At 58.4% G+C, this 56,293-nt stretch carries 46 protein-coding genes and 2 pseudogenes; 36 read left to right on the forward strand and 12 right to left on the reverse strand.

Going from position 1 to position 56,293, the window contains the following annotated elements; all coding sequences use genetic code 11:
• A pseudogene (gene ackA / locus CW267_RS17705) lies at positions 1-701 on the reverse strand (acetate kinase); the annotation flags it as partial.
• A gap of 338 nt (positions 702-1,039) precedes the next feature.
• Between ackA and yfbV the strand changes: the two are divergent.
• From yfbV to CW267_RS17725, 4 genes are all read left to right on the forward strand, one after another.
• A complete protein-coding gene (yfbV, locus tag CW267_RS17710; protein WP_002913194.1) occupies positions 1,040-1,495 on the forward strand; it encodes a terminus macrodomain insulation protein YfbV in 456 nt (151 codons plus the stop codon).
• Positions 1,496-1,582: 87 nt separating this feature from the next.
• Positions 1,583-2,077, forward strand: coding sequence for a YfbU family protein (locus CW267_RS17715; RefSeq protein WP_012540982.1), 495 nt, complete (start codon positions 1,583-1,585; stop codon positions 2,075-2,077).
• 11 nt (positions 2,078-2,088) lie between these two features.
• Complete coding sequence (locus CW267_RS17720) at positions 2,089-2,748, forward strand: sugar phosphatase (RefSeq protein WP_100781316.1); 660 nt, start codon at positions 2,089-2,091, stop codon at positions 2,746-2,748.
• A gap of 76 nt (positions 2,749-2,824) precedes the next feature.
• Positions 2,825-4,657: an SLC13 family permease gene (locus CW267_RS17725; protein ID WP_008803943.1), complete on the forward strand. Its 1,833-nt coding sequence runs from the start codon at positions 2,825-2,827 to the stop codon at positions 4,655-4,657.
• A gap of 45 nt (positions 4,658-4,702) precedes the next feature.
• On the opposite strand, the gene yfbR is transcribed toward CW267_RS17725, so the two are convergent.
• Both yfbR and alaA read right to left on the reverse strand, forming a co-directional pair.
• Positions 4,703-5,302: a 5'-deoxynucleotidase gene (gene yfbR / locus CW267_RS17730; protein ID WP_002913188.1), complete on the reverse strand. Its 600-nt coding sequence runs from the start codon at positions 5,300-5,302 to the stop codon at positions 4,703-4,705.
• Positions 5,303-5,383: 81 nt separating this feature from the next.
• Entirely contained in the window at positions 5,384-6,601 is a 1,218-nt protein-coding gene (alaA, locus tag CW267_RS17735) for an alanine transaminase AlaA (protein WP_008803944.1), read from the reverse strand.
• Positions 6,602-7,477: 876 nt separating this feature from the next.
• Here alaA and CW267_RS17740 point away from each other — a divergent pair.
• The 14 genes from CW267_RS17740 (at position 7,478) to nuoN (ending at position 24,209) form a co-directional block, all read left to right on the forward strand.
• On the forward strand, positions 7,478-8,404 hold the full coding sequence (locus CW267_RS17740; protein ID WP_032740184.1) for a LysR family transcriptional regulator: 927 nt from the start codon (positions 7,478-7,480) through the stop codon (positions 8,402-8,404).
• 649 nt (positions 8,405-9,053) lie between these two features.
• Positions 9,054-9,500 carry an NADH-quinone oxidoreductase subunit NuoA gene (nuoA, locus tag CW267_RS17755; RefSeq protein WP_002913181.1) on the forward strand — a complete coding sequence of 149 codons (447 nt, stop codon included), beginning with the start codon at positions 9,054-9,056 and terminating at the stop codon, positions 9,498-9,500.
• A 15-nt stretch (positions 9,501-9,515) separates the two neighbouring features.
• The gene (gene nuoB, locus CW267_RS17760) at positions 9,516-10,190 is read left to right on the forward strand and encodes an NADH-quinone oxidoreductase subunit NuoB (RefSeq protein ID WP_002913178.1); all 675 of its coding nucleotides are present in this window, start codon (positions 9,516-9,518) and stop codon (positions 10,188-10,190) included.
• Between the two features lie 87 nt (positions 10,191-10,277).
• Complete coding sequence (gene nuoC, locus CW267_RS17765; protein WP_008803946.1) at positions 10,278-12,086, forward strand: NADH-quinone oxidoreductase subunit C/D; 1,809 nt, start codon at positions 10,278-10,280, stop codon at positions 12,084-12,086.
• 2 nt (positions 12,087-12,088) lie between these two features.
• Entirely contained in the window at positions 12,089-12,589 is a 501-nt protein-coding gene (nuoE, locus tag CW267_RS17770) for an NADH-quinone oxidoreductase subunit NuoE (protein ID WP_002913160.1), read from the forward strand.
• On the forward strand, positions 12,586-13,923 hold the full coding sequence (gene nuoF, locus CW267_RS17775; protein ID WP_002913158.1) for an NADH-quinone oxidoreductase subunit NuoF: 1,338 nt from the start codon (positions 12,586-12,588) through the stop codon (positions 13,921-13,923). The genes nuoE and nuoF overlap by 4 nt, the downstream gene beginning before the upstream one ends.
• Before the next feature lie 31 nt (positions 13,924-13,954).
• Positions 13,955-16,681, forward strand: coding sequence for an NADH-quinone oxidoreductase subunit NuoG (gene nuoG / locus CW267_RS17780; protein ID WP_008803947.1), 2,727 nt, complete (start codon positions 13,955-13,957; stop codon positions 16,679-16,681).
• On the forward strand, positions 16,678-17,655 hold the full coding sequence (nuoH, locus tag CW267_RS17785; RefSeq protein WP_002913156.1) for an NADH-quinone oxidoreductase subunit NuoH: 978 nt from the start codon (positions 16,678-16,680) through the stop codon (positions 17,653-17,655). Before nuoG ends, nuoH begins: the two co-directional genes overlap by 4 nt.
• Before the next feature lie 14 nt (positions 17,656-17,669).
• Positions 17,670-18,212, forward strand: coding sequence for an NADH-quinone oxidoreductase subunit NuoI (nuoI, locus tag CW267_RS17790; RefSeq protein ID WP_008803948.1), 543 nt, complete (start codon positions 17,670-17,672; stop codon positions 18,210-18,212).
• Between the two features lie 10 nt (positions 18,213-18,222).
• A complete protein-coding gene (gene nuoJ, locus CW267_RS17795) occupies positions 18,223-18,777 on the forward strand; it encodes an NADH-quinone oxidoreductase subunit J (protein WP_004201743.1) in 555 nt (184 codons plus the stop codon).
• Positions 18,774-19,076, forward strand: a complete 303-nt coding sequence (gene nuoK, locus CW267_RS17800; protein ID WP_002913148.1) for an NADH-quinone oxidoreductase subunit NuoK — start codon at positions 18,774-18,776, stop codon at positions 19,074-19,076. The genes nuoJ and nuoK overlap by 4 nt, the downstream gene beginning before the upstream one ends.
• Complete coding sequence (gene nuoL, locus CW267_RS17805) at positions 19,073-20,914, forward strand: NADH-quinone oxidoreductase subunit L (protein ID WP_100781315.1); 1,842 nt, start codon at positions 19,073-19,075, stop codon at positions 20,912-20,914. The genes nuoK and nuoL overlap by 4 nt, the downstream gene beginning before the upstream one ends.
• Positions 20,915-21,215: 301 nt before the next feature.
• The gene (gene nuoM, locus CW267_RS17810; RefSeq protein ID WP_008803950.1) at positions 21,216-22,745 is read left to right on the forward strand and encodes an NADH-quinone oxidoreductase subunit M; all 1,530 of its coding nucleotides are present in this window, start codon (positions 21,216-21,218) and stop codon (positions 22,743-22,745) included.
• 6 nt (positions 22,746-22,751) lie between these two features.
• Positions 22,752-24,209, forward strand: a complete 1,458-nt coding sequence (gene nuoN, locus CW267_RS17815; RefSeq protein WP_008803951.1) for an NADH-quinone oxidoreductase subunit NuoN — start codon at positions 22,752-22,754, stop codon at positions 24,207-24,209.
• Positions 24,210-24,263: 54 nt separating this feature from the next.
• Here the strand turns inward: nuoN and rnz are convergent, their stop codons facing one another.
• Positions 24,264-25,184 (reverse strand): ribonuclease Z, encoded by a 921-nt coding sequence (gene rnz / locus CW267_RS17820; RefSeq protein WP_023298031.1) that lies wholly within the window; start codon positions 25,182-25,184, stop codon positions 24,264-24,266.
• Between the two features lie 57 nt (positions 25,185-25,241).
• Between rnz and CW267_RS17825 the strand changes: the two genes are divergently transcribed.
• The 7 genes from CW267_RS17825 to menE all read left to right on the forward strand — a co-directional run bounded on the left by CW267_RS17825 (position 25,242) and on the right by menE (position 32,846).
• Positions 25,242-25,703, forward strand: a complete 462-nt coding sequence (locus tag CW267_RS17825) for a GNAT family N-acetyltransferase (RefSeq protein WP_032730853.1) — start codon at positions 25,242-25,244, stop codon at positions 25,701-25,703.
• A gap of 135 nt (positions 25,704-25,838) precedes the next feature.
• Complete coding sequence (menF, locus tag CW267_RS17830; RefSeq protein ID WP_100781314.1) at positions 25,839-27,128, forward strand: isochorismate synthase MenF; 1,290 nt, start codon at positions 25,839-25,841, stop codon at positions 27,126-27,128.
• 82 nt (positions 27,129-27,210) lie between these two features.
• Entirely contained in the window at positions 27,211-28,881 is a 1,671-nt protein-coding gene (gene menD, locus CW267_RS17835) for a 2-succinyl-5-enolpyruvyl-6-hydroxy-3-cyclohexene-1-carboxylic-acid synthase (protein WP_048331061.1), read from the forward strand.
• Positions 28,878-29,636 carry a 2-succinyl-6-hydroxy-2,4-cyclohexadiene-1-carboxylate synthase gene (gene menH, locus CW267_RS17840; protein WP_008803956.1) on the forward strand — a complete coding sequence of 253 codons (759 nt, stop codon included), beginning with the start codon at positions 28,878-28,880 and terminating at the stop codon, positions 29,634-29,636. Before menD ends, menH begins: the two co-directional genes overlap by 4 nt.
• 14 nt (positions 29,637-29,650) lie before the next feature.
• Entirely contained in the window at positions 29,651-30,508 is an 858-nt protein-coding gene (gene menB, locus CW267_RS17845) for a 1,4-dihydroxy-2-naphthoyl-CoA synthase (RefSeq protein WP_008803957.1), read from the forward strand.
• Complete coding sequence (gene menC / locus CW267_RS17850) at positions 30,508-31,473, forward strand: o-succinylbenzoate synthase (protein ID WP_016161586.1); 966 nt, start codon at positions 30,508-30,510, stop codon at positions 31,471-31,473. The genes menB and menC overlap by 1 nt, the downstream gene beginning before the upstream one ends.
• Positions 31,470-32,846 carry an o-succinylbenzoate--CoA ligase gene (gene menE, locus CW267_RS17855; RefSeq protein ID WP_032740174.1) on the forward strand — a complete coding sequence of 459 codons (1,377 nt, stop codon included), beginning with the start codon at positions 31,470-31,472 and terminating at the stop codon, positions 32,844-32,846. The genes menC and menE overlap by 4 nt, the downstream gene beginning before the upstream one ends.
• 55 nt (positions 32,847-32,901) lie before the next feature.
• Here menE and nudI read toward each other — a convergent pair whose 3' ends face one another.
• Positions 32,902-33,327: a nucleoside triphosphatase NudI gene (gene nudI, locus CW267_RS17860; RefSeq protein WP_023298028.1), complete on the reverse strand. Its 426-nt coding sequence runs from the start codon at positions 33,325-33,327 to the stop codon at positions 32,902-32,904.
• A 137-nt stretch (positions 33,328-33,464) separates the two neighbouring features.
• Between nudI and CW267_RS17865 the strand changes: the two genes are divergently transcribed.
• The 7 genes from CW267_RS17865 to yfaU all read left to right on the forward strand — a co-directional run bounded on the left by CW267_RS17865 (position 33,465) and on the right by yfaU (position 40,867).
• On the forward strand, positions 33,465-34,394 hold the full coding sequence (locus CW267_RS17865; RefSeq protein WP_048331053.1) for an Rpn family recombination-promoting nuclease/putative transposase: 930 nt from the start codon (positions 33,465-33,467) through the stop codon (positions 34,392-34,394).
• A gap of 274 nt (positions 34,395-34,668) precedes the next feature.
• Complete coding sequence (locus tag CW267_RS17875) at positions 34,669-35,211, forward strand: YfaZ family outer membrane protein (protein WP_004201712.1); 543 nt, start codon at positions 34,669-34,671, stop codon at positions 35,209-35,211.
• A 102-nt stretch (positions 35,212-35,313) separates the two neighbouring features.
• Complete coding sequence (locus CW267_RS17880; RefSeq protein WP_039102396.1) at positions 35,314-36,510, forward strand: nicotinamide mononucleotide deamidase-related protein YfaY; 1,197 nt, start codon at positions 35,314-35,316, stop codon at positions 36,508-36,510.
• Positions 36,511-36,715: 205 nt separating this feature from the next.
• Complete coding sequence (locus tag CW267_RS17885; protein ID WP_008803963.1) at positions 36,716-37,501, forward strand: IclR family transcriptional regulator; 786 nt, start codon at positions 36,716-36,718, stop codon at positions 37,499-37,501.
• 10 nt (positions 37,502-37,511) lie between these two features.
• Positions 37,512-38,717: an L-rhamnonate dehydratase gene (gene rhmD, locus CW267_RS17890; protein ID WP_008803964.1), complete on the forward strand. Its 1,206-nt coding sequence runs from the start codon at positions 37,512-37,514 to the stop codon at positions 38,715-38,717.
• Positions 38,718-38,759: 42 nt separating this feature from the next.
• Positions 38,760-40,049 carry an MFS transporter gene (locus tag CW267_RS17895; protein WP_049010027.1) on the forward strand — a complete coding sequence of 430 codons (1,290 nt, stop codon included), beginning with the start codon at positions 38,760-38,762 and terminating at the stop codon, positions 40,047-40,049.
• Between the two features lie 14 nt (positions 40,050-40,063).
• Entirely contained in the window at positions 40,064-40,867 is an 804-nt protein-coding gene (yfaU, locus tag CW267_RS17900) for a 2-keto-3-deoxy-L-rhamnonate aldolase (RefSeq protein ID WP_012540990.1), read from the forward strand.
• 28 nt (positions 40,868-40,895) lie between these two features.
• Here the strand turns inward: yfaU and glpC are convergent, their stop codons facing one another.
• Genes glpC through glpA form a run of 3 tightly spaced genes read right to left on the reverse strand, consistent with a single transcriptional unit; the run spans position 40,896 to position 44,942 of the window.
• Positions 40,896-42,074: an anaerobic glycerol-3-phosphate dehydrogenase subunit GlpC gene (gene glpC, locus CW267_RS17905; RefSeq protein WP_023323049.1), complete on the reverse strand. Its 1,179-nt coding sequence runs from the start codon at positions 42,072-42,074 to the stop codon at positions 40,896-40,898.
• Positions 42,071-43,330: a glycerol-3-phosphate dehydrogenase subunit GlpB gene (glpB, locus tag CW267_RS17910; protein ID WP_100781313.1), complete on the reverse strand. Its 1,260-nt coding sequence runs from the start codon at positions 43,328-43,330 to the stop codon at positions 42,071-42,073. The genes glpC and glpB overlap by 4 nt, the downstream gene beginning before the upstream one ends.
• Complete coding sequence (glpA, locus tag CW267_RS17915) at positions 43,320-44,942, reverse strand: anaerobic glycerol-3-phosphate dehydrogenase subunit A (protein WP_100781312.1); 1,623 nt, start codon at positions 44,940-44,942, stop codon at positions 43,320-43,322. The genes glpB and glpA overlap by 11 nt, the downstream gene beginning before the upstream one ends.
• A 271-nt stretch (positions 44,943-45,213) precedes the next feature.
• On the opposite strand from glpA, the gene glpT reads away from it, so the two are divergent.
• Positions 45,214-46,560 (forward strand): glycerol-3-phosphate transporter, encoded by a 1,347-nt coding sequence (glpT, locus tag CW267_RS17920; protein ID WP_002913019.1) that lies wholly within the window; start codon positions 45,214-45,216, stop codon positions 46,558-46,560.
• A gap of 9 nt (positions 46,561-46,569) precedes the next feature.
• Entirely contained in the window at positions 46,570-47,637 is a 1,068-nt protein-coding gene (glpQ, locus tag CW267_RS17925) for a glycerophosphodiester phosphodiesterase (RefSeq protein WP_023340562.1), read from the forward strand.
• 93 nt (positions 47,638-47,730) lie between these two features.
• Here the strand turns inward: glpQ and yfaE are convergent, their stop codons facing one another.
• The 4 genes from yfaE to ubiG all read right to left on the reverse strand — a co-directional run bounded on the left by yfaE (position 47,731) and on the right by ubiG (position 52,575).
• On the reverse strand, positions 47,731-47,985 hold the full coding sequence (gene yfaE / locus CW267_RS17930; RefSeq protein ID WP_002913017.1) for a class I ribonucleotide reductase maintenance protein YfaE: 255 nt from the start codon (positions 47,983-47,985) through the stop codon (positions 47,731-47,733).
• Positions 47,985-49,115: a class Ia ribonucleoside-diphosphate reductase subunit beta gene (gene nrdB, locus CW267_RS17935; RefSeq protein WP_004140835.1), complete on the reverse strand. Its 1,131-nt coding sequence runs from the start codon at positions 49,113-49,115 to the stop codon at positions 47,985-47,987. Before nrdB ends, yfaE begins: the two co-directional genes overlap by 1 nt.
• Before the next feature lie 101 nt (positions 49,116-49,216).
• Positions 49,217-51,502 (reverse strand): class 1a ribonucleoside-diphosphate reductase subunit alpha, encoded by a 2,286-nt coding sequence (nrdA, locus tag CW267_RS17940; RefSeq protein WP_008803972.1) that lies wholly within the window; start codon positions 51,500-51,502, stop codon positions 49,217-49,219.
• A gap of 344 nt (positions 51,503-51,846) precedes the next feature.
• A complete protein-coding gene (ubiG, locus tag CW267_RS17950; RefSeq protein ID WP_008803973.1) occupies positions 51,847-52,575 on the reverse strand; it encodes a bifunctional 2-polyprenyl-6-hydroxyphenol methylase/3-demethylubiquinol 3-O-methyltransferase UbiG in 729 nt (242 codons plus the stop codon).
• A 146-nt stretch (positions 52,576-52,721) separates the two neighbouring features.
• Here ubiG and gyrA point away from each other — a divergent pair, with 146 nt between their 5' ends.
• Positions 52,722-55,355, forward strand: a complete 2,634-nt coding sequence (gene gyrA / locus CW267_RS17955) for a DNA topoisomerase (ATP-hydrolyzing) subunit A (protein WP_008803974.1) — start codon at positions 52,722-52,724, stop codon at positions 55,353-55,355.
• Between the two features lie 131 nt (positions 55,356-55,486).
• Positions 55,487-56,293 (forward strand): annotated as a pseudogene (locus CW267_RS17960) (two-component system sensor histidine kinase/response regulator); the annotation flags it as partial.

The following is a 56,293-nucleotide window of genomic DNA, read 5'->3' on the forward strand; positions in this document are numbered from 1 at the left end:
GGCGTCAGGCCCATGGAGGTATCAACGCATTTACCGTTACGGATAGCGGAAACAGAGCCACCGTTGCCGAGGTGGCAAGTGATGATGTTCAGCTCTTCCACCGGCTTGTTCAGGATCTTAGCGGCTTCCTGAGTCACATAGAAGTGGCTGGTGCCGTGCGCGCCGTAACGACGAACGCCATGCTCTTTGTACAGGCTGTACGGCAGGGCGTAGAGATAGGATTCTTCCGGCATGGTCTGGTGGAACGCCGTATCGAATACGGCCACGTTTTTGTCTTTCAGATGCGGGAAGGATTTCAGCGCTTCAGCGATGCCGATCAAGTGCGCCGGGTTGTGCAGCGGTGCGAAAGACGCTGCGTCTTTAATACCCTGAATCACAGACTCGTCGATCACCACGGAGCTGGTGTATTTTTCACCGCCGTGTACGATACGGTGGCCGATTGCGGTCAGCTGAGCAGACAGTTCTGGTTTTTGTGCCAGAATAGTGTTAACGATAAAGTTCAGTGCTTCACTGTGCGCGGCACCGGCGCCTAATTCAGCTTCTTGTTTGCCGCCGTCAATTTTCCATTTGATACGGGCTTCCGGCAGGTGGAAGCATTCCGCTAAACCGGACAGATATTCGTCGCCGTTAACGGCATCAAGGATAGCAAATTTCAGAGAGGAGCTACCGCAGTTCAGAACCAGTACTAACTTACTCGACATGGAAGTACCTTTTTATGATACGTGGCTAAAAAAACGTCAGTGTGTCATTAGCGTAGCGCAGGATGACCTCGACATTTATGATTAACATCATGCCTTGTTCTGTTTTCGGGCACGATGAGAGAAGTACATTTGATTTTATGCCATTTTGCATAATTTTCAGCCAATGGCAGAATATGCGATAATTTGACTAGCCTGGCAAAAGAGTCTATCCGCCCTTTCAGGCGGGCACAGGATACCTGATTGCGGCATCCTTTGCCAAAATCTTTTGAACGATGTCATGCATAGTTGGTGTTTTGCACGAATTTTTTAAGTTTTATATGTAAAGTTGAGGTAAAGCCATGTCGACCCCTGAGAAACGCCCCGTTAGCTTCTTTAGCTTGTTCAACCGCGGGCAGCATTACGCAAAGACCTGGCCTCTCGACAAGCGCCTCGCGCCGGTGTTTATCGAAAACCGCATTATTCGTGCCACCCGCTATGCTATCCGTATCATGCCGCCGATCGCCATTTTTACGCTGTGCTGGCAGATAGCCCTGGGCGGCCAGCTGGGTCCCGCTGTCGCCACCGCGCTGTTTGCCCTGAGCCTGCCGATGCAGGGATTATGGTGGTTGGGTAAGCGTTCGGTGACGCCGCTGCCGCCCTCCATTCTTAACTGGTTTTACGAAGTGCGCGGCAAACTGCAGGAGGCGGGGCAGGCGCTGGCGCCGGTCGAAGGCAAGCCCGATTATCAGGCGCTGGCTGACACGCTTAAGCGCGCCTTCAAACAACTGGATAAAACTTTCCTTGATGATTTGTAATTCACTACGGAAAACGCATATAAAAGAAGGCGCATGATTTATGCGCCTTCTTTATTTCACGCCCTACCGTGCTACAGGAGTCACAACATGGAAATGACCAATGCGCAGCGTCTGATTTTATCCAATCAGTACAAAATGATGACGATGCTCGACCCGGACAATGCGGAACGCTACCGTCGTCTGCAAACCATCATTGAGCGTGGGTATGGGCTGCAGATGCGCGAACTGGACCGCGAGTTTGGCCAGCTGACGGAAGAAACCTGCCGTACCGTTATCGATATCATGGAGATGTACCACGCGCTACATGTCTCCTGGACCAACCTGAAAGACGCGGCGGGTATCGACGAGCGTCGGGTTACCTTCCTCGGATTTGATGCCGCCACCGAAGCGCGTTTTCTCGGCTATGTACGCTTTATGGTCAATATTGAAGGCCGCTACAGCCATTTTGACGCCGGCACTCATGGCTTTAACTCGCAGACCCCGATGTGGGAGAAATATCAGCGGATGCTGAGCGTCTGGCACGCCTGTCCGCGCCAGTATCACCTGAGCAGTAATGAAATTAACCAAATTATCAATGCCTGAGGGAGGTGCCCGTGCAGTGTAAAGGTTTCCTGTTCGATTTAGACGGGACGCTGGTGGATTCCTTGCCGGTGGTGGAGCGTTCATGGTGTAAGTGGGGCGATCGTTTCGCCATTGACCATGATGAAATTCTCAGTTTTATTCACGGCAAGCAGGCCATTACCTCTATTCGCCATTTTATGTCGGGTCGTAGCGAGGAGGATATCCAGGCCGAATTCCGCTTCCTCGAGCAGATTGAAGCCACTGATATCGAGGGCATTGTCGCTCTGCCGGGGGCGTTAACCCTGCTGAGTACCCTCAATGAGGCTGGGATCCCATGGGCGATTGTCACTTCCGGGTCGGTGCCGGTTGCCCACGCGCGTCATCGCGCGGCAGGCCTGCCGATGCCGGAGGTCTTCATCACCGCTGAGCAGGTAAAACACGGAAAACCGGCGCCGGACGCCTATCTGCTGGGCGCCGAGCGGCTGGGACTACCGGCCGAACAGTGCGCGGTGGTAGAAGATGCGCCGGCGGGGTTGCTCTCCGGCCTGGCGGCGGGGTGTCGCACCATCGCGGTCAACGTGCCTGCCGATGCCCCTCGACTGGATGAAGCCGACCTCGTGCTGAGCAGCCTGGACGATCTGGTGGTCGAACGTCAGACGGACGGCTATGTTAATGTGCGTCTTAAAGCGTAAACGTATGATTTCGCCCCGCGTTGCCGGGGCTTTTTTATGCCACTATGTCGACTCCCACTTGTGACAAGGAAACGTTGTGAACGGTGAATTGATTTGGGTTTTATCCCTTCTGGCTATCGCGGTTGTGCTGTTTGCTACCGGCAAGGTGCGCATGGATGCTATCGCCCTGATGGTCATTGTCGCCTTCGTCCTCAGCGGCACGCTGACGCTGAATGAAGCCTTTTCCGGGTTCAGCGATCCTAACGTGATCCTGATTGCCGCCCTGTTTATTATCGGTGATGGCCTGGTGCGTACCGGGGTGGCCACCAAGATGGGGGCGTGGCTGGTGAGTGTGGCGGGCAACAGCGAAACCAAGATGCTGGTTTACCTGATGCTCACCGTCGCCGGGCTGGGTGCGTTTATGAGTTCAACCGGGGTGGTCGCCATTTTCATTCCGGTAGTGCTCAGCGTGTCGGCGCGGATGAATACCTCTCCCTCGCGGCTGATGATGCCGCTGAGCTTTGCCGGACTTATCAGCGGGATGATGACCCTGGTCGCAACGCCCCCCAACCTGGTCGTCAACAGTGAACTGCTGCGCGAAGGGCTGCACGGCTTCAGTTTTTTCAGCGTCACGCCGATTGGCCTGGTGGTGCTGATCCTGGGCATCGTCTATATGCTGGCGGTGCGCTTTATGCTGAAGACAGAGAATGGCGAATCCGCGCGTGATGGCCGTAAAAGAAGCACCTTCCGCGATCTGATCCGCGAATATCACCTCACTGGCCGCGCCCGCCGGCTGGCGATCCGTCCTGGTTCGCCGATGATCGGCCAGCGTCTTGATGATTTAAAACTGCGTGAGCGGTACTGTGCCAACGTCATCGGCGTCGAACGCTGGCGGCGGTTCCGTCGGGTGATTGTTAACGTCAACGGGGTATCGGAATTCCGCGCCCGCGACGTCCTGCTGATCGATATGTCCGCCTCCGATGTCGACTTACGCCAGTTCTGTGGTGAGCAGATGCTCGAGCCGATGGTGCTGCGCGGCGAGTATTTTGCCGATCAGGCGCTGGATGTGGGCATGGCGGAGGTGTCGCTGATCCCGGATTCGGAGATGATTGGTAAAACGGTGCGTGAGATAGCGTTCCGCACCCGGTTTGGTCTCAATATCGTCGGCATGAAGCGCGATGGCGAGGCGATGGATGGTTCCGTGGTCGATGAGCCGCTACAGCTCGGCGATATCCTGCTGGTGGTCGGCAACTGGCGGCAAATTGCCCTGCTGGCGAAGCGTGGGCGGGATTTCGTGGTGCTCAATATGCCGGTTGAAGTGGATGACGCTTCGCCGGCGCACAGCCAGGCTCCACACGCGATTTTCTGTCTGGTGCTGATGGTAGCCCTGATGCTCACCGATGAAATTCCCAACCCGATTGCCGCGATCATCGCCTGCCTGCTGATGGGCAAATTCCGCTGCATCAACGCCGAAAGCGCCTATAAGGCGATCCACTGGCCAAGCATTATTTTGATTGTCGGGATGATGCCGTTTGCCCTGGCGCTGCAAAAAACCGGCGGGGTAGATCTGGTGGTCAAGGGACTGATGGACGTCGCCGGAAGCGAGGGGCCTTATCTGATGCTCGGCTGCCTGTTTGTAATGTGCGCGGCGATAGGTCTGTTCATCTCTAATACCGCGACGGCGGTCCTGATGGCGCCCATAGCCCTGGCAGCGGCGAAGTCGATGGGGGTGTCGCCCTATCCCTTCGCCATGGTGGTGGCGATGGCGGCTTCGGCGGCGTTTATGACTCCGGTTTCCTCGCCGGTCAACACCCTGGTGCTTGGCCCGGGTAAGTATTCCTTCAGCGACTTTGTGAAGATTGGCGTGCCCTTCACCGTACTGGTGATGGTGGTCTGCGTGCTGCTGATCCCGGTATTGTTTCCGTTTTAAGGGTGTCAGGCCGGGTAGGGCGCAACCGCTGCCCGGCCTGAAAAATTACAGCGGCGAATCCTGGCTTATTTCATCCAGCGACAGCTGGAAGCTCGGGACAAACACCTGCATAAAGTAATCCATCTCTGCGCTTCGCCGCGACGCCAGCGTCTTTTCCAGACGGCCTTTGGCCAGCAGAAATTCGTTGTTACCCGCAGACAGCTCTTCGAGGCACTTCAGGTAGGCGCAGAGGGCGTCAGCCTGTTTAACGATCGACTGCTCTTCCTCACTGTAGTGATGCTCATCAATCAGCGGCTCGAAAATATCGCGCAGCTCGTCAGGGACCATATCCACCAGCTTTTGCTGAGCAATTTTCTCAATCGCCTTATATTCCTGGGCAATCTGGGAGTTGAAATATTTCACCGGGGTAGGGAGGTCGCCAGTTAATACTTCGGAGGCGTCATGGTACATCGCCAGCAGGGCGATACGTTCGGCGTTGACCTGGCCGCCAAATTTACGGTTTTTAATTGCCGCCAGCGCATGGGCGACCATCGCCACCTGCAGACTGTGTTCGGAGACATTTTCGGTGCGCACGTTGCGCATCAGCGGCCAGCGGTTAATCAGTTTCAGGCGGGAGAGGTGGGCAAAGAAATGACTCTGACTCATAGGAACCCTTAATCAGTGACAACATCGGGTTCCATTGTGCGCAGGGATCGCCGCCGGATGCAAATGCCGGCGGCGTAGCGATTAAAGCTGGTGGTAGCCGGAGAGGAAGCGGCCAAAGCGGGAGATCGCCATCTCCAGGTCGTCTTCACGAGGCAGCGTCACAATGCGCACATGATCCGGCCACGGCCAGTTGAACGCGGTACCCTGCACCAGCAGGACTTTCTCCTGCAACAGGAAGTCGAGCACCATTTTCTGGTCGTCGTGAATATTGAAGCGTTTGGCATCGATTTTCGGGAACATATACAACGCGCCTTTTGGCTTCATGCAGGAGACACCCGGAATATCGTTGATCAGCTCCCAGGCGCGGTTGCGTTGTTCATACAGGCGCCCGCCGGGAATGATGAATTCGCTGATACTCTGGTAGCCGCCCAGCGCCGTCTGGATAGCATGTTGTGCCGGCACGTTGGCGCACAGACGCATCGACGCCAGCATCTCCAGGCCTTCGATATAGCCCTTCGCGTGTTTTTTCGGGCCATTCAGCACCATCCACCCCTGACGGAAACCGGCAACACGGTAGGTTTTCGACAGTCCGTTGAAGGTCACGGTCAGCAGATCTGGCGCCAGAGCAGCAATTGAGTGATGCTGGGCTTCGTCGTAGAGGATCTTATCGTAGATCTCATCGGCGAAAATAATCAGGTTATGCTGCCGGGCGATCTCGACGATCTCCTGCAGCAGTTCTTTGGAATAGACCGCGCCGGTGGGGTTGTTGGGGTTAATGATCACGATCCCGCGGGTGCGCGGCGTGATTTTTGCGCGGATATCGTCAAGATCCGGGAACCAGTCAGCGGATTCGTCACACAGATAGTGGACCGCTTTGCCACTGGAAAGCGACACCGCCGCCGTCCACAGTGGGTAGTCCGGCGCGGGAACCAGCATCTCATCGCCGCTGTTTAACAGCGCCTGCATCGCCTGCACAATCAGTTCGGACACGCCGTTGCCGATGTAAATATCTTCTACCGTGACATCACGCATTCCCCGGGCCTGGTAATGCTGCATGATGGCTTTGCGCGCCGAATACAACCCTTTCGAATCGCAGTAACCCTGGGCAGTAGGCAGATTGCGGATGACGTCGACGAGGATCTCGTCAGGGGCCTCGAAGCCGAATGGCGCCGGGTTGCCGATGTTCAGTTTCAGAACTTTATTGCCTTCTTCCTCAAGACGTTTCGCTTCTTTCAGAACCGGGCCACGGATGTCGTAACAGACGTTCTCTAACTTGCTGGATTTTTCGATGGGGGACATGAATCTTGACCTTTTAGCTGTTATCGCCACTCCCTGCCGTGGAAGTCAGCACGGAACAATGTACTCCGCATCCCCGCTGTTTTGAAGGCTTTGCAGGAGAAGATTTTGCTAACGCAGGATTTTAAGCGTAATTGATTTATCTGTCGCTTACGGTTTTAGGTTGTAGGTTATACCTGCTTATGATGCTTTTTTTGGTCGTATATGTAGACCATATGCCTTTTTTGCCATCATTTATCTGGTTTGTTTGTGTGGCGAAGGGGCGAACGAAGAATGTTGGCAGACTAAACAACGCTATCCTTAATACAATAGGGACTGATTTGTAATTTTGATGTTAAATAATATCAATAAAAAACAGCGTACGAGTGCATTATTATTATTTTTGACAGGTAATAATCTGAGGTTTGTTAATTTATATAAAACGTTGAAAAAAATTTAAAATTATCTGAGTTAATCCTTATTTAGGCTTATAAAAAGGGCGGGAATCGGTTAGAATATCGCCGTTAATATCAGTGATAGCCGGTAAGCACTCCGGTTGGATTGATACTTAATATATTGTTATTACAGGATTTTATTGTTCATTCTTCCCTGTGTGAACGCGCGGTGGAAGAGAGCCTTTCTCACCACCACTGGCCGCTTTTCCGGAGCGACGCATGACACCTGGCTGGCCGTGGTAATAAATAACAATGAGAAATACGAACAATATATTACTCCGTGGTTCTGCGCATTTGCCCAGACGAGTACTTTGGCATGTAATAACGTTCGTCCAGTTGTTTATCCGCCATCTGACGGTGAGCACGAGGCTCAGGGAATAGCCGGAAACCTGGCGTAAAGCATCAACAAGGCAGGTCAGCGTTAGCCACCTGTAAGTGAAGAAAGATGATTAATACAACACGTCCGATACTCAACCTTGATCTCGATCTGCTGCGCACCTTTGTGGCGGTCGCTGATTTGAACACCTTCGCCGCCGCCGCCGCCGCAGTGTGTCGTACCCAGTCCGCGGTCAGCCAGCAAATGCAACGCCTGGAGCAGCTGGTCGGCAAAGAGCTTTTCGCCCGTCACGGGCGTAATAAACTGCTGACTGAGCAAGGCATCCAGCTACTGGGCTATGCCCGCAAGATCCTGCGTTTTAACGATGAAGCCTGCATGTCGCTGATGTATGGCAGCCTGCAAGGTGGATTGACCATCGGCGCGTCGGAAGAAACGGCCGATACCATCCTGCCGTTTTTGTTAAACCGCATCGGCTGCTTCTATCCCAGAATGACGCTGGAGATCAAAGTGCATCCCCATGCCGCCATCATGGCGATGCTGGCCGAGGGGCGGGTGGATCTGGCGCTGACCACCCATCAGCCTCCCGGCTTTACCTCTTTCATCCTGAGAACGTCACCGACCCTCTGGTACTGTGCGGCGGAATATGTGCTGGCGAAGGGGGAGTCGATCCCTCTGATCTTGCTCGAGGAGCCTGGTCCCTTCCGCCAGGATATTATTGCCGCGCTGGAGGCGGCCCGCGTCCCATGGCATCTCGCCCATGGCGCGACGTCTCTCTCCGGGGTGAAAGCAGCGGTCAAAGCCGGGCTGGGCGTCACCGCGCGACCCGTCGAAATGATGAGCCCCGATTTGCGCGTGGCTGGCATCAGCGATGGATTGCCTGGCCTGCCGGATACCCGGTATGTGGTCAGTTGCAATCCGCAGACGGTGAGCGAGCTGCCGCAGGTGATTTTTCAGTCACTGAGTCAGGAGAGCGACCCCTGGCGAACGGGGCCGGCACTTACTCCGCAAGAGGGAGATAACACCTTCATTTTGTGAGGGCAATTTTCTAACAAAGATCACAAAAACTGGTAACAGAATGTAAGTGAGCAAAAAGAGCCTCAGGGGAGGGTTTCCCGCCTGGTGGCTCTTTTTTTTGCACTATTATTGATGTTTTGAATGTTTTTTTTATTTCTTTCCTGAAAAATCAGCGTATTGGCGTGACCGGGCGCTCACCTTGTCGACTTTTCCCTGCACTTTCAACACTTCCTGCTAATGTTAAAAAACCGGACGGATTGTTGCCGATTTCCTGGGGTAATTAACAAAACCGTGTCACAGATCAAGAAAATACCCCTCTTTGGGGGGAGGAATCGAGGCTAAATCCTGTCAAAATAGAAGGGATTTTTGATTTACGACGGAAACGGACACGATTCAACAACACTAAAACCGAACAGTATGCAAGGTTATTTCGCATAAAAGGGCATTTAATGTTAATGAAAAGATTCCAATGTAAATTAATGTTATGAAAACTTTTGTTAAAGTTGACAAAAGGTTAAAGAAAGGGGTAAAAAGCCACGGCATCTGGGCTTCTCACATCAACCAGGGACGCTTTTTTGCACGGTTTTTTTTATTCCTCCCGTGAAACGCTGTGGCGTTCATCTGCCAGTAAGAGCAGAGGGTTTTGGCGCTACACTTTTTTGGTTAAGCAATGCGTATGTCAACATCCACTGAAGTCATCGCTCATCATTGGGCATTCGCTATATTTCTCATCATCGCTATCGGCCTGTGCTGCCTCATGCTCGTCGGCGGCTGGTACCTTGGCGGTCGCGCGCGCGCGCGTAGCAAAAACACGCCGTTTGAATCGGGGATCGACTCCGTTGGTTCGGCCCGCTTACGTCTTTCTGCGAAGTTTTATCTGGTTGCCATGTTCTTCGTTATCTTCGACGTGGAAGCCCTGTATCTCTACGCATGGTCGACTTCTATCCGCGAGAGCGGCTGGGTCGGCTTTGTGGAAGCCGCAATTTTCATTTTAGTGCTACTGGCTGGTCTGGTTTATCTCGTTCGCATCGGCGCACTGGACTGGACGCCTGCGCGTTCCCGTCGCACGCTGGTTAACCCGGAAACAGACAGTCCCACTAACCGTCATATGCAGTAAAAGCGAGGCAATAAGATGGATTATACGCTCACCCGCATAGATCCTAACGGTGAGAACGACCGTTACCCCCTGCAGAAACAGGAGATCGTCACCGACCCCCTGGAGCAGGAAGTCAATAAAAGCGTGTATATGGGGAAACTCGAGCACGCGCTGCATGACATGGTGAACTGGGGCCGTAAGAACTCAATTTGGCCGTATAACTTCGGCCTTTCTTGCTGTTATGTGGAAATGGTGACGTCATTCACTGCGGTGCATGACGTTGCGCGTTTTGGGGCAGAAGTTCTGCGCGCCTCTCCGCGTCAGGCGGACCTGATGGTGGTCGCTGGAACCTGCTTTACCAAAATGGCGCCGGTTATTCAGCGTCTGTACGATCAGATGCTGGAGCCGAAGTGGGTGATCTCCATGGGCGCCTGCGCTAACTCCGGCGGCATGTACGACATCTACTCCGTCGTCCAGGGCGTGGATAAATTCATTCCGGTCGATGTGTACATCCCGGGCTGCCCGCCGCGTCCGGAGGCCTATATGCAGGCGCTGATGCTGCTGCAGGAGTCCATTGGTAAAGAACGTCGTCCGCTCTCATGGGTGGTTGGCGATCAGGGCGTTTATCGCGCCAATATGCAGTCGGAACGCGAGCGTAAACGCGGCGAACGTATTGCAGTGACCAATCTGCGGACGCCGGACGAGATTTAATTTGCGCCTGCGGGCGGGAGTACCACTTCGCAAATCAATCTACAACAACGCGAAGTCTCGCCCGGCAGTCACCACGGACCTTTTGCAATGGTGAACAATATGACCGATTTAACCGCGCATGACGCCGCACCAGCCTGGCAAACCCGCGATCACCTTGATGACCCGGTGATCGGCGAACTGCGCAACCGCTTTGGGCCGGATGCCTTTACCGTTCAGCCAACCCGCACCGGCGTACCGGTGGTGTGGGTGAAGCGTGAGCAACTGCTTGAGGTGGGTGATTTCCTGAAGAAATTGCCGAAGCCTTACGTGATGTTGTTTGACCTGCACGGCATGGACGAACGTCTGCGCACCCACCGCGATGGCCTGCCCGCCGCGGATTTTTCCGTTTTCTATCATCTGATTTCTATCGACCGCAACCGCGACATCATGCTCAAGGTGGCGCTGTCTGAAAACGATCTGCATCTGCCGACTTTCACCAAACTGTTCCCCAACGCCAACTGGTATGAGCGTGAAACCTGGGAAATGTTTGGCATGACCTTCGATGGCCACCCGAACCTGCGCCGTATCATGATGCCGCCGACCTGGGAAGGCCACCCGCTGCGTAAAGACTATCCGGCGCGCGCTACCGAATTCGATCCGTTTGAGCTGACCAAAGCCAAGCAGGATCTGGAGATGGAAGCGTTGACCTTCAAACCGGAAGAGTGGGGCATGAAGCGCAGCACCGACAACGAGGACTTCATGTTCCTCAACCTCGGTCCGAACCACCCGTCTGCCCACGGTGCATTCCGTATTATTCTGCAGCTGGATGGCGAAGAGATCGTCGACTGCGTACCGGACATCGGTTATCACCACCGCGGCGCCGAGAAGATGGGCGAGCGTCAGTCCTGGCACAGCTACATCCCGTATACCGACCGTATTGAATACCTCGGCGGCTGCGTCAACGAGATGCCGTACGTGCTGGCGGTGGAAAAACTGGCCGGGATCACCGTGCCGGATCGCGTGAATGTGATCCGCGTGATGCTCTCCGAACTGTTCCGCATCAACAGCCACCTGCTGTATATCTCGACCTTTATTCAGGACGTCGGCGCGATGACGCCGGTCTTCTTCGCCTTTACCGATCGGCAGAAAATTTACGATCTGGTGGAAGCGATTACCGGGTTCCGTATGCACCCGGCGTGGTTCCGCATCGGCGGTGTCGCGCACGATCTGCCGCGTGGCTGGGATCGCCTGCTGCGGGAATTCCTCGAGTGGATGCCGAAGCGTCTGGATTCTTACGAGAAAGCCGCGCTGCGCAACACTATTCTGAAAGGCCGTTCCGTCGGCGTGGCAGCCTATACCGCCAAAGAGGCGCTGGAGTGGGGCACCACCGGCGCAGGCCTGCGCGCCACCGGTATCGGCTTCGACGTGCGTAAATGGCGTCCTTATTCTGGCTATGAAAACTTCGACTTCGAAGTCCCGACCGGGGGCGGCGTCTCTGACTGCTACACCCGCGTGATGCTGAAAGTCGAAGAGCTGCGCCAGAGCCTGCGCATTCTTCAGCAGTGCCTCGATAACATGCCGGAAGGCCCGTTCAAAGCGGATCACCCGCTGACCACGCCGCCGCCGAAAGAGCGCACGCTGCAGCATATCGAAACCCTGATCACCCACTTCCTGCAGGTATCGTGGGGCCCGGTGATGCCGGCCAACGAATCCTTCCAGATGATTGAGGCGACCAAAGGGATTAACAGTTACTACCTGACCAGCGACGGCAGCACCATGAGCTACCGTACCCGCGTGCGTACGCCGAGCTTTGCGCATCTGCAGCAGATCCCGTCGGCGATCCGCGGCAGCCTGGTATCCGACCTGATCGTCTATCTGGGTAGTATCGATTTTGTTATGTCAGACGTGGACCGCTAATTATGCACGAGAATCAACAACCACAAACCGAGGCTTTTGAGCTGAGTGCGGCTGAGCGTGAGGCTATTGAGCACGAGAAGCACCACTACGAAGACCCGCGTGCGGCGTCCATCGAAGCGCTGAAAATTGTCCAGAAACAGCGCGGCTGGGTGCCGGATGGGGCGATCTATGCGATCGCCGATGTGCTGGGGATCCCGGCCAGTGACGTCGAAGGCGTGGCAACATTTTACAGCCAGATTTTCCGTCAGCCGGTTGGCCGTCACGTGATCCGCTACTGCGACAGCGTGGTGTGCCATATCACCGGTTATCAAGGTATTCAGGCTGCGATTGAGAAGAAGCTCAATATCAAGCCAGGGCAGACCACCTTCGATGGCCGCTTCACGCTGCTGCCGACCTGTTGCCTGGGCAACTGCGACAAGGGACCGACCATGATGATTGATGAGGATACTCACAGTCATCTGACGCCGGAGGCAATTCCTGACCTGCTGGAGCAGTACAAATGAAAACCGTAATTCGTACTGCGGAAACGCATCCGCTCACCTGGCGTCTGCGCGACGACAAGCAGCCGGTATGGCTGGACGAATATCGCAGCAAAAACGGTTACGAAGGGGCACGTAAAGCCCTGACCGGGATGGCGCCGGATGAGATTGTCACGGCGGTAAAAGACGCTGGCCTGAAAGGGCGCGGCGGCGCGGGCTTCTCCACGGGTCTGAAGTGGAGCCTGATGCCGAAAGACGAATCCATGAACATCCGTTACCTGCTGTGTAACGCCGATGAAATGGAGCCGGGCACCTATAAAGACCGTCTGCTGATGGAGCAGCTGCCGCACCTGCTGGTGGAAGGCATGCTGATCTCCGCGTTTGCGCTGAAAGCGTACCGCGGCTACATCTTCCTGCGCGGCGAATATATCGAAGCGGCCCAGCATCTGCGTCGTGCGATTGCCGAAGCCACTGAAGCGGGCCTGTTGGGGAAAAACATCCTTGGCACCGGGTTTGACTTCGAACTGTTTGTCCACACCGGGGCAGGGCGCTATATCTGCGGTGAAGAGACGGCGCTGATCAACTCCCTGGAAGGCCGCCGTGCTAACCCGCGCTCCAAGCCGCCGTTCCCGGCGAGCTCCGGCGTGTGGGGCAAGCCGACTTGCGTCAACAACGTGGAAACCCTGTGCAACGTGCCGGCGATCCTCGCCAACGGCGTCGAGTGGTACCAGAACATTTCCACCAGCAAAGATGCTGGCACCAAGCTGATGGGCTTCTCCGGCCGGGTGAAGAATCCGGGCGTCTGGGAGCTGCCGTTCGGCACCACCGCGCGTGAGATCCTCGAAGATTACGCCGGCGGCATGCGCGATGGCCTGAAGTTTAAAGCCTGGCAGCCGGGTGGGGCAGGGACCGACTTCCTGACCGAAGCGCATCTTGACCTGCCGATGGAGTTCGAAAGCATTGGTAAAGCGGGCAGCCGTCTGGGCACCTCGCTGGCGATGGCCGTTGACCATGAGATCAATATGGTCTCGCTGGTGCGTAACCTCGAAGAGTTCTTTGCCCGCGAGTCCTGCGGCTGGTGTACGCCGTGCCGTGATGGTCTGCCGTGGAGCGTGAAGATCCTGCGCGCCCTGGAGCGCGGCGAAGGCCAGCCTGGCGATATCGAAACGCTTGAGCAACTGTGTCGATTCCTGGGCCCGGGTAAAACCTTCTGCGCGCACGCGCCGGGCGCAGTCGAACCGCTACAGAGCGCGATTAAATATTTCCGCGAAGAATTCGAGGCTGGCATTAAGCAGCAGTTCAGCAATACCCATGCAATCAACGGGATTCAGCCGAACCTGCTTAAGACGCGCTGGTAATCAAAGGTTTTTTATTTTTGGAAGCACGCAAATGGCTACGATTCATGTAGACGGCAAAGAATACGAGGTCAACGGGGCGGACAACCTGCTAGAGGCTTGTCTCTCTCTTGGTCTTGATATTCCCTACTTTTGCTGGCACCCGGCGCTAGGGAGCGTCGGTGCTTGCCGCCAGTGTGCGGTGAAGCAATATCAGAACGCGGAAGACACGCGTGGTCGCCTGGTGATGTCCTGTATGACTCCGGCATCCGACGGCACCTTTATTTCTATTGACGACGGCGAAGCGAAGCAGTTCCGCGAAAGCGTGGTGGAGTGGTTGATGACTAACCACCCGCACGACTGCCCGGTCTGTGAAGAAGGGGGCAACTGCCACCTGCAGGATATGACGGTGATGACCGGCCATAGTTTCCGCCGCTATCGTTTCACCAAGCGTACCCACCGCAATCAGGATCTGGGGCCGTTTATTTCGCACGAAATGAACCGCTGCATCGCCTGTTACCGCTGCGTGCGCTACTACAAAGATTATGCCGACGGCACCGACCTGGGCGTCTATGGCGCGCACGACAACGTCTACTTCGGTCGCCCGGAAGATGGCACCCTGGAAAGCGAGTTCTCCGGCAACCTGGTGGAAGTCTGCCCGACCGGCGTCTTCACCGACAAAACGCACTCCGAGCGTTACAACCGTAAGTGGGACATGCAGTTTGCGCCGAGCATCTGCCAGCAGTGTTCCATCGGCTGCAACATCAGCCCGGGCGAACGCTATGGCGAGCTGCGTCGTATCGAAAACCGCTATAACGGGACCGTTAACCGCTACTTCCTCTGCGACCGCGGTCGCTTCGGCTATGGCTATGTCAACCTGAAAGACCGTCCGCGTCAGCCGGTGCAGCGCCGCGGCGACGATCTGATCACTCTCAACGCCGAGCAGGCGATGCAGGGCGCGGCAGATATCCTGCGCCAGTCGAAGAAAGTGATCGGTATTGGCTCCCCGCGCGCCAGCATCGAAAGCAACTTTGCGCTGCGTGAGCTGGTGGGCGCCGACAACTTCTATACCGGCATCGCCAAAGGCGAACAAGCGCGCCTGCAGATGATGCTGAAAGTGCTGCGTGAAGGTGGGGTCCATACCCCAAGCCTGCGCGATATCGAATCCTACGATGCGGTACTGGTGCTGGGCGAAGACATTACCCAGACCGGCGCGCGCGTGGCCCTGGCAGTCCGCCAGGCGGTGAAAGGGAAAGCACGCGAAATGGCAGCGGCGCAGAAAGTAGCCGACTGGCAGATCGCCGCGATCCTCAACATCGGGCAGCGCGCCAAGCACCCGTTATTCGTCACCAACATCGATGACACCCGCCTGGATGACATTGCCGCGTGGACCTACCGCGCGCCGGTGGAAGATCAGGCGCGTCTGGGCTTCGCTATCGCCCATGCGCTGGATGACAGCGCGCCGGCGGTTGATGGCCTGAGCCAGGACCTGAAGGGTAAGGTTGACGTGATTGTCCAGGCGCTGGCCGGGGCGAAAAAACCGCTGATTATCTCCGGTACTAACGCTGGCAGCATGGAGATCATCCAGGCCGCCGCTAACGTCGCAAAAGCCCTGAAAGGCCGCGGCGCCGACGTCGGCGTGACCATGGTCGCCCGCGCGGTGAACAGCGTCGGTCTGGGCATGATCGGCGGCGGCTCGCTTGAAGAGGCGCTGGACGAACTGGAAAGCGGCGCCGCCGACGCGGTTATCGTGCTGGAAAACGACCTTCACCGTCATGCTTCCGCCGCGCGCGTTGACGCTGCGCTGGCGAAAGCCCCGCTGGTGATGGTGGTTGACCATCAGCGCACCGCGATTATGGACAAAGCGCACCTGGTGCTCTCTGCCGCAAGCTTTGCGGAAAGCGACGGGACTGTGGTGAACAACGAAGGCCGCGCCCAGCGTTTCTTCCAGGTTTACGATCCGGCTTACTACGATGCGAAAACCGTGATGCTGGAGAGCTGGCGCTGGCTGCATTCGCTGCACAGCACCGTCAACAACCGTCAGGTTGACTGGACGCAGCTGGACCACGTCATCGATGCGGCGATTGCCGCGCTGCCGCAGCTGGCGGGCATTAAAGATGCCGCGCCGGATGCGACCTTCCGCATCCGCGGTCAGAAGCTGGCGCGTGAACCACACCGCTACAGCGGCCGCACGGCGATGCGCGCCAACATCAGCGTGCACGAGCCGCGTCAGCCGCAGGATAAAGACACCATGTTCGCCTTCTCCATGGAAGGGAACAACCAGCCGTCCGCCCCGCGTTCGCAGATCCCGTTCGCCTGGGCGCCGGGCTGGAACTCCCCGCAGGCATGGAACAAGTTCCAGGATGAAGTGGGCGGGAAACTGCGCCACGGCGATCCGGGTGTTCGACTGTTTGAAGCGTCCGCCAACGGGCTGGAGTATTTCACCGCGGTGCCGGCCAGCTTCCAGGCGGAAGAGGGCAAATGGCGTATCGCGCCGTATTACCACCTGTTTGGTAGCGATGAGCTGTCACAGCGCGCGCCGGTGTTCGAGAGCCGGATGCCTGAGCCGTACATCAAGCTGAATCCGGCGGATGCCGCGAAGCTGGGCGTTAACGCGGGGGCAATGCTCTCCTTTAGCGTGGAAGGCCAGACCCTGCGTCTGCCGCTGGTTATCTCTGAAGGCCTGACCGCAGGACAGGTTGGCTTACCGATGGGCATGCCGGGCATTGCGCCGGTGCTGACCGGATCGCGTATTGATTCACTGCAGGAGGCGAAAGCATGAGCTGGTTAACGCCGGATCTTATCGACATTCTGTTAAGCATCCTGAAGGCCGTGGTCATTCTGCTGGTGGTCGTCACCTGCGGCGCGTTCATGAGCTTCGGCGAGCGTCGTCTGCTCGGCTTGTTCCAGAACCGCTACGGACCTAACCGCGTCGGCTGGGGCGGTTCGCTGCAGCTGGTCGCCGACATGATCAAGATGTTCTTCAAAGAGGACTGGATCCCGCGCTTCTCCGATCGCGTGATCTTTACTCTGGCGCCGGTTATCGCCTTTACCTCGCTGCTGCTGGCCTTTGCTATCGTGCCGGTCAGCCCGACGTGGGTGGTGGCTGACCTGAACATCGGCATCCTGTTCTTCCTGATGATGGCAGGCCTGGCGGTCTATGCGGTGCTGTTCGCCGGCTGGTCGAGCAACAACAAATACTCGCTGCTGGGGGCGATGCGTGCTTCCGCGCAGACCCTGAGCTACGAAGTGTTTCTCGGTCTCTCCCTGATGGGCGTGGTGGCGCAGGCGGGGTCATTCAATATGACCGATATCGTCAACAACCAGGCGCATCTGTGGAACGTCATTCCGCAGTTCTTCGGCTTCGTCACTTTCGCCATCGCCGGCGTGGCGGTGTGTCACCGTCACCCGTTCGACCAGCCGGAAGCGGAGCAGGAACTGGCCGATGGTTACCACATTGAATATTCCGGCATGAAATTCGGTCTGTTCTTCGTCGGTGAATACATCGGTATCGTCACCGTTTCAGCGCTGATCGTCACGCTGTTCTTCGGCGGCTGGAATGGCCCGTGGTTACCACCTTTCATCTGGTTCGCGCTGAAAACCGCGTTCTTCATGATGATGTTCATTTTGATCCGCGCATCATTACCGCGTCCGCGCTATGACCAGGTAATGTCCTTTGGCTGGAAGGTATGCCTGCCGTTAACGCTGGTCAACTTGTTGGTAACGGCGGCTGTCATTCTCTGGCAGGCGCAATAAGGGGTGAATTGAACATGACCTTAAAAGAATTATTGGTGGGGTTCGGCACCCAGGTCCGTAGTATCTGGATGATTGGCCTGCATGCCTTCGCCAAACGTGAAACCCGGATGTATCCGGAAGAGCCGGTCTATCTGCCGCCGCGCTACCGCGGCCGCATCGTGCTGACCCGCGATCCGGACGGTGCAGAGCGCTGCGTTGCCTGTAACCTGTGTGCGGTAGCCTGCCCGGTGGGCTGTATCTCGCTGCAGAAAGCAGAGACCAAAGACGGCCGCTGGTATCCGGAGTTCTTCCGCATCAACTTCTCACGCTGCATTTTCTGCGGCCTGTGCGAAGAAGCGTGCCCGACCACGGCGATCCAGTTGACCCCGGACTTCGAACTGGGTGAATACAAGCGTCAGGATCTGGTGTACGAAAAAGAGGATCTGCTGATTTCCGGTCCGGGCAAATACCCGGAATATAACTTCTACCGGATGGCGGGTATGGCAATCGACGGCAAAGATAAAGGTGAAGCGGAAAACGAAGCTAAGCCAATCGACGTCAAGAGCCTGTTACCGTAAGGAGAGGGCAATGGAATTCGCTTTTTATATCTGTGGCCTGATAGCCATCCTCGCAACCTTGCGGGTCGTCACCCACACCAATCCGGTGCATGCGCTGCTGTACCTGATTATTTCGCTGCTGGCGATTGCCGGGGTGTTCTTTTCGCTGGGCGCTTACTTTGCTGGTGCGCTGGAAATCATCGTCTACGCCGGGGCCATTATGGTGCTGTTCGTCTTTGTGGTGATGATGCTCAACCTGGGTGGCAGCGAGATCGAACAGGAACGCAAATGGCTGCAGCCGGGGATCTGGATTGGCCCGGCCATCCTTTCCGCAGTGCTGCTGGTGGTTATCGTTTACGCCATCCTGGGTATTAACGACCAGGGTATCGACGGCGCGGCGATCAACGCCAAAGAAGTGGGTATTGCGCTGTTTGGGCCGTACGTCCTGGCGGTGGAGCTGGCCTCCATGCTGCTGCTGGCGGGCCTGGTGGTCGCCTTCCACATCGGCCGCGAAGAGCGTGCCGGTGAGGTACTGAGCAACCGCGTGAACGACAGCGACAAAAGAAAAACGGAGGAACACGCATGATCCCCTTAACACATGGACTGATCCTCGCGGCCATCCTGTTTGTGCTTGGTCTGACGGGGCTGGTGATCCGCCGCAATCTGCTGTTTATGTTGATTAGCCTGGAAATCATGATTAACGCCGCCGCGCTGGCCTTTGTGGTGGCGGGTAGCTACTGGGGCCAGGCAGATGGTCAGATAATGTATATCCTCGCCATCAGCCTCGCGGCTGCGGAAGCGAGTATCGGCCTGGCGCTGCTGCTGCAGCTCCATCGTCGCCGCCAGAACCTGAACATCGATTCAGTAAGTGAGTTGCGTGGATGAACATGCTTGCCTTAACCATTCTTTTGCCATTGATTGGCTTTGTGCTGCTGGCCTTTTCCCGCGGGCGCTGGTCGGAAAACCTTTCCGCTACCGTTGGCATGGGGTCGGTAGGCCTGGCGGCGCTGGTCACCGCGTACGTTGGCGTCGATTTTTTCGCTAACGGCAAACAGGCGGTCAGCGTACCGCTGTGGAACTGGATGTCGGTCGGTGATTTCAACATCGGCTTCAACCTGGTGCTGGATGGCCTGTCGCTGACCATGCTCTCTGTGGTTACCGGCGTCGGCTTCCTGATCCACATGTTCGCCTCCTGGTACATGCGCGGCGAAGAGGGCTACTCTCGCTTCTTCGCTTATACCAACCTGTTTATCGCCAGCATGGTCGTTCTGGTGCTGGCCGATAACCTGCTGTTGATGTACCTGGGTTGGGAAGGCGTGGGTCTCTGTTCTTACCTGCTGATCGGCTTCTACTATACCGATCCGAAGAACAATGCCGCAGCGATGAAAGCCTTCGTGGTCACCCGCGTCGGCGACGTGTTCCTCGCCTTCGCGCTGTTCATTCTTTATAACGAACTGGGTACCCTGAACTTCCGTGAAATGGTTGAGCTGGCGCCGCAGCACTTCGCTAACGGTAGCACCACGCTGCAGTGGGCGACGCTGATGCTGCTCAGCGGCGCGGTCGGTAAATCCGCTCAGCTGCCGCTGCAAACGTGGCTTGCCGATGCGATGGCGGGCCCGACGCCGGTCTCCGCGCTGATCCACGCGGCCACCATGGTGACCGCGGGCGTGTATCTGATTGCCCGTACCCACGGCCTGTTCCTGATGACGCCGGAAGTGCTGCATCTGGTGGGTATCGTTGGTGCGGTAACGCTGGTGCTGGCGGGCTTCGCCGCGCTGGTGCAGACCGACATCAAACGTGTGCTGGCTTACTCGACCATGAGTCAGATTGGCTACATGTTCCTCGCGCTGGGCGTGCAGGCATGGGACGCGGCGATTTTCCACCTGATGACCCACGCGTTCTTTAAAGCGCTGCTGTTCCTGTCGTCTGGCTCGGTCATTCTGGCCTGCCATCACGAACAGAACATCTTCAAGATGGGCGGCCTGCGCAAATCCATTCCGCTGGTGTATGTCTGCTTCCTGGTGGGGGGCGCGGCGCTGTCCGCTCTGCCGCTTATCACCGCAGGCTTCTTCAGTAAGGATGAGATTCTGGCGGGCGCGATGGCCAACGGCCATATCAATCTGATGGTGGCGGGCCTGGTCGGCGCCTTTATGACCTCGCTGTACACCTTCCGTATGATTTTCATCGTGTTCCACGGTAAAGAGCAAATTCACGCGCACGCAGGGAAGGGGATTACCCATCATCTGCCGCTGATCGTGCTGCTGGTGCTGTCCACCTTTGTTGGCGCGCTGATTGTGCCGCCGCTGGAGGGCGTACTGCCGCAGACCACTGAGCTTGCCCACGGCAGCGTGATGACGCTGGAAATTACCTCCGGGATTATCGCGATTGCCGGCATCCTGATCGCCGCATGGTTGTGGCTGGGTAAACGTACCCTGGTGACCTCCATCGCCAACAGCGCGCCTGGCCGCTTCTTCGGTACCTGGTGGTTCCATGCCTGGGGCTTCGACTGGTTATACGACAAGGTGTTCGTGAAACCTTTCCTCGGGATTGCCTGGCTGCTGAAGAGCGATCCGCTGAATGCGTTGATGAATATCCCGGCGATTCTGTCCCGCTTCGCAGGCAAAGGTCTGCTGGTGAGCGAGAACGGTTATCTGCGCTGGTATGTGGCATCAATGAGCATCGGCGCGGTGGTGGTGCTGGCGCTGCTGATGGTATTGCGTTGAGTTTGAGGATTGGGATTGTTTCGCCCGGCGGCGCGGTGCTTGCCGGGCCTACGGGACCGTAGGTCGGGTAAGCGTTAGCGTCACCCGACAAAACAAGCCTCAATCCGAAGTGAATTTTCTGTGAGAATTCGTTGAAAATCAGGTCGTAAAGGACAGGCGTTATCGGCGAAGTCAGAGTGGACACCGCCTGCGCGGAGCAACCGGAGCGTATTAAAATGCGTGAGGATTGTGAGCACAGCCGACGTTCGCTATGACGAGTAAGATAGCCTGAACCGGACTTAAATAAGGAATAAAAATCACCATGTTATTGCCTTGGTTGATATTAATCCCCTTTATCGGCGGCTTCCTGTGCTGGCAGACCGAACGCTTTGGCGTGAAAGTGCCGCGCTGGATCGCGCTGATTACCATGGGACTGACGCTGGCGCTTGGCCTGCAGCTGTGGATGCAGGGCGGCTATTCTCTGACGCAATCCGCGGGTATTCCGCAATGGCAGTCGGAATTCGTGCTGCCGTGGATCCCACGCTTCGGCATTAGCATCCATCTGGCGATCGACGGCCTGTCGCTGCTGATGGTGGTGCTGACCGGTCTTCTCGGCGTGCTGGCGGTACTCTGTTCGTGGCGTGAAATCGAAAAATACCAGGGCTTCTTCCACCTCAACCTGATGTGGATCCTGGGCGGCGTCATCGGCGTGTTCCTCGCCATCGACATGTTCCTGTTCTTCTTCTTCTGGGAAATGATGTTGGTGCCGATGTACTTCCTGATCGCGCTGTGGGGCCACAAAGCCTCGGACGGTAAAACGCGTATCACAGCGGCCACCAAGTTCTTCATTTATACCCAGGCGAGCGGTCTGGTGATGCTGATCGCCATTCTGGCGCTGGCCTTCGTCCACTTCAACGCGACCGGCGTGTGGACCTTCAACTATGAAGATCTGCTGAAAACGCCGATGTCCCACGGCGTGGAATACCTGCTGATGCTGGGCTTCTTCATCGCCTTCGCGGTGAAAATGCCGGTGGTACCGCTGCACGGCTGGCTGCCGGACGCCCACTCCCAGGCGCCGACTGCCGGTTCCGTCGACCTCGCGGGCATCTTACTGAAAACCGCGGCCTACGGTCTGCTGCGCTTTGCGCTGCCGCTGTTCCCGAACGCCTCCGCCGAGTTTGCGCCCATCGCCATGTGGCTGGGCGTGATCGGTATCTTCTACGGCGCGTGGATGGCCTTCGCCCAGACCGATATCAAACGTCTGATCGCTTATACCTCCGTTTCCCACATGGGCTTCGTGCTGATTGCTATCTACACCGGCAGCCAGCTGGCTTATCAGGGGGCGGTGATCCAGATGATCGCCCACGGTCTGTCCGCGGCGGGTCTGTTTATTCTGTGCGGCCAGCTGTACGAACGCCTGCACACCCGCGATATGCGTCAGATGGGCGGTTTGTGGAGCAAAATTAAATGGCTGCCGGCGATGTCGATGTTCTTCGCTGTCGCCACCCTGGGGATGCCGGGCACCGGTAACTTTGTCGGCGAATTTATGATCCTGTTCGGCAGCTATAAAGTGGTGCCGGTGATCACCGTTATCTCGACCTTTGGTCTGGTATTCGCTTCCGTTTATTCGCTGTCGATGCTGCATCGCGCCTACTTCGGTAAAGCGAAAAGCGAAATCGCGGCGAAAGCGCTGCCGGGGATGTCCCTGCGTGAACTGTCTATCATCTTGCTGCTGGTGGTGCTGCTGGTGCTGTTGGGCTTCTTCCCGCAGCCGATCCTCGACACCTCGCATGCTGCGATGAGCAACATTCAGCAGTGGTTTGTTAATTCTGTTTCTACTACAAGGCCGTAATTCGCCATGACAATAACTCCACAACAACTGATCGCACTGCTACCGCTGCTGATCGTCGGCTTGACGGTGGTGGTTGTGATGCTCTCCATTGCGTGGCGACGCAATCATTTTCTCAATGCCACGCTGTCGGTTCTCGGGCTTAACGCTGCGCTGGTCTCGCTCTGGTTTGTTGGTCAGAACGGGGCGATGGACGTCACACCGATGATTCGCGTTGACGGCTACGCCATGCTCTACACCGGGCTGGTGCTGCTGGCGAGCCTCGCGACCTGTACTTTCGCCTACCCGTGGCTTGAGGGTTACAAGGACAACAAAGAAGAGTTCTACCTGCTGGTGCTGATCGCCGCGCTGGGCGGCATTCTGCTGGCCGGTGCGAATCATCTGGCGGCGCTGTTCCTCGGTATCGAACTGATTTCGCTACCGCTGTTCGGCCTGGTCGGCTACGCCTTCCGCCAGAAGCGTTCGCTGGAAGCGAGCATCAAATACACTATCCTCTCCGCTGCAGCCTCGTCTTTCCTGCTGTTCGGTATGGCGCTGGTGTATGCGAACTCCGGCAACCTGTCCTTCCTCGCGCTGGGTAAAAGCCTGGCGGACAATACGCTGCACGAGCCGCTGCTGCTGGCGGGCCTCGGTCTGATGATCGTCGGTCTTGGCTTTAAACTGTCGCTGGTGCCGTTCCATCTGTGGACGCCGGACGTTTACCAGGGCGCGCCTGCGCCGGTCTCCACCTTCCTGGCGACCGCCAGCAAGATCGCCATCTTCGGTGTGGTGATGCGTCTGTTCCTGTACATGCCGGTGGGCAACAGCGAAGCGGTACGCGTGGTGCTGGGCCTGATCGCCTTCGCCTCTATCATCTTCGGTAACCTGATGGCGCTGAGCCAGACCAACATTAAGCGTCTGCTCGGCTACTCTTCCATCTCCCACCTCGGCTATCTGCTGGTGGCGTTAATCGCCCTTCAGAGCGGCGAAATGTCGATGGAAGCCGTTGGCGTCTACCTGGCCGGTTACCTGTTCAGCAGCCTCGGCGCGTTCGGCGTGGTCAGCCTGATGTCCAGCCCGTACCGCGGTCCGGATGCGGACTCGCTGTTCTCCTACCGCGGCCTGTTCTGGCACCGTCCGATCCTGTCAGCGGTCATGACGGTGATGATGCTGTCGCTGGCCGGTATTCCGATGACCCTCGGCTTTATCGGTAAGTTCTACGTGCTGGCCGTCGGTGTGCATGCGCACCTGTGGTGGCTGGTTGCCGCAGTGGTTGTCGGCTCAGCGATTGGTCTCTACTACTATCTGCGCGTGGCAGTGAGCCTGTACCTGAGCGCACCCGAGCAACTGAACCGCGATGCGCCGTCGAACTGGCAGTACAGCGCCGGCGGTATCGTGGTGCTGATCTCCGCCCTGCTGGTGCTGGTGCTCGGTATCTGGCCGCAGCCGCTGATTAGCATCGTGCAGCTGGCGACGCCGCTGATGTAAGTTGATTGACTCAATAAAAAACCGCCGGGATGGCGGTTTTTTTATGCCCGGATTTTACGCCATCTTGTAGACCATAAAGTCTTCCGCCAATAGCGTATTGGCGAAAATCTCCCGGCATTCCGCCAGCATCTTCAGGCAGCCTTCGGCATCGTAGCGCGAGCTAAAGTGGGTAGCGATTAGCGTGCCGACCCCCGCTTCTTTGGCAAGCGCCGCGGTCTGCTGGCTCGAGGAATGGCCGCGGCTATTGGCTTTCTCCGCCATCGCCTGCTCAAGGGTGGTTTCGTGGACCATCACATCCGCCCCGCGAGCCATCTCCAGCGCCTGCGGGCAGGGGGCGGTATCGCCGAAGATGGCCAGCGTTTTACCCGGGGTCGCTGGCCCCAGATAGCGGCTGCCGTCGATGACCCGGCCATCTTCCAGCGTGACGCGCTGTCCGCGCTTGAGTTGATGGAACAGCGGCCCGGGAGGCACGCCATCGGCAATCAGCTGGGCGGCGTCGAGGGTGCCGGGCTTGTCATGCTGCTCAATGCGATACCCGTAGCACTCCACCGGATGGCTGAGCGGGTACGCGGTGACCCGATAGCCCTCTTCGTCGAACACCAGACCAGGGCCGACTTCGATGATGGTGAGCGGATAGTCGGTCCACGAACCGCTCAGACGCAGCGCGGTCTCAACAAACTCTTTGAGCCCTTTTGGCCCGTAGAGGGTGAGGGGCAGAGAGTTCCCCTGCATCGAGCGGCTGCACAACAGGCCGGGCAGGCCGAACAGGTGGTCGCCGTGCAGGTGAGTGATGAAAATTTTATTCAGTTTGCCGGGGTGATAGGGCGTGCGAAGAAACTGATGCTGGGTCCCTTCACCGCAGTCAAACAACCACATTTCGGCGCGGGTCGGCTGTTGCAAATTCAGTATTATCGACGTCATATTACGCGTACGGGTCGGCACCCCGGCGGATGTTCCTAAAAAAGTTAATTCCATCGTCCAGTGTCCTCAGGGCGAGTCGCAAAGTATCAGTATATCAATAAGGAGCTACAGATGATGACCTGGCAGGATCTCCACCATAGTGAACTCACCGTTCCCCAGCTGTATGCGCTGCTGAAATTGCGCAGTGAAGTTTTTGTCGTGGAGCAGCAGTGCGCCTATCAGGATGTCGACGGCGATGATTTGGTCGGTGAAAATCGCCATCTGCTCGGCTGGCGCGATGGCGAACTGCTGGCCTACGCGCGGATCCTCAAAAGCGAAGAGGAGTTTGCGCCGGTGGTGATTGGCCGGGTTATCGTTAGCCCCGCCGCCCGCGGTGAGAAGCTCGGCTATCAGCTGATGGAGCAGGCGCTGGCCAGTTGTCAGCAGTACTGGCCGCAAAAGGCAATTTACCTCGGGGCGCAGGCGCACCTGCAATCCTTTTACGCCCACTTCGGTTTTACGCCGGTGACCGAGGTCTATGATGAGGATGGCATCCCCCACATTGGCATGGCGCGAGAAAAGCGCGCTATCTGACCCCTCTGCACCCTCGTCCACACGCTGCTTTGGCCCGGCGAGCGGGTAAGATAAAACCCGCTCCCTCGTCATGGGTACTGCTATTCCGCCGTCGAACCCCTTATAATGTGGGGTTTTACTACCGTGGAGGTTTGCGTGCTGTCTGTTTCCACTGCGCTGGCCCGTTTGCAAGACGGCCTGGGTGAGTCTTTTCCAGACTCGCCCGGCACGCGAATTATCGATATTGCCTTTCCGCTGAATGATGCCTTCGATCCGCTACTATGGTGCGGCCAGCAGGCGCAATGGCCGCAGTTTTACTGGCAGCAGCGCAATGGCGATGAGGAACTGGCGACGCTGGGGGCGGTAAAAACCTTTCCCTCGCTCGACGCGGCCAACCGCTTTTTACGCCAGACCGGGCGGCAGGATCTGCGCATCTACGGCCTGAACGCGTTTGAACCGCAGCAGGGCAGCCTGGTGCTGCCGCGTCTGGAGTGGCGCCGGTGCGGCGGCAGGGCCGTGCTGCGGCTGGTGCTGCATAGTGATATCTCCCTGCGTGAGGATGCCGCGACGGCCCGCGCGTTTCTCGCCAGTCTGACCACCACTCAGGCGACCCCTGGCGCTATCCCGCCGCTACTGAGCGAGCGCCACTCATCCGACTATTCTCAATGGCAGGCAATGATTGCGCGGGCGACTAAGGCGATTAGCGCCGGTGAAATGGATAAAGTGGTACTGGCGCGGGCAACCGACCTGCAGTTTGCCGCGCCGCTGGACGCCGTGAGCATCATGGCGGCCAGCCGCCGCAGCAATCTTAACTGTTTTCATTTCCTGATGGCGTTTAATGCCCGGCAGGCATTTTTCGGCTCCACGCCGGAACGGCTGTGGCGCCGGCGCGGCGCGCTGCTGCGCACCGAAGCGCTGGCGGGGACCGTCGCGAACCTTCAGGAAGACGCGAAGGCGCAGCAACTGGCCGACTGGTTGATGAAAGACGACAAAAACCAGCGGGAAAATATGCTGGTGGTGGAAGATATTTGCCAGCGTCTGCAGAGTGAGGCCTCGACGCTGGACGTCCTGCCGCCGCAGGTGGTGAGGCTGCGTAAGGTGCAGCATCTCAGGCGCTGCATCTGGACCGAGCTGGCGGCGCCTGACGACAGCCGCTGTCTGCTGCAGCTGCAGCCCACCGCCGCAGTGGCCGGCCTGCCGCGTCGGGCGGCGCTGGCATTCATTCAGCGCCATGAACCCTTTGCCCGCGAATGGTATGCCGGGTCCGCCGGCTATCTGTCGCTGGCGCAAAGCGAGTTTTGCGTGGCGCTGCGTTCGGCGAAAGTGGACCACGACACCCTGCGGTTGTATGCCGGAGCGGGGATCGTCAGCGGCTCCGATGCGCAGCAGGAGTGGCAGGAGATTGACAACAAAGCGGCCGGGCTGCGCTCGCTGCTGTGTCCATAAGGCGGGAATGACGATGCATATCAAAACGTCGTCACTTTGCCTTATCTATACTTAGCATCAATATTTGATACCGGACAATTTCATGTCAGTAAGCGCATTTAACCGACGCTGGGCGGCGGTGATCCTGGAAGCTTTAACGCGCCATGGCGTGCAGCATATCTGCATCGCGCCGGGTTCGCGCTCGACACCCTTAACCCTGGCGGCGGCGGAAAACCGCGCCTTTATACATCATACCCATTTCGACGAACGCGGCCTCGGCCACCTGGCGCTCGGCCTGGCGAAGGCCAGCCGGCAGCCGGTGGCGGTGATAGTCACCTCCGGGACCGCCACCGCAAACCTCTATCCGGCGCTGATTGAGGCGGGCCTCACCGGCGAAAAGCTGATCCTGTTGACCGCCGACCGTCCACCGGAGCTGATCGACTGCGGCGCGAACCAGGCGATCCGCCAGCCCGGAATGTTTGCCTCCCATCCGTCGCAGACGATTTCTCTGCCGCGTCCCTCGCAGGATATTCCTGCCCGCTGGCTGGTCTCAACCATCGACCAGGCGCTGGGGGCGCTGCACGCCGGCGGGGTGCATATCAACTGTCCGTTCGCCGAACCGCTGTATGGCGATATGGATGAGACCGGCGTGGAGTGGCAGCAGCAGCTCGGCAACTGGTGGCAGAGCGATAAACCCTGGCTGCGTCAGGCGCTGCAGTTAGAGAGCGAGAAGCAGCGCGACTGGTTCTTCTGGCGGCAAAAACGCGGCGTCGTCGTGGCGGGGAGAATGAGCGCCGCGGAAGGGAAAAAAGTGGCTGAGTGGGCGCAAACTCTCGGCTGGCCGCTGATCGGCGATGTCCTGTCGCAGACCGGGCAGCCGCTGCCGTGCGCCGACCTGTGGCTGGGCAACGGTAAAGCGGTCAGCGAACTGGCGCAGGCGCAGATCGTGGTGCAGCTCGGCAGCAGCCTGACCGGCAAACGCGTCCTCCAGTGGCAGGCGACCTGCGAGCCGGATGAATACTGGCTGGTGGATAATCTGCCAGGCCGCCTCGACCCGGCGCAGCACCGCGGCCGCCGTCTGCTCGCCAGCGTTGAGCGCTGGCTTGAGCTGCATCCGGCGGAAAAACGTCAGCCGTGGGCGACGGTGATCCCACAGCTTGCCGGGCAGGCGTGGCAGGCGGCGGTTGCCAGCAATGAGCCTTTTGGCGAAGCGCAGCTGGCGCAGCGTATTCGGCGCTATCTGCCGGAGCAGGGGCAACTGTTTGTCGGTAACAGTCTGGTGGTGCGCCTGATCGACGCCCTGGCGCAGCTACCGGCCGGGTATCCGGTTTACAGCAACCGCGGCGCCAGCGGGATTGATGGTTTAATCGCCACCGCCGCCGGCGTGCAGCGCGCCAGTGCGCGGCCGACGCTGGCGATCGTCGGCGATCTGTCGGCCTTATACGATCTTAACTCGCTGGCCCTGCTGCGCCAGGCGTCGGCGCCGCTGGTGCTGATCGTGGTAAATAACAACGGCGGACAGATTTTCTCTATGCTGCCGACACCGCAGGACGAGCGCCGCCAGTTCTATTTAATGCCGCAGGACGTGGATTTCAGCCACGCGGCGGCGATGTTCGGCCTGGCCTATCATCGTCCCGATGACTGGCAGTCGCTGGATGAGGGGCTGGCGGGTGCCTGGCGCAGGGCGGGGGCGACGGTGATTGAGCTCGCGGTCAACGAGACTGACGGCACGCAGACTCTCCAGCAGCTGCTGGCGCAGGTAAGCCGCCTGTGACCCTCAGCGCCGCGGTCGACAACGGCCAGTCAGGTTATCCCTGGCTGGTGTTTCTGCACGGGTTTTCCGGCGACCGCGACGAGTGGCGTGAAGTGGGCGACGCTTTTCCCGCCTGGCCGCGTCTGTATCTCGATCTGCCGGGCCACGGCGGCTCCGCGGATATCGCGGTACAGGACTTTGCCGGGGTCAATACTCTGCTGCTGGCTACGCTTAATAGTTACAACATCCTTAACTACTGGCTGATTGGCTACTCACTGGGCGGCCGGGTGGCGATGAACTTCGCCTGTCAGCCGCGTGCGGGCCTGCGCGGCCTGATCGTTGAAGGCGGCCATCCTGGCCTGCAGGATGCAGAAGCGCGGCAGGCGCGGCGCAGCAATGACCGCGCCTGGGCAGAACGTTTTCGCCGCGATCCGTTGGCGCAGGTCTTTGCCGACTGGTATCAGCAGCCGGTTTTTGCCTCACTGGATGCCGCGCAGCGCGAGTCATTGGTCGCCTTACGTAGCCGCAATAACGGCGCCACGCTGGCGGCGATGCTGCAGGCAACCTCCCTTGCCGGGCAGGCCGATCTGCGCGCGCCTCTGCAGGCGCGCGATTTTCCTTTTCACTACCTGTGTGGCGAACGCGACGCGAAGTTTCGCGCCATCGCGCAAGCGCTCGCTGCCGATACCCATATCATTCACCATGCCGGACACAACGCGCACCGGGACAACCCCGCCGCGGTGATTGCTTGTCTGGCGCAGATTCTGGCAAGTTAACTGAAGGACATTCTATGATCTCTCTTGATGAAGCAATGCTCTATGCCCCTGTGGAATGGCACGATTGTTCCGAAGGCTATACCGATATTCGCTATCACAAATCGGCCGACGGCATTGCCAAAATCACCATCAACCGCCCACAGGTACGCAACGCCTTCCGCCCGCTGACCGTCAAAGAGATGATTCAGGCGCTGGCGGATGCCCGCTATGACGACAATATCGGGGTGATTGTCCTGACCGGTGAAGGTGAGAAAGCCTTCTGCGCCGGCGGCGACCAGAAAGTTCGCGGCGACTACGGCGGCTATCAGGACGACTCCGGCGTTCACCACCTTAACGTGCTCGACTTCCAGCGCCAGATCCGCACCTGCCCGAAACCGGTGGTGGCGATGGTAGCCGGCTACTCTATCGGCGGCGGCCACGTGCTGCATATGATGTGCGATCTGACCATCGCGGCGGACAATGCCATCTTCGGCCAGACCGGGCCAAAAGTCGGCTCCTTTGATGGCGGCTGGGGCGCCTCCTATATGGCGCGTATCGTCGGGCAGAAAAAGGCGCGCGAAATCTGGTTCCTGTGCCGTCAGTATGACGCCCAGCAGGCGCTGGACATGGGGCTGGTGAATACCGTAGTTCCGCTGGCGGAGCTGGAAAAAGAGACCGTGCGCTGGTGCCGTGAAATGCTGCAAAACAGCCCAATGGCGCTGCGCTGCCTGAAAGCGGCGCTGAACGCCGACTGCGACGGCCAGGCCGGTCTGCAGGAGCTGGCGGGCAACGCCACCATGCTGTTCTACATGACGGAAGAAGGGCAGGAAGGCCGCAATGCCTTCAACCAGAAACGTCAGCCGGACTTCAGCAAATTTAAACGGAATCCATAATGCGCGTTTCGCAGGTTTACCGCTGGCAGATCCCGATGGACGCGGGCGTGGTTCTGCGCGAACGGCGGTTAAAAACCCGCGACGGGCTGTTCATCCGCCTGCAGGAGGATGAACGCGAAGGCTGGGGGGAAATTTCTCCCTTGCCGGGATTCAGTAACGAGACGCTGGAAGAGGCGCAAACAGCGCTGCTGGCGTGGGCGCAGGCCTGGCGCGACGGCGCGGAACCGCCGCTTCCCACACTGCCTTCTGTCGCTTTTGGTATTAGCTGCGCGCAGGCGGAGCTTTACGGCGAACTACCGCAGGCCGCGGATTATCGCGCGGCGCCGCTCTGTTCCGGCGATCCGGATGAGCTGTTCGCCAAACTGGCGACGATGCCCGGCGAGAAAGTCGCTAAGGTGAAAGTGGGGCTGTGGGAGGCGGTACGCGACGGCATGGTGGTTAATCTGCTACTGGAAGCCATCCCCGATCTCCAGCTGCGGCTGGATGCCAACCGGGCGTGGACGCCGCTTAAAGCTCAGCAGTTCGCCAAATACGTCAATCCCGCATATCGCCAGCGCATTGCGTTTCTTGAGGAACCCTGCAAAACGCGGGAGGACTCGCGGGCCTTTAGCCGCGAGACGGGGATCGCTATCGCCTGGGATGAAAGCCTGCGCGAGGCGGATTTCCGCTTTGTCGCGGAGCCCGGCGTGCGCGCGGTGGTGATCAAACCGACGCTGACCGGCAGTGTGCAAAAGGTTCAGCAACAGGTCGCCGCGGCACACGCCCTGGGGCTGAGCGCGGTGATTAGCTCGTCAATCGAGTCCAGCCTCGGGTTAACCCAGCTGGCGCGGGTTGCCGCCTGGCTGACGCCGCAGACCATCCCCGGACTCGATACGCTGGCGCTGATGAGCGCCCAACTGGTACGGCCGTGGCCGGAAAGTACGCTGCCGATGATCAATATTGATGCGCTGGAGCCGCTGCTGTGATGTTTTCCGACTGGCCATGGCGCCACTGGCGCCAGTTACGCGGTGAGGCGCAGGCGTTACGCCTGAACGATCGGCTGCTGACCTGGCGTGAGCTATGCGCGCGGGTTGACGCGCTGGCGGCCGGCTTTGCCGCGCAGGGCGTTATGGAAGGTCATGGCGTGGCGCTCCGGGCCTACAACCAGCCGGAGACGCTACTCGCCTGGCTGGCATTGCTGCAGTGCGGGGCGCGGGTGTTGCCGCTGAATCCGCAGCTGCCAGAGGTGTTGCTGCAGGAACTGCTGCCTGCGTTAAACGTCCAGCATCAGCTGGTGCTGAATGGTGCTGCGCTGCCGGGGGATTTACCGGCGTTAACTCTGCAGGCGGCCGAAGGCGTCCATGCCGTTTGCTGGCATGGCGAACGGCTGGTGTCGATGACGTTAACCTCCGGCTCAACCGGCCTGCCGAAAGCGGCGGTACATAGCGCCAGCGCCCATCTGGCCAGCGCCGCTGGCGTGCTGGCGCTGATGCCGTTTGCCGCAGAAGACGACTGGCTACTGTCGCTGCCGTTGTTTCATGTCTCCGGGCAGGGGATCATCTGGCGCTGGCTGCTGGCCGGCGCGCGAATGACGGTGCGCGACAAGCAACCGCTGGCGCAGATGCTGCAGGGCTGTACCCATGCTTCGCTGGTGCCGACTCAGCTGTGGCGCCTGCTGAATGATGATGCTGCGCATTCCCTCAAGGCGGTGCTGCTCGGCGGCGCAGCGATCCCGGTCGAATTGACTGAGCGTGCACTCGCGCAGGGAATACGCAGTTTCTGCGGCTACGGCCTCACCGAGTTCGCTTCCACGGTCTGTGCCAAAGCGGCCGATGGCGCGGCGGATGTGGGCGAACCGCTGCCGGGGCGGGAGGTGAAAATTGTCGCCGGCGAGATCTGGCTGCGGGCGTCGAGTATGGCGGCGGGTTACTGGCGCGACGGTCAGTTATTGCCATTAACCAATGATGAAGGCTGGTTTGCGACACGCGATCGCGGGGAATTACACAATGGTCGGCTGACGGTTGTTGGGCGACTGGATAATCTTTTTTTTAGCGGCGGCGAAGGTATTCAACCGGAAGAGGTCGAGCGCGTGATACTCGCATATCCAGCGGTACAACAGGTGTTTATTGTACCGCTGGATGATGTCGAATATGGTCAACGCCCGGTCGCGGTGGTGGAATGCGATGACGGCTGCGAGTTGAGCGCGCTGGCGACATGGAGCGCTGAGCGGTTAGCGCGCTTCCAGCAGCCAGTGCGTTGGCTACGGCTGCCGGACACGTTAAAGAACGGTGGGATTAAGATTTCCCGTCAGGCGCTGCGCGAATGGGCCAGACAGCAGACGTATGCGACCGTATCGTAGCCACCCGCCATATCCCGCGGCATAACGCCGGGTGGGTTGAACGTGGTATGCTGGACTAAAGTAGCCCTTTCTGGCTGAGCGTAACGCGGGTGGCGGCATTGAGATCGTAGTTTTTGAGATCTTCTGCTTTGACCCAGGCGTAATCGTCAAACTCCTCGTTGATCGTCACGTCGCGATTGGCGCTGACGCAGTCGAAGATCAGGTAGATCATATAGATCGTTTCCTGCCGACCATCCGGGTAAGTTTTGACGCGGGTATCATCGCGAAAGCTCCACGGCGCGATATGGGTAAGGATGAGTTTTTCGCCAAGCTCTTCGCGTATTTCCCGCCGCAGCGCCTCTTCAATACGCTCCCCTGGCTCCACGCCGCCGCCGGATAAGGCCCATTGCCCGGGGAAAACCCCGCGGTCGGCGGCCATTTTGCAGAGCAGATAATGGCCTTCATTCTGGATAAGCGGGCAAACAATCGTCCTTTGACGCACGGTTTTTCTCCTTCAGAGGGATGGGGCGGTATGCCGATGAAATAGTTTGCGAGCCGCCTCGGTAAACCGCAAGCGAAATGCGGCCCTGGTCCTGTTGGGTGTTAAGTTAGGTGAAAATAATCGCATGGAGTTTCGCCATGGACAGGGCGCCCCATTCCCCGCATGACGCCGTATTTAAACACCTGTTGTCGCACCGGGCGACGGCAAAGGACTTCCTTGACATTCATCTCCCCGCACCGCTGCGCGCGTTATGCAACCTGAATACGCTGCAACTGGAATCCGGGAGCTTTATTGACGATGAGCTACGAGCGAGTCATTCCGATATCCTTTACTCGCTGCAAACGCAGGCGGGGGAGGGCTATATCTATCTGTTGATTGAGCACCAAAGCTCGGCGGACCGCCATATGGCCTTTCGCCTGATGCGCTATGCCATCGCCGCGATGCAACGTCATCTGGATAAGGGGGATACGCAGCTGCCGCTGGTTATCCCCCTGCTGTTTTATCATGGCCGCGTTTCGCCCTGGCCGTACCCGATGTGCTGGCTGGCAGGCTTTGCCGATCCGGACGTTGCGCGGCGGATCTATGGTGATGATTTTCCCTTAATCGATATCACCACCACCCCGGATGATGAAATCATGCGCCACCGGCGCGTGGCGATGCTGGAGCTGCTGCAGAAGCATATCCGCCAGCGCGACATGATGGACCTGCACGAGCAGCTGGTCAGCCTGTTAGCACTGGGATACACTAGCCGCAGGCAGCTAAAGACGCTGTTGCACTATTTATTACAGGCAGGAAACGCCGCCGATCCGGTCGCTTTTTTGCGCCATCTTGCGCAAAGCGTTCCCCGGCGGTCGCACAAGGAGACGCTCATGAATATTGCCCAGTTTCTGGAACAACGCGGCCATCAGCAAGGGTTAAAGCAAGGTCTGCAACAAGGTCTGGAGCAAGGTGAGCAGCAGACCGCGGAGCGTATTGCCCGGGCGATGCTCGCTAACGGGCTTGACCTGTCCCTGGTGGCGAAACTGACCGGCCTCGCCCCGGAATGTCTGGCCCGGCTGCAGCATTAATTATTCCCTTATCCACCCGCGCCGCGCCGATCGTGCGGCGTCAGTTCTCTGTTTTCGTCAATGTGTCAGCGTTAATCATAATAAACATGAATATTCATGGCGCTGAACGGGCGGTTCGTTATTCCGACAACGCCCGATGCCATAAAAAAACGCAACTGGTTACACTCTTGTGAAAATTCATTTCGCCAGGTCATTGATTCCTGACGGGTGCGCAGTAGAATTTTCAGGTTTTTTCGGGACTTCTTTGATTTTAATTTTCTGGATAGAGTAAATAATGAAAAAAAGCATTTTTATGGCGCTGGCTGGCGTCATGCTGGTTTCTTCCGCGGCCCATGCGATCAGCGTTACCGGTGAAGCAGGCGAGCATTACACCAATCTTGGCGTCGGGTTTGGCACGGAGTCTACCGGCCTGGCCGTTTCCGGTAACTGGCTGCATAGCGATAACGACGGCGACGCCGCGGGTTTAGGCCTGGGGCTCAATATTCCGCTGGGGCCGTTCCTCGCGACCGTGGGCGGTAAAGGCGTATACACCAACCCGAAACAGGGCGATGAAGGTTATGCGGCAGCGGTCGGCGGCGGCCTGCAGTGGAAAATCGGCGACAGCTTCCGCCTGTACGGCGACTACTACTACTCGCCGGATTCCCTCTCCAGCGGCATTGACAGCTATCAGGAAGCCAACGTCGGCGCCAGCTGGACCATCATGCGTCCGCTCAGCATCCAGGCAGGCTATCGCTATCTGAACCTGGCGGGCAAAGATGGCAACCGCGATAACACCATCGCCGACGGCCCGTACATCGGCGCCAGCGCCAGCTTCTAATCTCCTCCGGCGCGGTATCTTCTTGCCGCGCCAGATTTTCCTCCTCGTCAGCATCCCGCTTTGCGTTATAGTATTTGCCACCTGGCAGGCAAGGAGTGAGCAATGTTGAATGTGGAAATGCTGTCCACTGGCGATGAAGTGTTGCATGGTCAAATCGTTGATACCAATGCGGCATGGCTGGCGGATTTCTTTTTTAATCAGGGGTTACCGTTAACGCGCCGCCATACCGTTGGCGACGATCTTGATGCGCTGGTGGCGATTCTGCGCGAACGCAGCGAACAGGCGGATGTGCTGATCGTTAACGGCGGCCTTGGGCCGACCAGCGACGATCTGAGCGCGCTGGCCGCCGCCACCGCGAAAGGCGAAGAGCTTATTTTGCATCCGGAGTGGCTGGAAACCATGACCCGTTTCTTTGCCGAGCGCGGCCGGCCGATGGCGGAAAGTAACCGCAAGCAGGCGGAAATCCCCGCCAGCGCCGAGATGATCAATAACCCGGTCGGCACGGCCTGTGGCTTTGCCGTTCAGCTCAACCGCTGCCTGATGTTTTTCACCCCCGGTGTACCTTCTGAATTTAAGGTGATGGTCGAGCAGGAGATTTTACCGCGTCTGCGTCAGCGCTTTACGCTGCCGGAACCGCCGGTATGCCTGCGTTTGACCACTTTTGGCCGCTCGGAGAGCGAGCTGGCGCAAAGCCTCAATCCGCTGACGTTACCGCCTGGCGTGGTGATGGGTTACCGTTCGTCGATGCCGATTATCGAACTCAAGCTAACCGGACCGGCTGACCAGCGCGACGCCATGCTGGCCCTGTGGCCGGAAGTCCGCAAGGTGGCTGGCGACAGTCTGATTTTCGAAGGCACGGAAGGGTTACCGGCGCAGATTGCGCGCTGCCTGCAGGAGCGGCAGCTGAGCCTGACGCTCAGCGAGCAGTTTACCGGCGGCCTGCTGGCGCTGCAGCTGTCCCGCGCCGGCGCGCCGCTGCTGGCCAGCGAAGTGGTCCCGGCGCAGGAGGAGACGCTGGCGCAGGCGGCTCGCTGGGCGGCCGAGCGGCGAATAAACCATTTTGCCGGCCTGGCCCTGGCGGTGAGCGGCCAGGAGAACGATCATCTTAACGTGGCCCTGGCCACCCCGGACGGCACCTTCGCGCTGCGCGTGAAGTTCAGCGTCACCCGCCACAGCCTGGCGGTACGCCAGGAAGTCTGCGCCATGATGGCATTAAACATGCTGCGTCGCTGGCTGAATGGTCAACCGCTGGCCAGCGAACATGGCTGGATTAACGTGGTGGATTCCCTCTCGCTGTAAGTCGTTTCCCCCGGCGCGCGGGCTTCTCCCGGGCGCCGGTTGTCCAGCCTGTTGTACTCTCCTGAAAAAATTCTGTGCGTTAAGTCGCAATAATCTGCAGCGGATGGTCCAGCATACGGGAAAACGATTGCCCCGCGATATCGCTCACACTTTACCGCCCGCACAATCGCAACACTGATTCCAGTATTCAGGATTGGAGTCCAGTATGTTGGAATCAACAAAAGTCCCGGCGCTGACCCGCGCGATTGAGATCCTCAATTTAATCAGCCGGATTGGTCCCTGCAGCGCAGCCACCATCATTGCCGAACTGGGGATCCCGAAAAGCACGGTTTATCTGCTGCTGGGCGAGCTAAAAAAGCAGCGCTTCATCAGTATGGATAATCAGGATAACTACTGCCTGTGGACCAAGCTGGTGGAGCTGGCCGGGCAGGCGCTGAGCAAAATGGATCTGCGCGAGCTGGCGCGTCCGCGCCTCACCCGACTGATGGATGAGTGCGGCCTGCTTTGCCATCTGGGCATCATCGATCAGGGTAACGCCTACTACATTCTTAAAATTGAGTCTCCCGCCACCATTAGCGTGCGTTCGCACGAAGGCAAGAGCCTGTCGCTTTATCGCTCCGGGATCGGCAAATGTTTGCTGGCCTGGCAGCCCGCCAGCGTTCAGGCGTCGATTATCGACGACCTGCAGTGGGAGCGGGCCACGCCAACGACCATCACCGATGCACAACAGCTGCGGGAGGAGCTGGGGCGCATTCGCGCTCGGGGCTGGAGCTTTGATAATGGCGAGGACTATCCGGATGTGCGCTGCGTGGCCGCGCCGGTGTTTAACGCCAATAACGACCTGACCGCCGCCATCTCGGTGGTGGGCACCCGTCTGCAAATCAATGAAGACAATCGCGATTATCTGGCCGGTAAGGCGATTGCCTGCGCGAAAGATATTTCCCGTCTGCTGGGGTGGAAAAGCCCCTTCGAACAACTCGCCTCATCATAAGGAGAACATCATGACCCTACCGAAAATTAAACACGTCCGCGCCTGGTTTACCGGCGGCGCCACAGCAGAGCAGGGCGCCGGCGGCGGTGATTACCACGACCAGGGGGCTAACCACTGGATTGACGATCATATCGCCACCCCGATGAGCAAATATAAAGAGTATGAGCAGTCCCGCCAGTCTTTTGGCATCAACGTGCTGGGGACGCTGATTGTGGAAGTGGAAGCCGACAACGGACAGACCGGCTTTGCGGTGTCGACGGCCGGGGAGATGGGCTGCTTTATCGTGGAAAAACATCTCAACCGCTTTATCGAAGGCAAATGCGTCAGCGATATCAAACTGATCCATGACCAGATGCTTAACGCCACCCTTTACTACGCGGGATCCGGCGGCCTGGTAATGAATACCCTCTCCTGTGTCGACCTGGCGCTGTGGGATCTGTTCGGTAAAGTGGTTGGCCTGCCGGTCTACAAACTGCTGGGCGGGGCAGTGCGCGACGAAATCCAGTTCTATGCCACCGGCGCGCGTCCGGACCTGGCGCAGGAGATGGGCTTTATCGGCGGTAAAATGCCTACCCACTGGGGGCCGCACGATGGCGACGCCGGGATCCGCAAAGACGTCGCCATGGTGGCTGACATGCGTGAAAAATGTGGCCCGGATTTCTGGTTAATGCTGGACTGCTGGATGAGTCAGGACGTTAACTATGCCACCAAACTTGCCCATGCCTGTGCCCCTTATAACCTCAAGTGGATCGAAGAGTGCCTGCCGCCGCAGCAGTATGAAGGCTATCGCGAGCTGAAGCGCCAGGCGCCGGCCGGGATGATGGTGACCAGCGGCGAGCACCACGGCACACTGCAGTCCTTCCGCACCCTGTCGGAAACCGGCATCGATATTATGCAGCCCGACGTCGGCTGGTGCGGCGGCTTAACCACCCTGGTGGAGATCGCGGCCATCGCCAAAGCGCGCGGGCAGCTGGTGGTGCCCCACGGCTCGTCGGTTTACTCCCATCATGCGGTGATCACCTTCACCAACACGCCGTTCAGCGAGTTTCTGATGACCAGCCCGGACTGCGCCACGCTGCGTCCGCAGTTCGACCCGATCCTGCTCGGCGAGCCGGTGCCGGAGAGAGGGCGCATTCATAAATCGGTCCTGGATAAACCCGGCTTTGGCGTCGAGCTCAATCGCGACTGCAACCTGAAGCGTCCTTATCAACACTGATTGCGTCGGGCCGCCCGGCGGCCCGCGCCTGAGGATATTATGATGAGCAACACTCTGCTGGAGAGCGTGGTGAAGAAAAACCGCGCCCGCTTAATCCCCTTTATGCTGGCGCTGTACGTGCTGGCGTTTCTTGACCGTTCGAATATCGGTTTCGCCAAAGAGACCTACCAGCTGGATACCGGGCTCAGCAATGAGGCCTACGCGCTGGGGGCCGGTATCTTCTTTGTGGTCTATGCCTTCCTCGGGGTGCCGGCCAATCTGCTGATGCGCAAATTTGGCGCCAGAAAATGGATCGGCTTCACCACTCTCCTGTGGGGCGTGCTGTCGGCGGCGATGGCGTGGGCGGATACGGAAGCGAAATTCCTGCTGGTACGTACCCTGCTGGGCGCGGCGGAGGCGGGCTTCTTTCCCGGAATGATCTACCTCACTTCACAGTGGTTTCCCCAGCAAAACCGCGCCAGCATTATGGGGCTGTTTTATATGGGGGCGCCGCTGGCCCTGACGCTGGGATCGCCTTTATCCGGTGCGCTGCTGGAGATGCATGGGTTTATGGGCCATCCCGGCTGGTTCTGGATGTTTGTCATTGAAGGCCTGCTCGCCGTCGCCGCGGGAGCGTTCACCTTCTTCTGGCTGGACGATTCGCCGCAGCATGCCCGCTTCCTGAGCATAGAGGAGAAACAGGCGCTGATCGGCGAGCTGGCGCGCGAGGAGGAGAAAAAGATTGCCTCGCGCCTGTCCGATGCGCTGCGTAACGGGCGGGTCTGGCAGCTGGCGCTGATTTATCTGACCATTCAGGTGGCGGTCTATGGTCTGATTTTCTTCCTGCCCACCCAGGTTGCTGCGCTGCTGGGCACCAAAGTTGGCTTCGTTGCCTCGGTGGTGACGGCTATCCCGTGGGTGGCAGCGCTGTTTGGCACCTGGCTTATCCCTCGCTACTCCGATCGCACCGGCGAGCGGCGCAATATTGCCGCCCTGACGCTGCTGGCGGCGGCGGTCGGGATTGCGGTGTCCGGACTGGTGGCGCCGGTGCTGGCTATCATCGCGCTGTGCGTGGCGGCGGTTGGGGTGATTGCCGTGCAGCCGGTCTTCTGGACGATGCCGACGCAGCTGCTGTCCGGCACAGCGCTGGCCGCCGGGATTGGCTTTGTTAACCTGTTTGGCGCCATCGGCGGTTTTCTGGCGCCGATCGTGCGCGTGCAGGCCGAAAATTTGTTCGCCAGCAGCGCCGCCGGACTGTTAACCCTGGCCGGCGTCGCCATTGTCGGGGTGGTCATTATCTTTTCATTGAGCCTTACCCGCGCGGTACCCCAGCGCGGCAGCGTACAGCATTGAATAAAGGAATCGCTATGAACGCACTGTTATCTAACCCCTTCAAACGGGGATTATTACGCGGTGAGACGCAAATCGGCCTGTGGCTGAGCTCCACCTCCTCCTACATGGCCGAGATCGCCGCGACCTCGGGATACGACTGGCTGCTGATCGACGGCGAGCATGCCCCGAACACCATTCAGGACCTTTATCATCAGCTGCAGGCGATTGCCCCCTACGCCAGCCAGCCGGTCATTCGTCCGGTCGAGGGCAACCGCAGCCTGATAAAACAGGTGCTGGATATTGGCGCCAGAACCTTGCTGGTGCCGATGGTCGATACCGCCGAGCAGGCGCGGGAAGTGGTCTCGGCGACCCGTTATCCGCCCATCGGTAGCCGCGGTGTTGGCGCTGGCGTGGCGAGAGCGGCGCGCTGGGGAAGGATAGAGAATTATATGGCGGAGGCGAATGACGAACTCTGTCTGCTGATACAGGTCGAGAGCCGAACCGCGCTGGAGAATCTGGACGCGATTCTTGAGGTGGACGGCATTGACGGGGTGTTTATCGGTCCGGCGGATCTCTCCGCCTCGCTGGGTCACCCGGACGATGCCGGCCATCCTGACGTGCAGCGGGTGATCGAGCAGAGCATCCGGCGCATTCGCGCGGCGGGGAAAGCGGCCGGATTTCTGGCGGTCGACCCGGCGATGGCAGAAAAATGTCTTGCCTGGGGGGCCAACTTCGTGGCGGTCGGGGTGGACACCATGCTGTATACCCAGGCGCTGGACCGCCGGCTGGCGATGTTCAAACCCACCTGCGCCCAGCCGCAGGAGAAAGCGAGCTATTAACTATTGATGGCGGAGGCTGGCGCTGGGCTCAGGCGAGCGCCTGCGCCAGTACCGTCAGCGGATGCTCGCAGCGTTTGCGGGTGGACATCTCAATCTGCCACTTGCAGGTCTCGCAGTCGGTCACGACGATGTCGGCGCCGCTCTCCTCAATCTGGCGGAACAGCGGGGCGCCGATAGCCTGGGATACCGCATAATTCTCAGTTTTAAACCCGTAGGTGCCCGCGATGCCGCAGCACTGTGAATCCAGCACCTCCAGCTGCAGGCCGGGGATCAGCCGCAGCAGCTCGAGGGTATACAGCGACCAGCCCATCTTTTCCATATGACACGGGGTGTGATAGACCACCTTCAGCGGCAGCCGGCGCAGCGGTAGCGTCTTGCCGGCATCCAGCTGTTTCCAGATCCAGCGGGTGGCCAGCTCGACCCGATCGCGAAGATCGCTGTTGTCGACATCGAGGAGATGAGGGTATTCATCACGTAGCGTAAAGGTGCAGGTCGAGGAGGTGGCAATGATCGGCAGCGTGTTTTCCCGCATCGCAGCGACGTTACTCTGCGCCTGCTTATGCGCCTTGTCGAAAAAGCCGTTGGCGATCAGCGGCACGCCGCAGCATTTTTCCTTTGATAACAACTGCACACCGGTACCCAGCGCGTTGACGACGCGGATCAGATCCTTACCCAGCTGCGGGTGGTTATAGTTGACGTAGCAACCATGAAAGAAGACCACCTGCTCAGGATACTCCGCCTGTCTGGCCGCGAGCTGGCGGTAAGCGCGGCGGAAGGTGCCGAAGCCATATTTCGGCAGCGTACGCCGGTGGTCGATTTTAAGCGCCGCGTCGAGCAGGCGGCGCACCGGTTTTAAACCGGTCGTGGCGTTGACCAGGGGGGCAAAGGGAGTGGAAAGGGTGCCCATCAGGTCGGTATGGCTGAGGATGGCGTCGCGCAGGGTCGGCTTTTGCTGGCCGTACTGTGCCCGGGCGCGCTGAATGATATCGCCAATTTTCACATCCGACGGGCAGGCAACCTCGCAGCGCTTGCAGTTAATGCAGTACTTCAGCGCCTCGTCGTACAGCGCGCCATCCTTCAGACGCAGACGTTCGCCGTCCGGCCCCGCCTGTTTCGGGCCGGGATAGCGTGGATTGACCCGACTTACCGGGCAGGTGGTGGTACAGACCGTGCACTTAATGCAGCTTTCAAAACGGGTATCGTTCATGGCCGGCCTCCGGCAAGGGCGTGGATCTGTCTGGCGGCGTGCAGCGCGGTGACGGCGCAGACGCCGCCGCCACAGCCGAGCTGAATGGCATCGAACCCGCCGAGCAATGAGCCAATGGCGAACAGATTATGGAACGACTGCCCGCCCAGCACGGGGCGCAGCAGGGCATCGGTTTTCACGCCGAAGCGCTGCCACGGTTGTGAGGCGAAGAAATCGCGCTGGTACCAGCTTTCCCGGGGCAGGGTCTGCTGCAGATCGAGGCCGAGGATCGGCTCGCGCACGCTATCGCGAGTGGCGACAAGACCGTTGCTGAAAAAGCTGCCGCTGGCCAGCACGGTGAAACGCGGACGCAGCGCGACATCGACGTGATTTCGCGTCCAGACGGCCTCGACGGCGCCCTGTCGATGGCTGATTTTCACCACTTCATCGCCAGCAAGCCAGATGCCGCCCTCACGAATGAACTGGCGTTGCAGCTGAGAATGTAAACGCATCCCCGGCACCGAAGGCGGCAGCGTCGGCAGCAGACGCAGCGGGCAGGGCAGACGCGTCTGCAGCCAGCGGTACAGGCGATCGTCGGCGAGGCCAAAACAGGCGGGCATGATCAGCAGGTCATGCTGCTGTGCCAGCGGTAGCAGCGCTGCATGCAGGGCCGGCCATAGATTCTCATCATCCAGTACGCGGGCGATATTGGCGGCGCGAAACTCGGTGGGGTTGTCACGCAGCACATCCAGCAGCGGTAACTCGATTTCCACCGCCGCGGCGGTAACTCCGTGTTGACCGAGCGCGGCGGCGGCGAGATGTGGCTGAAAATCAGCAAAACCGCTAATCCCTACCAGGCATACGTGTTGCTGCGCGAAGGGTGCCAGCGGAACCTCTTCCGGCGACAGCCACGCCGGTCGCAACGTCCCCAGCGGCGTCACCCGCAGATGAGGTTGGCGCGCTTCGCCTTGCATGTTCGCGCCGCAGGCGGCCAGCAGGGCTTCGGTCTGTGTCGCGTATTCGAGTACCGCCCCGGCGCCGAGCCGGGAATAAGGGTGTTCAGGAAGCTGTTCAGCGAGTTGCTGCAGACCTTGTGCGACGTCAGTAACGTTATCGCCGTTGGGCAGCGCCGAGAGCAGGTCTAACGACGCGGAGGAAAAATGCAGCGCGCTCTGCCCGCGGCTGATAATGACGCTGCGCAGGCCGTACTGATTCAGCGCCAGCCCGCACAACAGGCCGGCGAGCCCGCCGCCGACAATTGCGCAATCAAACTTCATCCTGGTGCTCCTGTGGCAGTCCGCACAGGCCGAGGTAGACCCAGCGGGTGAATTCGCTTTCGCGCAGTGCGTCGCCCCAGGCGATGGGCTGCACGCCCTTCCAGCGTTCATTGAGAAACGCCGATAGCTGGGTCAACGACTGCGCGGGGGTGGTGACGTTAAAGCGCTGCAACAGTCCGGCAGCGCGGCAGGCGCAGAGTTCCCCCTGGCAGGTGCCCATGCCAATCCGGGTGCGGCGGCGCAGGTCGAGCAGGGTGTTGACCGCCAGATTTTCCACCGCGTATTTCACTTCGCCAGCGGTAACGGCTTCGCATTCGCAGACCAGGCTACGGTGCTGGCGGCTGTCGCCAAGCCAGGCCGGAGTGCGATCGCCGTGACGGTAGACGGCCGAGCCGCGCAGCGGGGTGGGGAGGGAGATAATTTTTTGCAGGGTACTTTCCGTTGGCTCTTGTGAACCGGGCAGCGGGGTCTCGGCCGTGCTACAGGGGGTGGTGTTTCCCAGCTTACGACAGACGGCGTCGGTGGCCCACTCGGCCATCAGGCGATAGGTCATCAGCTTGCCGCCGGTGATAGTAATGAAGCCTTCCATACCGTCACGCTGGGCATGGTCGAGCAGGACGATGCCGCGGCTGACGCTGCGCCCGCTGGGATCGTTATCGCTGGCCACCAGCGGGCGGACGCCGGAGTAGGCGCGGAGGATCCGGGTGCGGCCCATGATCGGCGCCAGCTTTTCGCCTTCGCGCAGCAGGGTATCGACTTCCGCCGTCGTTACCCGGTTGTCGTCAATGTCGTCATAAGGAATATGCATTGAGGTGGTGCCGATCAGCGAGATGGTATCCCCGGGCACCAGAATATCGGCGTCGGCCGGCTTACGGCAGCGGTTGATCACCAGGTTGTTAATCCGGTGGTCAAGGATCAACAGCGATCCCTTCGCCGGGAACATGGTGATGCGCAGGTCGGCATATTCCGCAATGCGCTGCCCCCAGATCCCGGCGGCGTTAACCACCACCCCGGCGTACAGCGTGCGGGCCTGGTGAAGTTGGCGGTCGTATACCTGGACGCCACAGACGCGATCGCCCTGGCGCAGCAGGCCTGTTACTTCGCAGCCGGTAAGGATCTGCGCGCCGTGTTCGCGGGCGTCGAGCATATTGGCTGCGGTGAGGCGAAACGGGTCGATGGTGCCGTCCGGGACCTGCACTGCGCCCAGCAGCGTCGGGTTGACGGCGGGCTCCCGGCGCAGCGCGTCCTGCGGGGAGAGCGGGGTAGCTTCAATGCCGGCCTGCTGGCAGGCGGTGATAAAAGTCTGCTGATACGCCAGGTCATCTTCAGGCAGGGTAATAAACAGACCGCCGGACGGTTCGATACAGTGGCGGGCGATGCGGCGCAGGATGCGGTTCTCACTGATGCATTCGCGGGCGGATTCGTTGTCGGTCACCGCATAGCGGGCGCCGCTGTGCAGCAGTCCATGATTACGGCCGGTGGCCCCGGTGGCGATATCATGGCGCTCAATGAGCAGCGTGCGTAATCCGCGTCGGGCGCAGTCGCGGGCGATGCCGGCGCCGGTTGCTCCGCCGCCGATGATAATGACCTCGCTATCAAGACGTCCCGTCATCTTCAGCTCCTCTGCTTTCGTTTAACGCCATTTAGCCACAATTCATAAGGTTATTGTTTGATTTCGAGCATATTCGCGCGTTATTTGAGCGTGTTATGTGATTTTGTGCTCACAATGGAACGTTTTGTCATATTTCTGTAACAAATTGTGCGATGTTTCACAGTATCAACTCTACGTATTGCCTACTATCGCGACCATATTTGAAGTTGGTGATTAATCTGGGATTTTGTCGTGACGTCAGTAGAAAACAGCAAGGGCCACGGAGGCTGATATGTTAAGTATTTTTAAACCCGCCGCGCATAAAGCGCGTTTGCCAGCAGCGGAGATCGACCCGCTGTATCGTCGATTACGCTGGCAGATTTTTATTGGCATCTTTTTTGGTTATGCCGCTTACTATCTGGTTCGTAAGAACTTTGCCCTGGCGATGCCTTATCTGATTGAGCAGGGCTTCTCCCGTGGCGACCTCGGTTTCGCCCTTTCCGGCATCTCCATCGCCTACGGATTTTCGAAATTCATCATGGGCTCGGTCTCTGACCGCTCGAATCCGCGCATTTTCCTGCCGGCCGGCTTGATCCTCGCCGCGCTGGTGATGCTGGTGATGGGTTTTGTACCGTGGGCGACTTCCAGCATCATGATCATGTTCGTATTGCTGTTTCTTTGCGGATGGTTCCAGGGGATGGGCTGGCCGCCGTGCGGCCGGACCATGGTGCACTGGTGGTCGCAGAAAGAGCGCGGTGGGATTGTCTCGGTGTGGAACTGCGCGCATAACGTCGGCGGCGGTATTCCGCCGCTGCTGTTCCTGCTGGGGATGGCGTGGTTTAACGACTGGCACGCGGCGCTGTATATGCCCGCCTTCGGCGCGATCCTGCTGGCGATTTTTGCCTTCGCGATGATGCGCGATACCCCGCAGTCCTGCGGTCTGCCGCCGATCGAAGAGTATAAAAACGACTATCCGGATGACTATAGTGAAAAGCACGAAGAAGAGCTGACGGCGAAGCAGATCTTTATGCAGTACATTCTGCCGAACAAGCTGCTGTGGTACATCGCTATCGCTAACGTCTTCGTTTATCTGCTGCGCTACGGCATTCTGGACTGGTCGCCGACCTACCTGAAAGAGGTCAAACACTTCGCGCTGGATAAATCCTCCTGGGCCTACTTCCTCTATGAGTACGCGGGGATCCCGGGCACGCTGCTGTGCGGCTGGATGTCGGACAAAGTGTTTAAAGGCAACCGCGGCGCGACCGGCGTGTTCTTTATGACCCTGGTGACCATCGCCACTGTCGTTTACTGGCTGAACCCGCCGGGTAATCCGGGCGTGGATATGGCCTGTATGATCATCATTGGCTTCCTGATTTACGGCCCGGTGATGCTGATCGGTCTGCATGCGCTGGAACTGGCGCCGAAAAAAGCCGCCGGTACCGCTGCGGGCTTCACCGGTCTGTTTGGCTATCTCGGCGGTTCCGTAGCCGCGAGCGCCATCGTCGGCTACACCGTCGATTTCTTCGGCTGGGACGGCGGCTTCATGGTGATGATCGGCGGCAGCGTGCTGGCGGTTATCCTGCTGGTTATCGTGATGCTTGGCGAGCGTCGTCATCATCAACAACTGAAACAAGCCTAAGGAGCGACGATGAACATGAAACTCACCGCGCTAATGAGCGGCATGATTTTGGCCAGTTCGGCGCTGTGCTTCAGCGCCGTCGCAGCGGAGAAAATGGTCATCGCCCACCGCGGCGCCAGCGGGTATCTGCCGGAACATACCCTGCCGGCGAAAGCGATGGCTTACGCTCAGGGGGCGGATTACCTTGAGCAAGATCTGGTGATGACCAAAGACGACCGGCTGGTGGTGTTACACGACCATTATCTCGATCGGGTGACTGACGTTGCGCAGCGTTTCCCGCAGCGGGCGCGTCAAGATGGCCGTTTCTACGCCATCGACTTTACCCTGGCCGAGATTAAGTCGTTGAAGTTTACCGAAGGTTTTGAGCCGAAAAATGGTAAGAACGTGCAAACCTATCCCGGGCGTTTCCCGATGGGCAAATCCGATTTCCGCATTCATACCTTTGAAGAAGAGATTGAGTTTGTCCAGGGGCTGAACCATTCGACGGGTAAAAATATTGGTATCTACCCGGAAATCAAAGCGCCGTGGTTCCACCATCAGGAAGGCAAAGATATTGCCGCCAGCACGCTGAAAGTGCTGAAGGAATATGGCTACACCAGCAAGCAGGATAAGGTTTATCTGCAGTGCTTTGACGCTAATGAGCTCAAACGCATCAAAAATGAGCTGGAACCGGAGATGGGCATGGATCTCAATCTGGTGCAGCTCATCGCCTACACCGACTGGAATGAAACCCAGCAGAAACAGGCGGACGGTAAATGGGTGAACTACAGCTATGACTGGATGTTTAAGCCGGGAGCGATGGCGCAGATCGCGCAGTACGCCGACGGTATCGGCCCGGATTACCATATGCTGGTAGCGGAAGGCTCGAAGCCGGGCGCGGTGAAGCTGACGGCGATGGTGAAAGAGGCGCATGCCAGCCATCTGCAGGTGCATCCGTACACCGTGCGTGCGGATCAGCTGCCGGAGTACGCGACTAACGTTAATCAGCTCTATGACGTGCTGTATCACCAGGCGGGCGTCGACGGCTTGTTTACCGATTTCCCGGATAAAGCGGTGCAGTTTCTGAACGCGAAATAAAACAAAAGGGCCGTAAGGCCCTTTTATGTTTTCCCCCTCTCCCTGTGGGAGAGGGCCGGGGTGAGGGCATCAGGCCGCACACATCGACAACACTTACATCTCGATCTCAATATCGCCTTTCGCCCGGCAGCAGCAGGGCAAAATTTCCCCCGGCTGGATAAAGGCCAGCGGCTCGGTCAGCCAGTCAACCTGGCCGGAAACCAGACGCGTGCGGCAGGAACCGCAATAGCCTTCGCGGCACTGATACTCGACGTCGATATTATGCGACTCCAGCGCCGCCAGCAGGGAAGGGTGTTCATCCTGACACTCAAGGCGAGTGTCAGAGATTTTCAGGAAAATCCGCTTCATTACAGCTGGAAATTGCTCAGGTCGTCGGCATCGACTTCAGAATCGATCTGACCGACGAGATACGAGCTGACTTCCACTTCCTGCGGCGCCACCTGGACGTTATCGGAGACCAGCCAGGTGTTGATCCATGGGATTGGGTTGGAGCGGGTCTGGAATGGCAGATCGAGGCCCACTGCCTGCATGCGGATATTGGTGATGTACTCGACGTACTGGCAGAGAATATCTTTGTTCAGGCCGATCATCGAGCCGTCGCGGAACAGATAGTCCGCCCACTCTTTCTCCTGCTGCGCCGCCAGCACGAACAGGTCATAGCACTCCTGCTTGCACTCTTCGGCGATTTCCGCCATCTCCGGATCGTCGCTGCCGGAGCGCAGCAGGTTCAGCATATGCTGGGTGCCGGTCAGGTGCAGCGCTTCATCGCGGGCGATCAGGCGGATAATTTTGGCGTTGCCTTCCATCAGCTTGCGCTCGGCGAAAGCGAAGGAGCAGGCGAAGCTAACGTAGAAGCGGATCGCTTCCAGCGCGTTAACGCTCATCAGACACAGATAGAGTTTCTTTTTCAGCTCGCGCAGATTCACGGTCACGGTTTTGCCGTTGACGGTGTGGGTGCCTTCGCCCAGCAGGTGCCAGTAGCTGGTCATTTCGATCAGCGAATCGTAATAGTGAGAGATGCCTTCCGCACGTTTCTGGATCTGCTCGTTGGTCACGATATCGTCGAACACGGTCGCCGGATCGTTGACGATGTTGCGGATGATATGGGTGTAGGAGCGCGAGTGGATGGTCTCGGAGAAGGCCCAGGTTTCCACCCAGGTTTCCAGCTCCGGGATGGAGATCAGCGGCAGCAGCGCAACGTTCGGGCTGCGGCCCTGGATGGAGTCGAGCAGCGTCTGGTACTTCAGGTTGCTGATGAAAATATGTTTTTCATGTTCCGGCAGCGCCTGGTAGTCGATGCGATCGCGGGAAACGTCAACCTCTTCCGGACGCCAGAAGAAGGAGAGCTGCTTTTCAATCAGCTTTTCAAAGATGTCATATTTTTGCTGATCGTAGCGGGCCACGTTAACCGGCTGGCCAAAAAACATCGGTTCCAGCAGCTGATCGTTTTTCGTCTGTGAAAAAGTGGTGTATGCCATTGAAGTGAGTCCTGTTGAAATGTATTGCCCGGCGGTACTACGTTGGCCGGGCCTACACAATCGTAGGCCGGGTAAGCATCGCGCCACCCGGCAAAAATAACTTAGATCTTACAAGCGCCGCTTTCGCAGCCGTCGTCCTGGATGGACGGGGCCAGGTCATCCTGAGCGTCTTCTGCGCCATCACGGGTGTTGTGATAGTACAGCGTTTTGACACCGAATTTATAGGCGTTGAGCAGGTCTTTGAGCAACTGCTGCATCGGCACTTTTCCGGACGGGAAGCGCGTCGGATCGTAGTTGGTGTTGGCAGAGATCGACTGGTCGATAAACTTCTGCATGATACCCACCAGCTGCAGATAACCGTCGTTGTTCGGCATTTCCCACAGCAGCTCATAGGCGTTCTGCAGATTTTCGTAATCCGGCACCACCTGGCGCAGGATACCGTCCTTGGACGCTTTGATACTGACGTGGCCGCGCGGCGGCTCAATGCCGTTGGTGGCGTTGGAGATCTGCGATGAGGTCTCGGACGGCATCAGTGCGGAGAGCGTGGAGTTACGCAGACCGTGGGTTTTAATGGATTCGCGCAATGCTTCCCAGTCGAAGTGCAGAGATTCGCTGACGATGCCGTCCAGGTCTTTCTTATAGGTATCGATCGGCAGGATACCCTGCGCGTAGGTGGTTTCATTGAACCACGGGCAGGCGCCCTGCTCGATAGCCAGCTCGTTGGAGGCCTTCAGCAGGTAGTACTGAATCGCTTCGAAGGTTTTGTGCGTCAGGTTGTTGGCGCTGCCGTCGGAGTAGCGTTTGCCATGCTTCGCCAGATAGTAAGCGAAGTTGATCACGCCGATGCCCAGCGTACGACGCCCCATCGCGCCGCGTTTGGCGGCCGGGATCGGGTAATCCTGATAGTCCAGCAGTGCATCCAGGGCACGCACCGCCAGCACCGCCAGCTCTTCCAGCTCGTCGAGGCTGTCAATCGCGCCGAGGTTGAAGGCCGACAGGGTGCACAGCGCGATTTCGCCGTTTTCGTCGTTGACGTCTTCCAGCGGTTTGGTCGGCAGGGCGATCTCCAGGCACAGGTTAGACTGACGCACCGGGGCGACTACCGGATCGAACGGGCTGTGGGTGTTGCAGTGGTCGACGTTCTGGATGTAGATGCGGCCGGTAGAGGCGCGTTCCTGCATCATCAGCGAGAACAGCTCAACGGCTTTAATACGCTGCTTGCGAATGCTGTCGTCCTGCTCGTACTGGGTGTACAGGCGCTCAAACTCGTCCTGATCGGCAAAGAAGGCGTCATACAGGCCCGGGACATCGGAAGGGCTGAACAGGGTAATGTCGCCGCCCTTCAGCAGACGGGTGTACATCAGCTTGTTGATCTGTACGCCGTAGTCCATATGACGAACGCGGTTGGCGTCGGTACCGCGGTTGTTTTTCAGCACCAGCAGGCTTTCCACTTCCAGATGCCACATTGGGTAGAAGAGGGTCGCCGCGCCGCCGCGAACGCCGCCCTGCGAGCAGGATTTCACCGCGGTCTGGAAATGTTTGTAGAACGGAATGCAACCGGTGTGGAAGGCTTCGCCGCCGCGGATCGGGCTGCCCAGCGCGCGAATGCGCCCGGCGTTGATGCCGATCCCGGCGCGCTGGGAAACGTATTTCACAATCGCGCTGGAGGTGGCGTTGATGGAATCCAGGCTGTCGCCGCACTCGATCAGCACGCAGGAGCTGAACTGACGGGTTGGGGTGCGCACGCCGGACATGATTGGCGTCGGCAGCGAGATTTTAAAGGTCGATACCGCGTCGTAGAAACGCTTAATGTAGTCCAGACGGGTTTCGCGCGGGTAGTTCGAGAACAGACACGCGGCGACCAGAATATAGAGGAACTGTGCGCTCTCATAAATTTCGCCGGTAACGCGGTTTTGTACCAGATACTTGCCTTCCAGCTGCTTAACGGCTGCGTAGGAGAAGTTCATGTCGCGCCAGTGGTCGAGGAAACCGTCCATCTGCTGGAACTCTTCTTCCGTGTAGTCTTCCAGCAGATGATGATCGTATTTACCCTTCTCGACCATCTTCACCACGTGATCGTAGAGCGCCGGCGGCTCAAACTGGCCAAAGGCTTTTTTACGCAAATGGAAAATCGCCAGACGCGCGGCGAGGTACTGGTAATCCGGCGCGTCGCGGGAGATCAGATCCGCAGCGGCTTTAATAATGGTTTCGTGGATGTCCGCGGTTTTGATGCCGTCATAGAACTGGATATGGGAGCGCAGCTCTACCTGGGAAATCGAAACGTTATTCAGTCCTTCTGCCGCCCAATCCAGTACGCGATGGATTTTGTCGAGATTGATGCGCTCGGTGGTCCCGTCGCGCTTTGTCACCAGCAGACTCTGATTCATGTGGATTTTACCTGTCCGTGAAAGAAAATATCCCCCGTTTATCCACAGAAGGCCGTTGTGACTAACTCTGTGGATAAATACTATATGTAGGGGGTTGTCGATAAAAGAAACGCTATATGGTGAGTATTTTAGTAAGGAATCTTTTGAGTACAAGGGTTGATTTTGACGTTAAATTGAGGTTGCGGAAGGGTAATAATCCGCAAGTCCACGTCGCATAAGGCCTGGAGAAGAAGTCAATAAAACAGAAAAAAAAATGAAAATTTGATCGAGTGCTGATTTCTTCATCGGAAGAAATAATCACGCGGCTTGATGCCGCGCAATCATCATAAGCGCAGGTGCTGACCTCAGTCCTGTTTGGCGGTGGTATGCAACATATAGTTAACATCAACCCCCGGCGCTAACTTGAAGGTGTTGGTCAGCGGATTGTAATGCAGACCGATGATATGCTGCTCTTTCAGAGTAGTCTGATCTACCCAGCTCAGCAGTTCGGCCGGTTTGATAAACTTCTTCACATCATGAGTGCCCTTAGGCACCATCTTCATGACATATTCCGCACCGACCACCGCCATCAGCCAGGCCTTGCCGTTGCGGTTGATGGTGGAGAAGAAGACCTGGCCGCCGGGCTTCACCAGCCGCGCGCAGGCATGCACCACCGACTGCGGGTCGGGCACGTGCTCCAGCATCTCCATACAGGTCACGACGTCATACTGCTGCGGATGCTTCGCGGCATGTTCCTCAACCGTTTCCTGAACATAGTCCACCTGAATACCGCTCTCCAGGGCGTGCAGCTTCGCGACCTGCAGCGGTTCGGCACCCATGTCCAGTCCGGTGACCGTCGCACCTTCGCGCGCCATGCTCTCGGCGAGAATGCCGCCGCCGCAGCCGACATCGAGGACTTTTTTACCGAACAGGCCGCCGGAGCGTTCGGCGATATAGCCCAGCCGCAGCGGGTTGATGCGGTGGAGCGGTTTGAACTCGCCCTCCAGATCCCACCAGCGCGAGGCGACGGCTTCGAATTTGGCGATTTCAGCATGATCGACGTTAGGGGCTACCGACGTTTTTTCGGCATTCATGGGCGCTTTTACTCCTTTTCTGTTCAGACCTGCGAGTATATCAGCAGCGCGCCATGAATAAACCGTATTGCTTTACCTCTATTAGCGCGGCTGTGTTATAATTTGCGACCTTTGAATCCGGGATACAGTAGAGGGATAGCGGTTAGATGAGCGACCTTGCGAGAGAAATTACACCGGTCAACATTGAGGAAGAGCTTAAGAACTCTTATCTGGATTATGCGATGTCGGTCATTGTTGGCCGTGCGCTGCCGGATGTCCGAGATGGCCTGAAGCCGGTACACCGTCGCGTACTTTACGCCATGAACGTATTGGGCAATGACTGGAACAAAGCCTATAAAAAATCAGCCCGTGTCGTTGGTGACGTAATCGGTAAATACCACCCGCACGGCGACTCCGCGGTATACGACACCATCGTTCGTATGGCGCAGCCGTTCTCGCTGCGTTACATGCTGGTGGACGGCCAGGGTAACTTCGGTTCCATCGACGGCGACTCCGCCGCGGCGATGCGTTATACCGAAATTCGTCTGGCGAAAATCGCTCATGAGCTGATGGCCGATCTTGAAAAAGAGACGGTCGATTTCGTCGACAACTATGACGGTACGGAGCGTATTCCGGACGTCATGCCGACCAAAATTCCTAACCTGCTGGTGAACGGCGCCTCCGGGATCGCCGTAGGGATGGCGACCAATATACCGCCGCATAACCTGACGGAAGTGATCAACGGCTGTCTGGCGTATGTTGACGATGAAGACATCAGCATTGAAGGGTTGATGGCGCATATTCCAGGCCCTGATTTCCCGACCGCCGCCATTATTAATGGCCGTCGTGGTATTGAAGAGGCTTACCGCACCGGTCGCGGTAAAGTGTATATCCGCGCACGCGCGGAAGTGGAAGTGGACGCGAAATCCGGCCGCGAAACCATCATCGTGCACGAAATTCCGTATCAGGTGAACAAAGCGCGCCTGATTGAGAAAATCGCCGAGCTGGTCAAAGAAAAACGCGTGGAAGGCATCAGCGCGCTGCGTGACGAGTCTGATAAAGACGGGATGCGCATCGTGATTGAAGTGAAGCGCGATGCGGTAGGGGAAGTGGTGCTCAACAACCTCTATTCCCAGACTCAGCTGCAGGTCTCCTTCGGCATCAACATGGTTGCTCTGCACCATGGTCAGCCGAAGATCATGAACCTGAAGGACATCATCGCCGCGTTTGTACGCCACCGCCGCGAAGTGGTGACCCGTCGTACGATTTTCGAACTGCGCAAAGCGCGCGACCGGGCGCATATCCTCGAAGCGCTGGCCGTTGCGCTGGCCAACATCGACCCGATTATCGAACTGATCCGTCGCGCGCCGACCCCGGCAGAAGCGAAAACGGCGCTGGTTGCCCAGGCGTGGGATCTCGGTAACGTTGCGGCGATGCTGGAGCGCGCCGGTGATGACGCCGCGCGTCCGGAATGGCTGGAGCCAGAGTTCGGCGTGCGCGACGGTAAATACTATCTGACCGAGCAGCAGGCTCAGGCGATTCTGGATCTGCGTCTGCAGAAACTGACCGGCCTTGAGCATGAAAAACTGCTCGACGAATATAAAGAGTTGCTGGAGCAGATCGCGGAACTGCTGCACATTCTCGGCAGCGCCGATCGTCTGATGGAAGTGATTCGCGAAGAGCTGGAACTGATCCGTGACCAGTTCGGCGACGAACGTCGTACCGAAATCACTGCCAACAGCGCTGATATTAACATCGAAGATCTGATCAACCAGGAAGACGTGGTGGTCACCCTGTCGCATCAGGGCTATGTGAAGTATCAGCCGCTGACCGACTACGAAGCACAGCGTCGTGGCGGTAAAGGCAAGTCAGCAGCGCGCATTAAAGAAGAAGACTTTATCGACCGCCTGCTGGTGGCTAACACCCATGACACTATCCTCTGCTTCTCGAGTCGTGGCCGTCTGTACTGGATGAAGGTCTATCAGCTGCCGGAAGCCAGTCGCGGCGCGCGCGGTCGTCCGATCGTCAACCTGCTGCCGCTGGAAGCCGATGAGCGTATCACCGCCATCCTCCCGGTCCGCGAGTACGAAGAGGGCGTCAACGTCTTTATGGCGACCGCCAGCGGTACCGTGAAGAAAACCGCGCTGACCGAGTTCAGCCGTCCGCGTTCCGCCGGTATCATCGCGGTCAATCTGAACGAAGGCGATGAGCTGATCGGCGTCGATCTGACCTCTGGTCAGGACGAAGTGATGCTGTTCTCCGCGGCCGGTAAGGTTGTGCGCTTCAAAGAAGACGCCGTTCGCGCCATGGGCCGTACCGCCACCGGCGTACGCGGCATCAAGCTGGCGGAAAACGACAGCGTCGTCTCGCTGATTATTCCGCGCGGCGAAGGCGCGATCCTGACGGTAACGCAAAACGGTTACGGTAAACGTACCGCAGCGGCGGAGTATCCGACCAAATCGCGTGCCACTCAGGGCGTTATCTCGATCAAAGTCACCGAGCGTAACGGCTCCGTGGTGGGCGCCGTGCAGGTGGATGACTGCGATCAGATCATGATGATCACCGACGCCGGGACGCTGGTTCGTACCCGCGTTTCCGAAGTGAGCATCGTGGGCCGTAACACCCAGGGTGTGATCCTCATCCGCACCGCGGAAGATGAAAACGTGGTGGGTCTGCAGCGCGTGGCAGAGCCGGTGGACGACGAAGAACTGGATGCCATCGACGGTAGCGTAGCGGAAGGCGATGACGATATCGCCCCGGAAGCGGATACCGATGACGACATCGCCGAAGACGAAGAGTAATCGTCCCTGGTAAATGTTCTGAAAGGGCCGGGTATTCTCCCGGCCCTTTTTGCATTAAGATTGCGGCAAAGCCGGTTTACCGCTACTTTAACCCCATTCTGTTGAGTCCCTGACGGCCGAGCATCGCCACATTGAAATATCTTGCCTCGTTTCATACAACCCTGAAGGTTTCACGTTATCTGTTCAGAGCGCTGGCGGTATTACTGTGGCTGCTGATTGCGTTTGTCTCTGTGTTCTATATCGTCAATGCCCTGCACGAGCGGGAAGCCGAGATCCATCAGGAGCTCAATCTCAACGCCGACCAGGCCCAGCGCTATATTCAGCGTACGGCGGACGTGATTAAAGAGCTGAAGTACGTCGCCGGTAACCGCTTGTCGGCAGGGGACGCGGTAGCGCAAGGGCAAAACGGCGATATCGCGGTGCCCAACTTTGAACCCCTGTACCCAGATTCCGACTGCAGCGCGATGAGCAGCACCTGGCGTAATTCGCTGCAATCACTGGCGTGGTTTATGCGCTACTGGCGGGATAATTTTACCGCTGCCTACGACCTTAACCGCATCTTTCTCATTGGCAGCGATAACCTCTGCATGGCCAACTTTGGCCTACGGGACGTGCCGATTGAGCGCGATCAGGCGCTGAAAGTCCTGCATCAGCGCATTGAGCAATATCGCAACGCGCCGCAAAACGAGCGCGGCAACAACCTGTTCTGGATAAGCCAGGGCGTGCGCCCCGGCGTGGGCTACTTTTATGCCCTGACCCCGGTCTATATGGCCAACCGTCTGCAGGCGATGCTCGGCGTGGAGCAGACCATCCGTATGGAAAGCTTCTTCACGCCAGGCAGTTTGCCGATGAGCGTGACGATTTTTGACGATAACGGCCAGCCGCTGATCTCGTTGGCCGGCGCGGAAGGCAAAATCCAGAGCGAAGCGAAGTGGATG

Origin of the sequence: Klebsiella sp. X1-16S-Nf21 (assembly GCF_002837615.1) — a bacterium.
Taxonomy (GTDB): Bacteria; Pseudomonadota; Gammaproteobacteria; order Enterobacterales; family Enterobacteriaceae; genus Klebsiella; species Klebsiella variicola.

What these genes read in the sequence shown, in the direction of transcription:
- nuoI (WP_008803948.1), top strand. Translation starts at nt 17,670, where the DNA reads ATGACCTTAAAAGAATTATTGGTGGGGTTCGGCACCCAGGTCCGTAGT.
- nuoB (WP_002913178.1), top strand. Translation starts at nt 9,516, where the DNA reads ATGGATTATACGCTCACCCGCATAGATCCTAACGGTGAGAACGACCGT.
- CW267_RS17880 (WP_039102396.1), top strand. Translation starts at nt 35,314, where the DNA reads ATGTTGAATGTGGAAATGCTGTCCACTGGCGATGAAGTGTTGCATGGT.
- rhmD (WP_008803964.1), top strand. Translation starts at nt 37,512, where the DNA reads ATGACCCTACCGAAAATTAAACACGTCCGCGCCTGGTTTACCGGCGGC.
- CW267_RS17825 (WP_032730853.1), top strand. Translation starts at nt 25,242, where the DNA reads ATGATGACCTGGCAGGATCTCCACCATAGTGAACTCACCGTTCCCCAG.
- CW267_RS17865 (WP_048331053.1), top strand. Translation starts at nt 33,465, where the DNA reads ATGGACAGGGCGCCCCATTCCCCGCATGACGCCGTATTTAAACACCTG.
- CW267_RS17740 (WP_032740184.1), top strand. Translation starts at nt 7,478, where the DNA reads ATGATTAATACAACACGTCCGATACTCAACCTTGATCTCGATCTGCTG.
- nuoM (WP_008803950.1), top strand. Translation starts at nt 21,216, where the DNA reads ATGTTATTGCCTTGGTTGATATTAATCCCCTTTATCGGCGGCTTCCTG.
- menD (WP_048331061.1), top strand. Translation starts at nt 27,211, where the DNA reads ATGTCAGTAAGCGCATTTAACCGACGCTGGGCGGCGGTGATCCTGGAA.
- nuoA (WP_002913181.1), top strand. Translation starts at nt 9,054, where the DNA reads ATGCGTATGTCAACATCCACTGAAGTCATCGCTCATCATTGGGCATTC.
- nrdA (WP_008803972.1), bottom strand. Translation starts at nt 51,502, where the DNA reads ATGAATCAGAGTCTGCTGGTGACAAAGCGCGACGGGACCACCGAGCGC.
- ubiG (WP_008803973.1), bottom strand. Translation starts at nt 52,575, where the DNA reads ATGAATGCCGAAAAAACGTCGGTAGCCCCTAACGTCGATCATGCTGAA.
- glpB (WP_100781313.1), bottom strand. Translation starts at nt 43,330, where the DNA reads ATGAAGTTTGATTGCGCAATTGTCGGCGGCGGGCTCGCCGGCCTGTTG.
- nuoK (WP_002913148.1), top strand. Translation starts at nt 18,774, where the DNA reads ATGATCCCCTTAACACATGGACTGATCCTCGCGGCCATCCTGTTTGTG.
- yfbV (WP_002913194.1), top strand. Translation starts at nt 1,040, where the DNA reads ATGTCGACCCCTGAGAAACGCCCCGTTAGCTTCTTTAGCTTGTTCAAC.
- glpA (WP_100781312.1), bottom strand. Translation starts at nt 44,942, where the DNA reads ATGACGGGACGTCTTGATAGCGAGGTCATTATCATCGGCGGCGGAGCA.
- glpQ (WP_023340562.1), top strand. Translation starts at nt 46,570, where the DNA reads ATGAACATGAAACTCACCGCGCTAATGAGCGGCATGATTTTGGCCAGT.
- nuoG (WP_008803947.1), top strand. Translation starts at nt 13,955, where the DNA reads ATGGCTACGATTCATGTAGACGGCAAAGAATACGAGGTCAACGGGGCG.
- gyrA (WP_008803974.1), top strand. Translation starts at nt 52,722, where the DNA reads ATGAGCGACCTTGCGAGAGAAATTACACCGGTCAACATTGAGGAAGAG.
- alaA (WP_008803944.1), bottom strand. Translation starts at nt 6,601, where the DNA reads ATGTCCCCCATCGAAAAATCCAGCAAGTTAGAGAACGTCTGTTACGAC.
- rnz (WP_023298031.1), bottom strand. Translation starts at nt 25,184, where the DNA reads ATGGAATTAACTTTTTTAGGAACATCCGCCGGGGTGCCGACCCGTACG.
- nuoF (WP_002913158.1), top strand. Translation starts at nt 12,586, where the DNA reads ATGAAAACCGTAATTCGTACTGCGGAAACGCATCCGCTCACCTGGCGT.
- nuoN (WP_008803951.1), top strand. Translation starts at nt 22,752, where the DNA reads ATGACAATAACTCCACAACAACTGATCGCACTGCTACCGCTGCTGATC.
- nuoJ (WP_004201743.1), top strand. Translation starts at nt 18,223, where the DNA reads ATGGAATTCGCTTTTTATATCTGTGGCCTGATAGCCATCCTCGCAACC.
- CW267_RS17875 (WP_004201712.1), top strand. Translation starts at nt 34,669, where the DNA reads ATGAAAAAAAGCATTTTTATGGCGCTGGCTGGCGTCATGCTGGTTTCT.
- nuoC (WP_008803946.1), top strand. Translation starts at nt 10,278, where the DNA reads ATGGTGAACAATATGACCGATTTAACCGCGCATGACGCCGCACCAGCC.
- nuoL (WP_100781315.1), top strand. Translation starts at nt 19,073, where the DNA reads ATGAACATGCTTGCCTTAACCATTCTTTTGCCATTGATTGGCTTTGTG.
- yfbR (WP_002913188.1), bottom strand. Translation starts at nt 5,302, where the DNA reads ATGAGTCAGAGTCATTTCTTTGCCCACCTCTCCCGCCTGAAACTGATT.
- CW267_RS17715 (WP_012540982.1), top strand. Translation starts at nt 1,583, where the DNA reads ATGGAAATGACCAATGCGCAGCGTCTGATTTTATCCAATCAGTACAAA.
- yfaE (WP_002913017.1), bottom strand. Translation starts at nt 47,985, where the DNA reads ATGAAGCGGATTTTCCTGAAAATCTCTGACACTCGCCTTGAGTGTCAG.
- CW267_RS17885 (WP_008803963.1), top strand. Translation starts at nt 36,716, where the DNA reads ATGTTGGAATCAACAAAAGTCCCGGCGCTGACCCGCGCGATTGAGATC.
- yfaU (WP_012540990.1), top strand. Translation starts at nt 40,064, where the DNA reads ATGAACGCACTGTTATCTAACCCCTTCAAACGGGGATTATTACGCGGT.
- glpC (WP_023323049.1), bottom strand. Translation starts at nt 42,074, where the DNA reads ATGAACGATACCCGTTTTGAAAGCTGCATTAAGTGCACGGTCTGTACC.
- nuoE (WP_002913160.1), top strand. Translation starts at nt 12,089, where the DNA reads ATGCACGAGAATCAACAACCACAAACCGAGGCTTTTGAGCTGAGTGCG.
- menB (WP_008803957.1), top strand. Translation starts at nt 29,651, where the DNA reads ATGATCTCTCTTGATGAAGCAATGCTCTATGCCCCTGTGGAATGGCAC.
- nrdB (WP_004140835.1), bottom strand. Translation starts at nt 49,115, where the DNA reads ATGGCATACACCACTTTTTCACAGACGAAAAACGATCAGCTGCTGGAA.
- glpT (WP_002913019.1), top strand. Translation starts at nt 45,214, where the DNA reads ATGTTAAGTATTTTTAAACCCGCCGCGCATAAAGCGCGTTTGCCAGCA.
- CW267_RS17895 (WP_049010027.1), top strand. Translation starts at nt 38,760, where the DNA reads ATGAGCAACACTCTGCTGGAGAGCGTGGTGAAGAAAAACCGCGCCCGC.
- nuoH (WP_002913156.1), top strand. Translation starts at nt 16,678, where the DNA reads ATGAGCTGGTTAACGCCGGATCTTATCGACATTCTGTTAAGCATCCTG.
- menC (WP_016161586.1), top strand. Translation starts at nt 30,508, where the DNA reads ATGCGCGTTTCGCAGGTTTACCGCTGGCAGATCCCGATGGACGCGGGC.